This window comes from Microbacterium stercoris (genome assembly GCF_017592545.1).
Taxonomy (GTDB): Bacteria; Actinomycetota; Actinomycetes; order Actinomycetales; family Microbacteriaceae; genus Microbacterium; species Microbacterium stercoris.
Map to the genome: position 1 here is coordinate 1 of NZ_JAGFOA010000008.1, position 57,671 is coordinate 57,671.

40 protein-coding genes (1 of these 40 running past the window's edge) are annotated in these 57,671 nt (G+C 71.7%); 23 read left to right on the forward strand and 17 right to left on the reverse strand.

The window, feature by feature from the left end; genetic code table 11:
• Nucleotides 1-267 precede the first annotated feature (267 nt).
• The gene (locus J5V96_RS15955; protein ID WP_208505280.1) at nucleotides 268-882 is read right to left on the reverse strand and encodes a DUF624 domain-containing protein; all 615 of its coding nucleotides are present in this window, start codon (nucleotides 880-882) and stop codon (nucleotides 268-270) included.
• Nucleotides 882-1,865 carry a LacI family DNA-binding transcriptional regulator gene (locus J5V96_RS15960; protein ID WP_208505282.1) on the reverse strand — a complete coding sequence of 328 codons (984 nt, stop codon included), beginning with the start codon at nucleotides 1,863-1,865 and terminating at the stop codon, nucleotides 882-884. The genes J5V96_RS15955 and J5V96_RS15960 overlap by 1 nt, the downstream gene beginning before the upstream one ends.
• A gap of 108 nt (nucleotides 1,866-1,973) precedes the next feature.
• Between J5V96_RS15960 and J5V96_RS15965 the strand changes: the two genes are divergently transcribed.
• The 9 genes from J5V96_RS15965 to J5V96_RS16005 all read left to right on the forward strand — a co-directional run bounded on the left by J5V96_RS15965 (nucleotide 1,974) and on the right by J5V96_RS16005 (nucleotide 19,573).
• Nucleotides 1,974-3,974, forward strand: a complete 2,001-nt coding sequence (locus J5V96_RS15965; protein ID WP_208505284.1) for a beta-galactosidase — start codon at nucleotides 1,974-1,976, stop codon at nucleotides 3,972-3,974.
• On the forward strand, nucleotides 3,971-6,271 hold the full coding sequence (gene yicI, locus J5V96_RS15970; protein WP_208505293.1) for an alpha-xylosidase: 2,301 nt from the start codon (nucleotides 3,971-3,973) through the stop codon (nucleotides 6,269-6,271). Before J5V96_RS15965 ends, yicI begins: the two co-directional genes overlap by 4 nt.
• Complete coding sequence (locus J5V96_RS15975; RefSeq protein ID WP_208505295.1) at nucleotides 6,268-8,763, forward strand: beta-glucosidase family protein; 2,496 nt, start codon at nucleotides 6,268-6,270, stop codon at nucleotides 8,761-8,763. The genes yicI and J5V96_RS15975 overlap by 4 nt, the downstream gene beginning before the upstream one ends.
• A 377-nt stretch (nucleotides 8,764-9,140) precedes the next feature.
• Nucleotides 9,141-12,275 (forward strand): DEAD/DEAH box helicase, encoded by a 3,135-nt coding sequence (locus J5V96_RS15980; protein WP_208505298.1) that lies wholly within the window; start codon nucleotides 9,141-9,143, stop codon nucleotides 12,273-12,275.
• A gap of 194 nt (nucleotides 12,276-12,469) precedes the next feature.
• Nucleotides 12,470-13,348, forward strand: a complete 879-nt coding sequence (locus J5V96_RS15985; protein WP_208505301.1) for a serine hydrolase — start codon at nucleotides 12,470-12,472, stop codon at nucleotides 13,346-13,348.
• 77 nt (nucleotides 13,349-13,425) lie between these two features.
• A complete protein-coding gene (gene ppnP, locus J5V96_RS15990; RefSeq protein ID WP_208505303.1) occupies nucleotides 13,426-13,734 on the forward strand; it encodes a pyrimidine/purine nucleoside phosphorylase in 309 nt (102 codons plus the stop codon).
• Between the two features lie 189 nt (nucleotides 13,735-13,923).
• Nucleotides 13,924-15,423 carry a DUF3375 domain-containing protein gene (locus tag J5V96_RS15995; protein WP_208505305.1) on the forward strand — a complete coding sequence of 500 codons (1,500 nt, stop codon included), beginning with the start codon at nucleotides 13,924-13,926 and terminating at the stop codon, nucleotides 15,421-15,423.
• Nucleotides 15,420-16,211: a DUF4194 domain-containing protein gene (locus tag J5V96_RS16000; protein ID WP_208505307.1), complete on the forward strand. Its 792-nt coding sequence runs from the start codon at nucleotides 15,420-15,422 to the stop codon at nucleotides 16,209-16,211. Before J5V96_RS15995 ends, J5V96_RS16000 begins: the two co-directional genes overlap by 4 nt.
• Nucleotides 16,208-19,573: an ATP-binding protein gene (locus J5V96_RS16005; protein WP_208505309.1), complete on the forward strand. Its 3,366-nt coding sequence runs from the start codon at nucleotides 16,208-16,210 to the stop codon at nucleotides 19,571-19,573. The genes J5V96_RS16000 and J5V96_RS16005 overlap by 4 nt, the downstream gene beginning before the upstream one ends.
• A gap of 909 nt (nucleotides 19,574-20,482) precedes the next feature.
• On the opposite strand, the gene J5V96_RS16010 is transcribed toward J5V96_RS16005, so the two are convergent.
• The 6 genes from J5V96_RS16010 to J5V96_RS16035 form a co-directional block, all read right to left on the reverse strand.
• Entirely contained in the window at nucleotides 20,483-21,088 is a 606-nt protein-coding gene (locus J5V96_RS16010) for a PadR family transcriptional regulator (protein WP_208505311.1), read from the reverse strand.
• 101 nt (nucleotides 21,089-21,189) lie between these two features.
• A complete protein-coding gene (gene ligM, locus J5V96_RS16015) occupies nucleotides 21,190-22,599 on the reverse strand; it encodes a vanillate/3-O-methylgallate O-demethylase (protein WP_208505313.1) in 1,410 nt (469 codons plus the stop codon).
• A 74-nt stretch (nucleotides 22,600-22,673) separates the two neighbouring features.
• Nucleotides 22,674-23,549 (reverse strand): formyltetrahydrofolate deformylase, encoded by an 876-nt coding sequence (purU, locus tag J5V96_RS16020; protein ID WP_208505315.1) that lies wholly within the window; start codon nucleotides 23,547-23,549, stop codon nucleotides 22,674-22,676.
• On the reverse strand, nucleotides 23,546-24,397 hold the full coding sequence (locus J5V96_RS16025; protein ID WP_208505317.1) for a methylenetetrahydrofolate reductase: 852 nt from the start codon (nucleotides 24,395-24,397) through the stop codon (nucleotides 23,546-23,548). The genes purU (J5V96_RS16020) and J5V96_RS16025 overlap by 4 nt, the downstream gene beginning before the upstream one ends.
• Before the next feature lie 110 nt (nucleotides 24,398-24,507).
• Nucleotides 24,508-25,713 carry an MFS transporter gene (locus J5V96_RS16030; protein WP_208505319.1) on the reverse strand — a complete coding sequence of 402 codons (1,206 nt, stop codon included), beginning with the start codon at nucleotides 25,711-25,713 and terminating at the stop codon, nucleotides 24,508-24,510.
• 143 nt (nucleotides 25,714-25,856) lie between these two features.
• Nucleotides 25,857-26,438: a TetR/AcrR family transcriptional regulator gene (locus J5V96_RS16035; RefSeq protein WP_208505320.1), complete on the reverse strand. Its 582-nt coding sequence runs from the start codon at nucleotides 26,436-26,438 to the stop codon at nucleotides 25,857-25,859.
• Between the two features lie 155 nt (nucleotides 26,439-26,593).
• Here J5V96_RS16035 and J5V96_RS16040 point away from each other — a divergent pair, with 155 nt between their 5' ends.
• A complete protein-coding gene (locus J5V96_RS16040; protein WP_208505322.1) occupies nucleotides 26,594-28,120 on the forward strand; it encodes an MFS transporter in 1,527 nt (508 codons plus the stop codon).
• A gap of 194 nt (nucleotides 28,121-28,314) precedes the next feature.
• Here J5V96_RS16040 and purU (J5V96_RS16045) read toward each other — a convergent pair whose 3' ends face one another.
• On the reverse strand, nucleotides 28,315-29,187 hold the full coding sequence (gene purU / locus J5V96_RS16045; protein ID WP_208505324.1) for a formyltetrahydrofolate deformylase: 873 nt from the start codon (nucleotides 29,185-29,187) through the stop codon (nucleotides 28,315-28,317).
• 152 nt (nucleotides 29,188-29,339) lie between these two features.
• Between purU (J5V96_RS16045) and J5V96_RS16050 the strand changes: the two genes are divergently transcribed.
• The 6 genes from J5V96_RS16050 (at nucleotide 29,340) to pcaC (ending at nucleotide 34,543) form a co-directional block, all read left to right on the forward strand.
• Nucleotides 29,340-30,140 (forward strand): IclR family transcriptional regulator, encoded by an 801-nt coding sequence (locus J5V96_RS16050; protein ID WP_208505326.1) that lies wholly within the window; start codon nucleotides 29,340-29,342, stop codon nucleotides 30,138-30,140.
• 206 nt (nucleotides 30,141-30,346) lie between these two features.
• On the forward strand, nucleotides 30,347-31,168 hold the full coding sequence (gene pcaH / locus J5V96_RS16055; RefSeq protein WP_208505328.1) for a protocatechuate 3,4-dioxygenase subunit beta: 822 nt from the start codon (nucleotides 30,347-30,349) through the stop codon (nucleotides 31,166-31,168).
• The gene (gene pcaG, locus J5V96_RS16060) at nucleotides 31,168-31,761 is read left to right on the forward strand and encodes a protocatechuate 3,4-dioxygenase subunit alpha (protein WP_208505330.1); all 594 of its coding nucleotides are present in this window, start codon (nucleotides 31,168-31,170) and stop codon (nucleotides 31,759-31,761) included. The genes pcaH and pcaG overlap by 1 nt, the downstream gene beginning before the upstream one ends.
• Before the next feature lies 1 nt (nucleotide 31,762).
• Complete coding sequence (locus J5V96_RS16065) at nucleotides 31,763-33,325, forward strand: lyase family protein (protein WP_307793707.1); 1,563 nt, start codon at nucleotides 31,763-31,765, stop codon at nucleotides 33,323-33,325.
• A 43-nt stretch (nucleotides 33,326-33,368) separates the two neighbouring features.
• Complete coding sequence (locus tag J5V96_RS16070; protein ID WP_208505334.1) at nucleotides 33,369-34,145, forward strand: alpha/beta fold hydrolase; 777 nt, start codon at nucleotides 33,369-33,371, stop codon at nucleotides 34,143-34,145.
• Nucleotides 34,142-34,543 (forward strand): 4-carboxymuconolactone decarboxylase, encoded by a 402-nt coding sequence (gene pcaC / locus J5V96_RS16075; RefSeq protein ID WP_208505336.1) that lies wholly within the window; start codon nucleotides 34,142-34,144, stop codon nucleotides 34,541-34,543. Before J5V96_RS16070 ends, pcaC begins: the two co-directional genes overlap by 4 nt.
• Nucleotides 34,544-35,028: 485 nt before the next feature.
• On the opposite strand, the gene J5V96_RS16080 is transcribed toward pcaC, so the two are convergent.
• From J5V96_RS16080 to J5V96_RS16095, 4 genes are all read right to left on the reverse strand, one after another.
• Nucleotides 35,029-35,685: a VanZ family protein gene (locus J5V96_RS16080; protein ID WP_208505338.1), complete on the reverse strand. Its 657-nt coding sequence runs from the start codon at nucleotides 35,683-35,685 to the stop codon at nucleotides 35,029-35,031.
• A 227-nt stretch (nucleotides 35,686-35,912) separates the two neighbouring features.
• Nucleotides 35,913-39,461 (reverse strand): thiol reductant ABC exporter subunit CydC, encoded by a 3,549-nt coding sequence (cydC, locus tag J5V96_RS17310; RefSeq protein ID WP_208505340.1) that lies wholly within the window; start codon nucleotides 39,459-39,461, stop codon nucleotides 35,913-35,915.
• On the reverse strand, nucleotides 39,451-40,494 hold the full coding sequence (gene cydB, locus J5V96_RS16090; RefSeq protein WP_208505342.1) for a cytochrome d ubiquinol oxidase subunit II: 1,044 nt from the start codon (nucleotides 40,492-40,494) through the stop codon (nucleotides 39,451-39,453). Before cydB ends, cydC begins: the two co-directional genes overlap by 11 nt.
• 18 nt (nucleotides 40,495-40,512) lie before the next feature.
• Nucleotides 40,513-42,117 carry a cytochrome ubiquinol oxidase subunit I gene (locus J5V96_RS16095; RefSeq protein ID WP_208505344.1) on the reverse strand — a complete coding sequence of 535 codons (1,605 nt, stop codon included), beginning with the start codon at nucleotides 42,115-42,117 and terminating at the stop codon, nucleotides 40,513-40,515.
• A 204-nt stretch (nucleotides 42,118-42,321) separates the two neighbouring features.
• On the opposite strand from J5V96_RS16095, the gene J5V96_RS16100 reads away from it, so the two are divergent.
• Both J5V96_RS16100 and J5V96_RS16105 read left to right on the forward strand, forming a co-directional pair.
• The gene (locus J5V96_RS16100; RefSeq protein ID WP_208505346.1) at nucleotides 42,322-42,681 is read left to right on the forward strand and encodes a BlaI/MecI/CopY family transcriptional regulator; all 360 of its coding nucleotides are present in this window, start codon (nucleotides 42,322-42,324) and stop codon (nucleotides 42,679-42,681) included.
• 4 nt (nucleotides 42,682-42,685) lie between these two features.
• Nucleotides 42,686-43,525 carry a M56 family metallopeptidase gene (locus tag J5V96_RS16105; protein WP_208505348.1) on the forward strand — a complete coding sequence of 280 codons (840 nt, stop codon included), beginning with the start codon at nucleotides 42,686-42,688 and terminating at the stop codon, nucleotides 43,523-43,525.
• A gap of 209 nt (nucleotides 43,526-43,734) precedes the next feature.
• Here the strand turns inward: J5V96_RS16105 and J5V96_RS16110 are convergent, their stop codons facing one another.
• Nucleotides 43,735-44,943: an ROK family protein gene (locus J5V96_RS16110; RefSeq protein ID WP_208505349.1), complete on the reverse strand. Its 1,209-nt coding sequence runs from the start codon at nucleotides 44,941-44,943 to the stop codon at nucleotides 43,735-43,737.
• A gap of 150 nt (nucleotides 44,944-45,093) precedes the next feature.
• Between J5V96_RS16110 and J5V96_RS16115 the strand changes: the two genes are divergently transcribed.
• The 3 genes from J5V96_RS16115 to J5V96_RS16125 are packed head-to-tail and all read left to right on the forward strand — an operon-like array spanning nucleotide 45,094 to nucleotide 48,746.
• Nucleotides 45,094-46,056 carry an ABC transporter permease gene (locus tag J5V96_RS16115; protein ID WP_208505351.1) on the forward strand — a complete coding sequence of 321 codons (963 nt, stop codon included), beginning with the start codon at nucleotides 45,094-45,096 and terminating at the stop codon, nucleotides 46,054-46,056.
• Nucleotides 46,053-47,045, forward strand: a complete 993-nt coding sequence (locus tag J5V96_RS16120) for a carbohydrate ABC transporter permease (protein WP_307793708.1) — start codon at nucleotides 46,053-46,055, stop codon at nucleotides 47,043-47,045. The genes J5V96_RS16115 and J5V96_RS16120 overlap by 4 nt, the downstream gene beginning before the upstream one ends.
• 54 nt (nucleotides 47,046-47,099) lie before the next feature.
• Nucleotides 47,100-48,746 (forward strand): type 2 periplasmic-binding domain-containing protein, encoded by a 1,647-nt coding sequence (locus J5V96_RS16125; protein ID WP_208505355.1) that lies wholly within the window; start codon nucleotides 47,100-47,102, stop codon nucleotides 48,744-48,746.
• A gap of 58 nt (nucleotides 48,747-48,804) precedes the next feature.
• On the opposite strand, the gene J5V96_RS16130 is transcribed toward J5V96_RS16125, so the two are convergent.
• Together J5V96_RS16130 and J5V96_RS17160 are read right to left on the reverse strand one after the other, a co-directional pair.
• Nucleotides 48,805-49,776, reverse strand: a complete 972-nt coding sequence (locus J5V96_RS16130) for an acetylxylan esterase (protein ID WP_307793709.1) — start codon at nucleotides 49,774-49,776, stop codon at nucleotides 48,805-48,807.
• Entirely contained in the window at nucleotides 49,773-52,175 is a 2,403-nt protein-coding gene (locus J5V96_RS17160) for a glycosyl hydrolase family 95 catalytic domain-containing protein (RefSeq protein WP_236015032.1), read from the reverse strand. Before J5V96_RS17160 ends, J5V96_RS16130 begins: the two co-directional genes overlap by 4 nt.
• Before the next feature lie 107 nt (nucleotides 52,176-52,282).
• Between J5V96_RS17160 and J5V96_RS16135 the strand changes: the two genes are divergently transcribed.
• Nucleotides 52,283-54,460: an alpha-galactosidase gene (locus J5V96_RS16135; RefSeq protein ID WP_208505636.1), complete on the forward strand. Its 2,178-nt coding sequence runs from the start codon at nucleotides 52,283-52,285 to the stop codon at nucleotides 54,458-54,460.
• A 49-nt stretch (nucleotides 54,461-54,509) separates the two neighbouring features.
• On the opposite strand, the gene J5V96_RS16140 is transcribed toward J5V96_RS16135, so the two are convergent.
• On the reverse strand, nucleotides 54,510-56,975 hold the full coding sequence (locus J5V96_RS16140; RefSeq protein WP_208505358.1) for a X2-like carbohydrate binding domain-containing protein: 2,466 nt from the start codon (nucleotides 56,973-56,975) through the stop codon (nucleotides 54,510-54,512).
• A 204-nt stretch (nucleotides 56,976-57,179) separates the two neighbouring features.
• Between J5V96_RS16140 and J5V96_RS16145 the strand changes: the two genes are divergently transcribed.
• Nucleotides 57,180-57,671: the 5' portion of a flavin monoamine oxidase family protein gene (locus J5V96_RS16145; RefSeq protein ID WP_208505361.1), read on the forward strand. It continues 888 nt past the right edge of the window; only the first 492 of its 1,380 coding nucleotides appear in the window; it begins with the start codon at nucleotides 57,180-57,182; its stop codon lies beyond the right edge, outside the window.

Here is a 57,671-nt window from a genome sequence, read left to right on the forward strand (position 1 = left end):
GGTGGGGGCGGGGGGGTCAGGCTGCCGGGGGTCGGGGCCCGGGGGAGTTTGGGCGTTTCGACTTCCTGCGCTCGCAGGGCTCGCTTCGGTCGCTCAACGAGCGCCGGGGTCGGGCTGCCGGGGGTCGGGCCTTCGCGAGGGCTTTGGGCGTTTCGACTTCCTGCGCTCGCAGAGCTCGCTTCGGTCGCTCAACGAGCGGGGGGTGGGGGAGCCGGGGGTGGGGGTGCCGGGGGTCAGAGGCCGGCGGGGGGGTGCGGTGCCGGGGGGTCAGGCTGCCGGGGGCTCGTAGCGGGCGAAGGCGGAGCGGAAGATGAAGGCCGCGACGTAGGCGCCGAAGGCGATGCCGATGGTCGCGAGCAGGAAGGTCAGCGCGGGGAAGATCACGCACAGGGCGACCGCCGTGGCCGGCAGCAGCACCACGAAGAGGGTGCGCAGCGGCTCGGCGGCAGGCAGCAGCAGCGCGTTGCGCAGCGTGGTGCCGAGCGGCGACTGGAACCGCGCCACCAGCGCCATGCCGAACAGGAACGCCGCGAACAGGTAGGCGGCGCCGAGGAACGACAGGATGGCGGCGCCCAGGCCGATCACCGACTCACCGGCGAACCAGAACACGCCGCTGAACGCCAGGGCCACGGCGGGAACCAGCGTGGCCGCGGCGATCGTGGTGGCGCGCACGGCGTTGGGCAGCAGCGCCGCGAAGAAGTCGCGCACGGGGCGGCCCTGCTCGTCGTCGGAGTAGCGCATGGTGACCTCGAACAGCGCGCTGGTGGCAGCGCCGATGGTCACGATCGGCAGGCACAGGATCAGGTAGAGCACGTTGAGCATCACGAACGTCAGGAAGTTCGTGATGCCGCCGAGCACGCGCCCGTCTGGGTCGATGGCCATCAGCGCTCGTGGGTCGTGAGCGTCGGGGGGATGAGCCGCACGCCGGGCTGACGGGCGCCCCCCAGCATCTCGGTGATCGCGTCCGCGGCCGCCGTGCCCATCGCGAAGGCGGGCACGGCGATGCTCTCGGTGAGCGTCGGCACCGAGAGCGCGACGTTCTCGGGGCACAGGGCGACGACGGCGGGCTTCTCGGCCGAGTGCAGGCCGAGCTCGACGAGGCGCGCGACCAGGTGGGGGAGGGCCGCCTCGTTGTGGATGAAGAATCCCGTGATCGACGGATCCTCGGCGAGGATCGCATCGAGCGCGTCCACGGCGTCGGCGCCCGCCGGGCAGGGATGCACCGATCCGACGACCTTCTCGGAGGCGCACGCCTCGGCGAAACCGCGATCGCGGCGGTCGGCGTACGAGGTGTGGCGAGTCATGACCTCCTCGGGCGAGCCGAGCAGCGCGATGCGCTTGTGCCCGAGTTCGGCGAGGTGGGAGACGGCCATCCAGCCGGCGCCCTCGAAGTCGAAGTCGACGCACGGCAGGTTGCGGCGCCCCGCCGGCAGGCCGATGAGCACCGAGGGCTGCTCGAGCTGCGAGAGCGCGGCGATGCGCGGGTCGTCCGACTCGATGTCCATCACGAGCAGCGCGTCGACCATCGATCCCCGCGCGACGCGCTCGATGCCGTGCGCGTCATCGCCCGTGAGCAGCAGGATGTCGTAGCCGCGCGTGCGCATCTGCGTGACGACGCCCGTGACGATCTCCATCACGACGTGCACGTCGACGCCGGGACGCAGCGGCGCCTGCAGGCCGATGACGTTGGTCGACGACGAGGCGAGCGAGCGCGCCGCCTGGTGGGGCTGGAATCCGAGCGCGTCGATCGCGGCCTCCACGCGCTCGCGGGTGGCGGGCGAGATCGACCGCTTGCCGCTCATGGCGTAGGAGACCGTCGAGATCGAGACGCCCGCCTTCTCGGCGACATCGGCGATGGTCACCATCGTGAACTCCGTCCTTGGAAATCCGTCTCAACCTAGTATATGGTCCCGTTGTTGAAGCGCTTCGATAGAATTGCAGAAGCGCTTCGAAATCTGACGATGGAGTCTTCGATGACCGGTGCCGTGCCCCCTTCCGCGGGCGACGCCTTTGCCCGCCTGGCGGCCGATCGCGGCATCCTCTTCGGCGGTGACTACAACCCCGAGCAGTGGCCCCGCGAGGTGTGGCTCGAGGATGTGGCGCTGATGCGGCAGGCGGGCGTGAATCTCGTCACGGTCGGCGTCTTCAGCTGGTCGACCATCGAGCCCACCCCCGGCGCGCGGGAGTTCGGCTGGCTGGATGAGATCCTCGATCTGCTGCACCAGAACGGCATCGCGGTCGACCTCGCCACCCCGACCGCCTCGCCGCCGCCGTGGATGGGCGTCGATCATCCGGAGACCCTGCCGGTCACCGCCGACGGCGTGCGTCTGTCGCCCGGATCGCGCAACCAGTTCGCGCCGTCGTCGCGCGTTTACCGCGAGGCGGCTCTCGCGATCGCTACCGACCTTGCCGCCCGCTACGCCGCCCACCCCGCCGTGCGCATGTGGCATGTGGGCAACGAGTACGGCCAGATCGACTTCGGCCCCGAGGCGGCGCGGGCGTTCCGCGCGTGGCTGCGCGCACGCTACGGCGACATCGCGACCCTCAACGCGGCATGGGACACCCGCGTCTGGTCGCAGGGCTACCGCGACTTCGACGACATCACGCCCCCGCGCACGGCGCCCTACCTGCTGAACCCCGCCGCGACGCTCGACTTCCACCGCTTCACGTCTGACGAGCTCAAGGCCTGCTTCGTCGAGCAGCGCGATGCGATCCGGGCCTCCGGCGCCACGCAGCCGGTGACCACCAACCTCATGGGCTTCTTCGACCTCGTCGACGGCTGGGACTGGGCGCCCGAGCTCGACGTCGTCTCCGACGACCAGTACCCGGATCCCGCCGACCCGCACAGCCCGCAGAAGATCGCGCTGGTGCAGGATCTGATCCGCTCGCTCGGTGGCGGACGCCCCTGGATGCTGATGGAGCAGGCCGCGAGCGCGGTGTCGTGGCGCCCGCACAACCTGCCGAAGTCGCCCGAGCGGATGCGGCTCGACTCGCTGCAGGCCGTGGCCCGAGGTGCCGACGGCGTGGCCTTCTTCCAGTGGCGCCAGGCCCGCGCGGGCGCCGAGCGCTTCCACTCCTCGATGCTGCCGCACGCCGGCGCCGACACCGACGCGTTCCGCGGCATCGAGCGCCTCGGCGCCGATCTCGCGCGGCTCGGCGAGGTGACGGGCGGGCGCGTCCAGGCGCCCGTGGCGATCCTGTTCGACTGGCAGGGGTGGTGGGCTGCCAAGGAGCCCGCGCGCCCGACCACGCGCCACGACACGATCGATCAGCTCGAGCGCTGGCACGCCGAGCTGTGGCGCCGCGGCATCGCGGCCGACCTCGTCAGGCCCGGCGCCGACCTCACCTCGTACCGCGCGGTGCTGGTGCCGCACAGCTACATCCTCGAAGCGGATGCCGCCTCGCAGCTCGAGAAGGCGGCGGCCGCCGGCATCCGGATCGTCGTGGGCCCGTTCTCGGGCGTCGCCGATGCGCACGGGGCGATCCTCACCGGGCGCTCGCCCGTGCCGATCCGGGAGCTGGTGGGGGTGAGCGGCGAGGAGTGGGTCGGCCTGCCCGACGGCGGCGTCTCGCTCAGCGACGGCACACGCGCCGAGATCATCGCCGAGCGCCTGCGCAGCGACGGCGCTGAGGTGCTCGCGAGCTTCGCCGAAGGCGACCTCGCCGGCCGCCCCGCCGTGACGCGGCACGGCGACGTCTGGTACCTCGGCACCGTGGCCGACGCCGCGCTCGCCGCGGTGCTCGACCAGGCGCTCGCCGGCATCGAGGGCGTGCTCGGCGACCAACCGCTGCCCGCCGGCCTCGAGGCGGTGCGCCGCGGCGACGCGCTCTTCCTCCTCAACCACGCAGACTCCACGGCCCACGTGGCCGTGCCCGAGGGATCCGAGGATCTCCTGACGGGACACACGACAGGCCCGACCGCGGCGATCGCCGCAGGCGGAGCGATGGTGCTCATCGAAAGGCGCACGAAGTGAAGTTCACCGATGGCTACTGGCTGACACGGCCCGGCATCACGCCGCTGTTCGCCCAGCAGGTCGACGACATCCGCATCGACGAGGCGGCGGGCACCATGACCGTGTTCGCCCCCACCGTCGCGGTGCGCGAGCGCGGGGATACCCTCAACCGCCCGATGTTCACGCTGACGTTCTCGTCGCCCGCCGAAGGCGTCGTCAAGGTGCGGGTGCAGCGCCATCAGGGTGCCGTGCACCGCGGACCCGACTTCCAGAAGTTCGAGGACGCGTCCTTCCGTCCCACGATCTCGCTCACCGAAACGGAGGGGGTGCTCGAGGCCGGCGACCTGCGCGTGCGCGTGCAGCGCGACGGATCCTGGAACTTCTCGTTCGAGCAGGGCGAGACGGTGCTGACGACGTCGCTACCGCGATCCGTCGGCCACATGACCGGCAACGGCCACGAGGCGCCGGCGTCGACGTGGGTGCACCAGCAGCTCTCGATCGAGCCGGGCGAGCGCGTCTACGGCCTGGGCGAGCGGTTCGGCGCCTTCACCAAGAACGGCCAGGTCGTCGACTCGTGGAACGCCGACGGCGGCACCTCGAGCGAGCAGTCCTACAAGAGCGTGCCGTTCTACCTGACGAGCCGCGGCTACGGCGTCTTCGTCGACGATCCGTCGGCGGTGTCGTTCGAGGTCGGATCCGAGGTCAACTCGCGCGTGCAGTTCTCGGTCGAGGGCGAGACGCTCGACTACTACGTCTTCGCCGGCCCCACGCCCAAGGACGTCCTTGCCCGCTACACCGCGCTGACCGGCCGCCCGGCGAAGCTGCCCGCGTGGTCGTTCGGCCTGTGGCTGACCACCTCGTTCACCGCCGCCTACGACGAGGCGAGCGTGAATGAGTTCGTCGACGGCATGGCCGAGCGCGACATCCCGCTGTCGGTGTTCCACTTCGACTGCTTCTGGATGCGCGAGTTCCAGTGGACCGACTTCGAATGGGATGAGCGCACGTTCCCGGATCCGGAGGGCCAGCTCGCGCGCCTGCACGACCGCGGCCTGCGGGTGTCGGCCTGGATCAACTCGTACATCGCCCAGCGCTCGCGCCTGTTCGCGGAGGCCGCCGAGAAGGGGTACCTGCTCAAGCGCACGGACGGATCCGTCTGGCAGTGGGACATGTGGCAGGCCGGCATGGGCCTCGTCGACTTCACCAACCCCGAGGCGACCGAGTGGTACGTCGCGCACCTCGTGCGTCTGATGAAGCAGGGCGTCGACACGTTCAAGACCGACTTCGGCGAGCGCATCCCGAGCACGGGGGTCGTCTGGCACGACGGATCCGATCCGGCGCGTATGCACAACTACTACCCGCACCTCTATAACGAGGCGGTGTTCCGGGCGCTCGAGCAGCACTACGGCGTCGATAACGCGATCGTCTTCGCGCGCTCGGCGACCGCGGGCGGCCAGCAGTTCCCCGTGCACTGGGGCGGCGACTGCGACTCGACCTACGCGTCGATGGCCGAGTCGCTGCGCGGCGGTCTGTCGCTCGCACTCAGCGGCTTCGGCTACTGGAGCCACGACATCGGCGGCTTCGAGGGCACCCCCGATCCGGGCGTCTTCAAGCGCTGGCTGGCCTTCGGGCTGCTGTCGTCGCACTCGCGCCTGCACGGATCCGACACGGTGCGGGTGCCGTGGGCCTTCGACGAGGAGGCGGTGGATGTCGCCCGCCGCTTCACGAAGCTCAAGATGACGCTGATGCCCTACCTCGCCGGCATCGCCGAGCAGGCTCCCGCGACCGGCACGCCGATGATGCGCCCGATGGTGCTCGAGTTCCCCGACGATCGCGGCGGCTTCGACGCCGACGGCCAGTACATGCTGGGCGACGCGCTGCTCGTGGCGCCGGTGTTCACGGCCGACGGATCGGTCGAGTACTACCTGCCCGAGGGCCTCTGGACCTCGCTGCTCGACGGCTCCGTGCAGGACGGGCGCCGCTGGGTGCGCGAGACGCACGGCTTCGACTCGGTGCCGCTGCGCGTGCGCCCCGGCACCGTGCTGCCGATCGGCGCGCGCGACGACCGGCCCGACTACGAGTGGGCGGAGGATGTCACCCTCGCCTGCTTCGAGCTGCCCGATGGCTACGACCGGGTCACGACCGTGCCCGGCTTCGAGGGCCCCTCGACGTCGTTCCGCGTGCGCCGCGTCGGCGACGAGATCATCGCGTCCTCCGACGACGCCACCGCCGGATGGTCGCTGCTCGTCGGCGACCAGCTGGTCGACACGAACACCGCGGGCGAGATCCGCATCACCCTGACCCCGGAGGAGTCCGCATGAGCGCGTTCCGCGACGTCTCGCTGCCCCTGACCGAGCGCGCGCAGGATCTGCTCGCGCAGCTGACCGCGGATGAGCGCATCGCGATGCTGCACCAGGCGGCGCCCGCGATCGAGCGTCTCGGAGTGAGCGAGTTCCGCACGGGCTGCGAGGCGCTGCACGGCGCGGCCTGGCTCGGCACCGCCACCGTCTTTCCCCAGCCCGTGGGGCTGGCGGCGACCTGGGACACCGCCGCCATCGAGGCCGTGGGCGAGGTCGCCGCGACCGAGGTGCGCGCGAAGCGCGCCGAGAACCCGCTGGTGAGCCTCAACGTCTGGGCGCCGGTCGTGAACACGCTGCGTCATCCCGCGTGGGGACGCAACGAGGAGGGCTACTCCGAGGACGCGCACATCACCGGGCACTTCGGCGCGGCCTACTCGCGGGGCCTGCGCGGATCGCACGAGCGCGTCTGGCGCACCGTGCCCGCGCTGAAGCACTTCCTGGCGTACTCGAACGAGACCGACCGCTCGACCACGTCGAGCGAGATGTCGCTGCGCACCCTCCACGAGGAGGAGCTGCCCGCCTTCCGCGAGGCCATCGAGCACGGCGTCGCCGGCGGCATGATGCTCGCCTACAACCGGGTCAACGGCACCGCCGCGCACACCCAGCCCGAGCTCGTCGCCGAGGCGCGCAGCTGGTCGGACGAGTCGATCGCGATCGTCTCGGATGCCGGTGCTCCGACCTTCCTCGCCGAGCTGCAGCGCGAGGTGGCCGACAAGGCCGAGGGCGCCGCCAAGCTGATCCGGTCGGGTCTGGACTCCTTCACCGACGACGACGCGAACGCGGAGCCCACGACGTCCGCGATCCGCGAGGCGCTCGCCAAGGGACTGCTGACGGAGGCCGACATCGACCGCGCCGTGCTGCGCCTGCTCGAGATGCGGATCCGCTCCGGCGAGTTCGACGGCGACGCCGATCCGTATGCGGGCATCACCGCCGCCGACATCGACGCGCCCGCCTCGCGCGAGCTCGCCCGCGAGGTCGTGGGCAAGTCGGTCGTTGTGCTGCGCAACGACGCCCAGGTGCTGCCGCTCGCGGATCCGCGCCGGATCGCCGTGGTCGGCCCGCTCGCCGACGCCGTGCTCACCGACTGGTACGCCGGCACGCCCCCCTACTCGGTGGGCATCGCCGCGGGCCTCGCCGCGCGCTATCCCGACGCGCGGGTCGACGTCGTCAGCGGCGCCGACACCGTGGCCCTGCGCGCGTCGAACGGACGCTACGTGCGCAGCGACGGCGACGGATCCGTGGTGATCGCCGACGCGCCTGCCGCCTCCGAGGAGGCGCTGTTCGACTTCGCCGACTGGGGCGACGGCATCCTGGTCATCCGCTCGCAGGCCTCGGGTCGTCTGCTCACCGGCGGGGCGTGGCCCCTGCGCGCCGACGCGACGCGCGTGGGCGGCTGGATCGCGCAGGAGAGCTTCCGTCGTGTGGTGCACGCCGACGGCACGTGGTCGCTGCTGCACCTCGGCTCGGGGCGCTGGCTGCGCACGCTGCGCGACTCGGGTCTGCTCGTCGCCGACGGGGTGACCGAGAACCAGGCCGAGCGCTTCACGCCGCGTGTGGTGCGCTCGGGCCACGCGGCCGTCGCCGCGGCCGCTGCGGAAGCCGACGTTGTGGTCGTGGCGGTGGGCAACGACCCGCACCTCGCCGGACGCGAGACCGAGGATCGCCCGCACATCCTGCTGCCGCAGTCGCAGGTCGAGATCTGGCAGACCGCGCGCGAGGCCGGCGCCCGCGCCGTGCTGACCGTTGTCTCGAGCTACCCGTACGTGCTCGGCGAGGGTGTGCGCGACGCCGAGACCGTCATCTGGTCGAGCCACGGCGGGCAGGACCTCGGCCACGGCATCGCCGACGTGCTCTCGGGCGATCGCGAGCCGTCGGGCCGCCTCGCCCAGTCGTGGCCCGCCGACGCCGCGCAGGCCGGCGACCTCTTCGACTACGACACCCTGCGTCAGCAGGCGACGTACCGTCACCAGCCCGGATCCTTCACCTTCCCGTTCGGACACGGCCTGACCTACACGTCGGTCTCGTATGACTCGATCTCGCTGTCGGCGGGATCGGTGAACGCCCCGGAGGTCACACTCCGCCATCCGGGGTTCTTGCCCCGGGCACACGAGTCGGTGGTGACGGCTCGTGTGTCCGTGGCGAACTCGGGCTCTCGGGCAGCCGAGGAGCTTGTGCAGGTGTACGCGCTGCGCTCGGACGAGGGCGCGCCGCTGCGGCTGCTGCTCGCGTTCGAGCGCGTGCGCCTCGAGCCCGGCGAGACCCGCGAGGTCGAGCTGTCGTTCGCCGTGGAGCGCCTCGCGACGTGGGACTCCGAGGTGCGCCTGCCGGATGCCCCGAGCGACTGGCTGCACGAGGGCGGCCTGCGCGTGCGCCCCGGCACGTACCGCATCGCCGCCGGCTCCTCCTCGCAGGCGCTGCCCGTGGAGGCCGAGCTGACCGTCGCCGCGCGCTGAGCGGTGGCCCTCGTCCCGTTCGCTGAGCGAGCGGAGCGGGGTGGCGCGGGGCATCTGCCCCTCGTTCGTTGAGCGAGCGCAGCGAGTCGAAACGCGTGTCACGACCCGGGGCTTGAGCCCTGCGGTGGTGTGGGGCGTCTCGACTCGCTCGTTCCTCGCTCGCTCGACGAGCGAGGGGGGTGGGGTGGCGCGCGGGGCATCTGCCCCTCGTTCGTTGAGCGAGCGGAGCGAGTCGAAACGCGTGTCACGACCCGGGACTTGGGCCCTGCGGTGGTGTGGGGCGTCTCGACTCGCTCGTTCCTCGCTCGCTCGACGAGCGAGGGGGGTGTGCGGCGACCGCGGCGCCGGATGTCCCACCCCGCGCCTAGGCTCGATCCGTGCCGTTCGAGCTGACACCCGAGGATCTGCCGCGGATCCTTCCCGCGTGGATGGTGCAGCACGGCGCGCATCTCGCCGAGCAGGGTGTGGCCCGCATCACCCAGCGCTACGAGATGGGTGGGGTCACCTCCTTCGAGGGCCGCGTCGGGCGCTGGACCGTGTTCATCGACGTGGGCGAGCGAAACGGCGTGAGCATCGACTGCGACGAGTGCGGATCCGACGGATGCGTGCACGCGGCGGCGATCCTGCATCTGATCGCCCACGGCGCCACGAGCGGCGCGGCGCTGCCGAAGCCCGCGGCCGCGCCCATCGAGCCCTGGCGGCGTCTGCTCGAGAAGGCGCTCGACGCCGAGGAGGAGCCCGCCGAGGTGGCCCTGCTCGTGGGCCTCGAGCGCACGCGCACGGGCGAGTGGGCGCATATCCGGCCCGCCATCAAGGGCTCGCGCGGCACCTGGATCCGCACCGGCATCGGCTGGCACGACCTGGAGGCGGCCGGATCCGAGACCGTCGCGCGCCGCGCGCTCGGCGAGATCGCGTCGATGCACGACCAGGCCCGCCCCGCCAGCCGCTGGGGGTACTACGACCGCGCGCCGCAGTGGATCCGGCTCGACGAGCTGCCGAGCCGCGCGTTGTGGAACGTGCTGCTCGAGCTGCGCGAGGCGGGTGTGCAGCTCGTGGCCGACACCAAGGCGCAGCAGGAGGTGGCGCTGCGCGCCGAGCCCGCCACGCACTACCTGCAGCTCGCGCACCACGACGAGGCGCTGCACGTGCAGCCCGTGATCGACCTCGATGCGCCGCAGGCGCAGATCCTGCCGATCGGGCGACCGGTGGCCGCCATGGCGATCGCCGACGACGAGCGCGTGCGTGAGCTGGTGCCCCTGCGGGAACCGCTCGCCGAGGCGTTCACTCGCCTGATGCAGGGCGAGCCGTTCACCGTGCCCGACGGGGCCGTGGCCGACTTCGAACGCGAGTACCTGCCGAAGCTGCGCCGGATCGCGCCGCTCCGATCCGACGGATCGTACGAGATCCCCGCGCCTCCGCGCCCGACGCTGGTGCTGACGCTGGCCCAGGCCGACAACCGGGCGACGCTCTCATGGCGCTTCGACTACCCGGATGCCTCGGGCATCCGCACCCCGTCGGAGGAGCGCGGCATCGCCGACGCGGTCGAGCAGGCCGCGGGCGAGCACGCGGGGCTGCTCGGTGCGCGCGTCGGCACGACCTTCGGGGCTGCGATGCTCACGAAGGACGAGACGGTCGAGTTCCGCGCGATGGTGCTGCCCGCGCTCCGGGCGGTCGACGGGCTGCGTGTCGACGAGACCGACGAGCTGCCGGAGTACCGCTTCGCTGCCGATCCGCCGGTTGTGCACGTGTCGACGCAGCCGAACGGCAACGACTGGTTCGACCTCGAGGTCTCGGTCGAGGTCGGGGGAGAGGCCGTGCCCTTCGGCATGCTGCTCACCGCCCTCGTGGCCCGCGACCGTTACGTCGTGCTGCCCAGCGGCACGGTGTTCGCCCTCAACACGACGCAGTTCGATCCGCTGCGCGAGCTGCTCGACGAGGCGCGGGCCCTGCAGGATCGCCCCACGGGCCCCCTGCGCATCTCGCGCTGGCAGGCCGACCTGTGGGAGGAGATCGTCGGCATCGGGCTGGTGCAGGCCCAGGCCAACGACTGGCTCGAGCGCATGCGCGGCCTCACCGAGACCGAGCAGCTCGCGCCGGTCGACCTGCCCCCGGGGTTCCGCGCCGAGCTGCGCGATTACCAGCGCACCGGCCTCGCGTGGCTCGACTTCCTGCGTCGCAACCGGCTCGGAGGCATCCTGGCCGACGACATGGGCCTCGGCAAGACCGTGCAGGTGCTCGCCGCGCTCGCGCGGGCCCAGGCCGAGTCGCCGGGCGAGCGCTACCTCGTGGTCGCGCCGACCAGCGTGGTCTCGAACTGGGTGTCCGAGGCGCGCCGCTTCGCCCCGGAGCTGCCCGCGGTCGCCATCGAGGAGACGTCCGGAAAGCGCGGCTCGACCCTCGCGACGCAGATCGAGGGCGCGGCGCTCGTGGTGACGTCGTACGCGCTGTTCCGCCTCGACTTCGACGAGTATCAGGCCGCTGGCTTCCAGGTGCTTGTGCTCGACGAGGCGCAGCAGATCAAGAACCACCGCGCGCAGACCCACCGCTGCGCCCGCCTGCTGGAGGTGCCGAGCAAGTTCGCGATCACGGGCACCCCGCTCGAGAACAACCTGCTCGAGCTGTGGGCGCTCGTCTCGCTCACCGCGCCGGGACTGCTCGGCGGTGAGCGCACCTTCACCGACCAGTACCGCAAGCCCATCGAGCGGGAGCGCAGCGCCGAGCGTCTGCATCGCCTCCGCCGCCGCCTCAAGCCCTTTATGCTGCGGCGCACGAAGGAGCAGGTCGCGGGCGACCTGCCCGAGAAGACCGAGCAGCTGCTCGAGGTCGAGCTGCATCCCGCGCACAAGCACGCATATGCGCTGCGGCTGCAGCACGAGCGCCAGAAGGTGCTGGGTCTGCTCGACGACGTCGACTCCAACCGCATGGAGATCCTGCGCTCGCTGACGACCCTCCGGATGCTCGCACTCGATCCGGAGCTCGTGGGCGACGGCCACGCCCCCAGCGCGAAGCTCGAGAAGCTCGGCGAGCTGCTCGACGAGATCGTCGGCGACGGCCACAGCGTGCTCGTCTTCAGTCAGTTCACGCAGTTCCTCGGCCGGGCGGCCGCCGTGGCCGAGAAGCGGGGCATCCCCTTCGCGTACCTCGACGGATCCGTGTCGATGAGCGCCCGTCGCGCGATGATCGACCGCTTCACCTCCGGCGAGGTGCCGGTGTTCTTCATCTCGCTGAAGGCCGGCGGTTTCGGCCTCAACCTCACTCAGGCCGACTACTGCATCCTTCTCGATCCCTGGTGGAACCCGGCCGCCGAGGCGCAGGCCACCGACCGCGCGCACCGCATCGGGCAGACGCGTCCCGTTGTGGTCTATCGCCTCATCTCGCGGGGCACGATCGAGGCGAAGGTCGTGGCCATGCAGGAGAAGAAGTCGCGGCTGTTCCGCGACGTGCTCGCCGGGGATGACCCGTCGGCCATCGGCGCGCTCGACGCGACCGACTTCCGGGGCCTCATCGAATAGCCGCCCTCCCGACGGACCCACGGATCCGCGCTCTCCACTCAGCGGGCACGGATCTCTACGGATCTTCCCTGATCTTCACCGGATCGAGCCCGGAACGGCCCCGACGACGGCCCGTCAGGCCGCACAATGGATGCGGGTGAGGGAACGACGCGAGCGAGCGAAGGGCTGTCGTGGGAGCGGATCCCCGTAGCGAGATGAGTCACGGAACGTCGCGCAAGGATCTGCGCAGCGGCCGGGGACGACAGACGCGCACTTTCCGAGCGACAACCGGCGCCCTCGAGCGCCTCGCGCTCGCCGGTGCCCGCGTCGCCGTGCACGTCACCGACCTCGACCGCGCGGAGGTGGTGCTCGCCGGCGACGACCACCTGGCGCTGCCGGTGGGCGGCCTCGGCATCGTGCCGCTGCTCATCGAGACCGCCGCACGCATCGAGGCGCGCACCCTCGATCCGCACCAGCTCATCGACCGCCCGAAGACCAAGCGCCCCGCGCCCACGGGCCTCTGGCGCGCGATGGCCGCACCCACGCTGCCCGTGGTCGACCTCGCCGTGCTCGCCGCAGCCGCGGGTGATGCCGCGGCCACCAATGCGCTGCTCGGCGTCGTCGGGCACGAGAACGTCACCCGCCGCATCGTCGACCTCGGCATGCCCCGTTCGGCGCTGCTCGACGGCTTCCGAGCCGAGCGCGGACCGGATGACGCCCCGCACCTGGCGCTCGGCACCGCGCGGGAGTTCGCCGACCTGTTCGCCGCGCTCGCCGGCGGCACGGCGGTCGACGCGGGAGTCAGCGAGCGCGTGGTCACCTGGCTCAGCCCTGTGACTGACGCGGGTCTTGTCGGATCCGCGATCGGCGCCGACCCCTTCTCGCACGAGCCGGATGGCCACGGCGTGGTGCACTTCGCGAAAACCGGCCGCGAGAAGGGCGTACGCGCGGAGGCCGGTGTGCTCGCCGGGCGCCGTGGCGCCTTCGCCTACGCGCTTCTCGTCGCCTTCGACGACGAGACGCTGCTCGACCGGCAGCGCGCGCACGCGGCGTTCCACGCGCTGGGCGGCGATCTGCTCGAGTACGCCACCTGACGGCCCGCGTCGCTCGCGCGTTCGCGGTCTCGCCCGCGTGGTCTCGGAGCATCCGCCGCCGGCTCGATAATCGAGCCATGACCTACGAGAACGTCACCCTGGATCCGGCCGCCAACGTCTACTTCGACGGCAAGTGCGTGAGCCACACCTTCTTCCTGGCCGACGGCACGCGCAAGTCGGCCGGGGTGATCCTGCCCTCCGAGCTGAACTTCAGCACCGGCGCCCCCGAGGTCATGGAGCTGCACACCGGATCCTGCACCGTGCGCCTCGCCGGCTCGGACGAGTGGACCGCCTACGGCGCGGGCGACTCGTTCGAGGTGCCCGGAAACTCGTCGTTCGACATCCGCGTCACCGACGCCGTCTCGTACGTCTGCCACTACGGCTGATCCGCGCCCGGGTGGCCACCACGCCCTTCTGAAAACACGTCCTCTGAGCGAGAACATGCCGGATCGGCGCAGATAAGGCACGTTGTCGCTGACAACACGTGTTTTCAGGGAGGGGACGGTGCCCCCGCGGGCAGGGAACAACCCGGCGCGTTCGGCGCGAAGTCGTGCGCCGACTAGGCTGGATCCTCCATGAGCACGCGAATCGAGGGCGCTTACGAAGGCGCGGTCCGAGCCTTCCAGAGCCCGATGCTCGCCCTGCTGCACAAGCGGCACGCGCCGCTGATCGTGACGCTGCTGGCGTCGGTGTTCACGAGCGCGCGGCCGAGCGTTGCGGTGGCCGAGGTGCACACCGAGGTGGGGGATGCCCTCGACCAGCTGCGCGCCGCCGGTAACGACAATCTGCCCGTCGGATCCGCGCGCGAGCTCTGCAAGCAGTGGGTCGATGCCGGGTGGCTGATCCGGCAGGCCGACGACGCCGACGTCGAGGTGTACCGCCTCTCGGCGCACGCGGTGGGCGCGCTCGACATCGCCAGCCGCGCGGGCGGCCCGCGCTCGCGGGTGTCGCAGTCGCGCGTGCGCACGCTGCTCCAGGCGGTCGACCACCTGGCAAGCGAAGCGGATCCGGATGCCGAGCGTCGCCGGGAGCGGCTGCGTGAGGCGATCCGCCGGCTCGAGTGGGAGCTGGAGCGCCTGGAGCTGAACGATGTCGTCGAGCCCGCCGACGACGAGGTGCTGCGCGAGGAGGCCGAGAACGTGCTCGCCCTCGTGCGCGAGCTTCCGGCCGACTTCGCGCGCGTGGCGGAGTCGATCCGCGATCTGCAGCGCCAGGTGGTCGCCGCCCTGCGCCAGGACGAGCGCCCCACGGGCGAGGTGCTGCGCGAGTACCTGCACCGCGCCGAGCACGTGCTCGACGCCACGGCCGAGGGCCGCGCGTTCGCGGGAGCGCTGCGACTCGTCGGCGACCCGGATCGCCTCGACCGCCTGCAGGAGCAGCTCGACATCGTGCTGCACCAGCCGTTCGCCGAGAAGCTTCCGGCCGTGCAGCGGATCGAGCTCGCGAGCCTCTCGCAGCAGCTCGAGCGGGGCATCGACACGGTGCTCACCGCCCAGCGCACGGCGTCGCGCGTGATCGCCGCTCAGGTGCGCCACCACGATCCGCTGCGCGACCGCGAGGTCGACGACCTGCTGCGCGATGCGATCGTCGAGCTGGCCGCATGGATGCCGACGACCCGGCGCAACGAGCCCGTCGAGGGGCTGCGCCGCCTGCCACGCGCCCAGGTGGGGCGCCTGCGCACCACGCTCGACGACCTCGCGCCGCAGAGCCGCCCGGCCCGGCTCGCGGCGTCGCCGGCGCTCGAGGACGAGCCCGCGACCCTCGACCTCGCGCGCCGCTGGGGCGGCCCGAGCTACTCCGAGCTGCGCGCGCACATCGAGGCCTTCGCCGCCGAGGCCGGGGGAGAGCTCGACCTCGCCGCCGCGTTCGAGGCGGCCCCCGAAGACCTGCGCCGCCCGGCCGACCTCGTCGGCCTGTTCGAGATCGCCGACCGCTTCGGCCTGACCGACGGCGACGAGATCGTCGAGGTCGTGGCGATCCGCCCCGACGGCACCCGCCGCCGCCTCGCGTTCTCGGCCGCCAGCGCGCGCCTGACTGATCCTGATTCGCCCGATCCCGCCGACGGAGCCTCATGAGCGACACCGCCTTCATCGATCCGGTCTCCATGGAGGAGGACCCGAGCGACCTCTTCCCCGGCGACACCGGCACGCTCGACGTCGACGCGCGTCGTGTGCTCGTGCAGCTGCTGCGCCGCCGTTACCTGCGCGCCGACCAGAACCCGCAGCAGTGGAAGGCGCTCATCGCGCACCAGCAGGTGATCGAGTCGCGCCTGCATGACCTCTTCGTGCGGCTGATCGTCGACCACGACCGCGGGCTGGCCTGGAAGCAGCAGGTGCGCTCGGCCGAGATCGAGGTGCCGGTGCTGCTGCGCGACGAGGCCTATTCGCGCATCGAGACCGTGCTGCTGGTGCAGCTGCGGAGCCTGCACCAGCGCTCAGGAGGCGCCGGCGAGACCGCCACGCGCGTGGACGCCGAGGACCTCGAGCAGAACGCGCTCACCTACCTCGACGTCGACGGCACGAACGTGGCCGCTCGGCAGAAGGAGATCCGCGGTGCGATCGCGCGCCTGGTCACCGAGGGCTTCCTCGATGAGGAGTCGGAGGGCCGCTACCGCATCACCCCGCTCGTGGAGGTGGTGCTGTCGGTCGAGCGGCTGGGCGAGCTCGTGACGTGGCTGCGCAGCGGCGGCCTCCGCGGCGAGGCGCTTGCGGACGAGGCGCTTGCCGGCGAGGCGCTTGCCGGCGAGGCGCTCGCCGACGAGGTGAGCGGATCGGATCCGGTCGCGGATGACGACGACGGATCCGGATCGGATCCCGTCGCCGACGACGAGCAGGACGACACCCCGGAGGCGGAGACCGCATGACGATGATCGAGACCCTCTTCGGGCTGATCCCCGCCGCCTCGACCGGGCAGCAGTGGATCGCGCGCGACCTGCAGCTGGTCAACTGGGGCGGCTACGACGGCCACCACACCGTGCGCTTCGCGCCGGGCGCGACGCTGCTGTCGGGCGGATCCGGATCCGGCAAGTCGACGCTCATGGATGCGTACATCGCGCTGCTGATGCCGCACACGGTGCCGTTCAACGGCGCCTCGAACGGCGGCGTCATCGGGCGCCCGCGCGGCAAGGATCAGCGCAACGTGCTCTCGTACGCCCGTGGCAAGGTCGATGAGTCGCGCACCGATGAGGGCACCCGCCAGCGGGTGCTGCGCGGCGACGGCGAGGACATCTGGTCGGCCATCGCGATGACGTGGGCCGATCAGGGTGGTCAGGTCTTCACGGCGATCCGCGCCTGGTACGTGCCGGCCGGCGCCCGCGCCATCGAGGAGCTCACCACCGTGCGCGCCACGATCGACGGCGCCTTCGACCTCACGCAGCTGGGGCCCGCGGCCGATGCGAAGTTCGCGCGCGCCCGCCTCACGGCGGCGGGCCTGGTGTGCTTCGACACCGACAAGGACTTCACCGCGCGCCTGCACTCGACGCTCGGCATCGGCGCGGCGGGCGGCGGCGCCAAGGCGATCGCGCTGCTCGCGCGCATCCAGGCCGGTCAGCAGATCACCACGGTCGACGCGCTGTACAAGGCGATGGTGCTCGAAGAGCCCGACACGCTCGCCAAGGCCGACGAGGTCGTGGCGCACTTCGACGAGCTCAGCGACACCCGCGAGCGGATGCTCACCGCGCGTCAGCAGGTGCGCGCGCTCACGCCGATCCGCCAGCACCGCGCCGCGGTCGACGCGGCCCGCGCCCGCCTCGAGCTGATCGCGCAGGTCGGCACCCCCGACGACGACACCGCGCCGGTGGCGTTGTGGCGTCATGAGCGGCGCCTCGAGCTGCTGCGCGACGTCGAGGACGACGTGCGTGTGCGCTCCCGCGCGGCGGACGACAAGGTCAGCGACCTCGACGCCGCCCTGCGCGCCCGCAAGAGCGAGCTCGCGGGCGTGCGCGAGATGCTCTGGGCATCCGGCGGCCAGCAGCTGCAGACCGCCCAGCGCGAGCAGGCAGCCGCTCAGGATCGCCTCGTGGCCGCGCAGGCCGCCCGCGCCCGTCTCGACCGCGCCCTCGAGACCCTCGGCGCATCCGCCGACTCCGCCGCCGATCTCGAGCGCCTCGCCGCTGCCGGCCGCACGCGCCTCGCCGACAAGGACGCCCGCTACGCCACCTTCGCCGACCGCGACCGTGCCCGCGATCTGGTGCGCGAGACCGAGGCCGCGCTCAAGGAGCTGCGCCTCGAGCGCGGCGCCCTCGCGGCACGCCACGGCAACATCCCCGAGCGCCTGCACCAGGCGCGTGTGGCGCTCGCGATCGCGGCCGACATGGATCCGTCCGAGCTTCCGTTCGTCGCGGAGCTCATCGAGGTGCAGACCGTGCACGAGCCGTGGCGCGATGCGTTCGGCATGGCGCTCGGCGGCTTCGCCACCACGCTGCTCATCGACTCCGAGCGCATCGGCGCCTTCCGCGCCGCGATCGACAAGGTGCCCTCGCGCGAGCGCATCCGCTTCGAGGGGGTGCAGCTCGGCCTCACCGTCGACGTGCGTCCCGACGCGAACACGCTGCCCGGGCGCCTCGACTACGCCACCTCGCCGTTCGCCGACTGGCTGCGCTCGCGCCTCGTCGACCGCTTCTCGTACGTGTGCGTCGAGAGCGCCAAGGAGATGAGCGGCTACTCCAAGGCGCTCACCCGCTCGGGCCAGACCAGCGAGGGCCTGCGCGGCGCGCACGGCGGCTCGCCCTCTGGCAGCGTCATCGGCTTCACCAACGCGCGCCGGATCGCGCAGCTCGACGTGCAGATCCAGGCCGCTGAGCGCTCCTGGGTGATCGCCACGCAGGGACTGCGCCGCGCCGACGAGGCCTTCGCGCAGGACGACGAGCGCAAGGACGCCTTCAAGGTCGTCATCGAGACGCCCTGGGACCAGGTCGACACGGTCGCCACCGAGGCGGAGATCGAGCGGTGGACCGCCCGGATCGACGAGCTCACCGCCGGCAACGTCGAGCTGGGCCCGCTGCGCGAGCGCGCCGCCGAGCTCGACGACCTCGTCGACGAGCTCGGGCAGCAGCTGGGGTCGGCGAAGACCGCCGCCGCCGCGCTGCACGAGGAGTGGGAGAAGATCACCGACCAGGTGGATCTCTCCTCCCGCGCCCTCGAGGCCGCCGATCAGGACGACGACGACACCGCGCTCGACGAGGCGCACGCCGCACGCCGTGCCTACCTCGACGAGCTGCTCGCCGACGACGAGACGCCGCAGGCCGGCGCCGCGGATCCGCGTGCCGCGCTCGCCGCGTTCGACGCCGTCGCCGCTCGCGCCGCCGAGCGTCTGCGCCACGACACCGAGACCGCCGAGCGGGCGATCGAGACCGGATGCGAGGCGCTCTCGAGCCTGTTCGAGGGGTTCCTGCGCCAGTGGCCCGACCCGAACCTCGGCACCGACCCCGACCGCTCGTACGCGGAGTTCGAGCAGATCCTGGTCGCGCTCGAGGGCGACGGCCTCCACGAGCTCGAGGAGGAGTGGCGCCGCAGCCTGCTGCGCCTCTCGGGCGACGACCTCTCCGACCTCGAGTACGCCCTGCGCCGCGCGCGGTCGGAGATCACGCAGCGCATCGATCCGGTCAACCAGATCCTCGCCGAACTGCCGTTCGCGGATGACGACCACCGCCTGCGCATCGAGGCGGCTCCCGTGCGCTCGGTCGCCCTGCTGTCGTTCCAGCGCGAGCTCAAGGAGCTGCGCGAGCTGCTGTCGCACCGCGCCACCGAGGCGGATCGCGAGACGCGCTATGGCCGGATGGCGCGCCTCATCGACCGGATCCGTCGCGAGGCTCCCGACTTCGTCGAGCTCGTCGACGTGCGCCGCCACGTGCGCCTGTCGGCCGAGAAGATCGATCTCGAGGGCCGTCACGTCGCGCTCTACGACCACATCGGCGAGAAGTCGGGCGGTGAGTCGCAGGAGCTTGTGGCCTTCATCGTCGGCGCCGCTCTGCGCTACCAGCTCGGCGACGCCGACGCCCAGCGCCCGCGCTACGCGCCGGTGCTGCTCGACGAGGCGCTCATCAAGGCCGACGCGCAGTTCTCGGGCCGCGCGGTCGGGGCCTGGCGCGGCCTCGGCTTCCAGCTCGTCATCGGCGCGCCCAACGACAAGGTCTCGGCCCTCGAGCCCCACGTCGACGCCTCCTACGTTGTGCTCAAGGACGCCACCGGCCGCTCGCGCGCGAAGGCCGTGGTCGGCGTCGGCTGACGCCCCGCGCGGCGCGCGGGCGCGGTGCCGACCCTCTCGTTCGTCGAGCGAGCGGAGCGAGTCGAGACGCAGGAAACGCGGCTGGGGTTGTGGCCGCGCGGGGTGTGCCCGCGGGGCTTGGGGCGTGCGGGGCGCCACCCTCCTCGTTCGTCGAGCGAGCGGAGCGAGTCGAGACGCCGGAAACCGCGGGCGGGTTGTGGCCGCGCGGGCTGTGCCCGCGGGGCTTGGGGCTTGCGGGGCGCCACCCTCCTCGTTCGTCGAGCGAGCGGAGCGAGTCGAGACGCCGGAAACGGGGCTCGTTGTTTGGGTGCCGCGGAGGCTTGGGCGTTTCGACTCGGTCGTTCCTCCCTCGCTCAACGAGCGGGGGTGGTTTGGGCGCCGGGGCACATCTGCGCCGCGGGGGCACATCCGGCGGGCTGTCGTGTCGCGGGGCGGGTGTGGTGCCGCGACGCACGATGTGTTCTCGCGGCGCCCCACCCTGCTCGTTCGTCGAGCGAGCGGAGCGAGTCGAGACGCCGGTGACCGCGAACGGGTTGTGGCCTCGCGCGGGCTTGGGCGTTTCGACTCGGTCGTTCCTCCCTCGCTCAACGAGCGGGGCGAGTGCCGGCCCCGCGGGCCGACCGCCGCGCGGGCTTGGGCGTTTCGACTCGGTCGTTCCTCCCTCGCTCAACGAGCGGAGGCGGCTAGGGCGCCGGGGCACATCTGCGGCGCGGGGGCACATCCGGCGGGGTGTGGTGTCGCGGGGCGGGTGTTGTGCCGCGACGCACCATGTGTTCTCGCGGGGCGCCACCCTCCTCGTTCGTCGAGCGAGCGGGGGGTGCCGGCCCCGCGGGCCGACCGCCGCGCGGGGCGTGGGCGTTTCGACTCGGTCGTTCCTCCCTCGCTCAACGAGCGGGGAGGGGCGCGGGGCTAGGAGGCCGAGTGCGCGTCTTCGGGGCCGTAGAGCGAGTCGAGCAGCGCCTGGCCCTGCTCTCCCCAGGCGATCTCGGCGCGGGCGCGGGCGACGAGGCCCTCGTAGCCGAAGCGCTTGAAGGCGACCGTGCGGTCGTGATCGCGGGGGTCGGTCACCGCGAGCCGTCGCTGCAGCATCGGGTTCTCGCGGGCGTCGATGCGGACGAGCTCGGCCTCCCACTGCTCGAGCTCTCCGCGCCAGTGCCGGATGTGATCGGCCAGGAACGCGCGGGCCGCGTCCGACGTCGCCGCTTCGAGATACGCCGCCTTCAGGTTCGCGGGCTCGCGCACGCGGGCGTAGGGCAGCGGATCCTGCATCCATCGCGTGTACGCCGCCTCGCCCTCCTCGGTGAGGTGGTAGACGCGCCGGGTGCCGCGCTCGCCGCGGGCCTGGTCCTCGCCGACGACGAGCCCCTCGCCCTCCATCTTGCGCAGCTCGGGGTAGATCTGGCTGTCGGGCGCGTGCCACAGGTGGCCGACGGACACCTGGAACTGCTTCTGCAGGTCGTATCCGGACAGCGGGCCGACGCGCAGCAGCGAGATCAGTGCATAACGCAGGCTCATGTGCCCGTCCCTTCTGGTGCTGATGACCATTGTGGCCGAAAAGCCTCAACCGATATGACACGGGGCTCGAGTGCCGTGGCACTCGAGCCCCGTGGGGGTGATCAGGCCGAATAGCCCGTGCGCCAGCCGCCCTGGTACTCCTGGCGCGCGACGGTGGAGTACGGCACGGGGCTCACCACCACACGCACCTCGAACTGCTCGTGCGGCTCGACCGAGGCCTTCGACGAGCCGCCGTCGGGCTCGCCCCAGACGACCTTCAGCTCGGTGCCCTCGGGCACATCCGCATCCACGGTGCCGAGCGACAGGCCGCGCTTCTCGTTGGCGCTGTAGCCGGTGAACATCGAGAAGCCGACCGTGGTGCCGTCCGCGTCGACGACGCGGTCGTAGTTGGCCGAACCGTAGTTCGCGAGGGGCAGGTCGAAGAACTTGTACTGCGGGCCGTCGACATCGAGCAGCGACGCCCACACCTTCGCCAGGTCCTCGGCGTTCCACGCCAGCGTGACCTTCTTGCGCTGGCTGCCCGGATCGATCTTCTCGAGCGCGTCGCGACCGATGAAGTCGTGATCGAACTTGACGAAGGATCCGTATCCCAGCGCCCACGGGCTGAGCTCGTAGTCGGCGATGTCGTCCGACACGAAGGATCCGGCGAGGGTGCCGGTCGCCTCGTAGCTGTCGGCGGGCAGCCACTCGCGGTAGGCGCGCTCGGCCTCGCCGCTGTAGATCGCGGGGAGGGGCGAGGGGATCCAGCCCGACTCGAGCGTGTTCGAGGGGTAGGCGCGGGATCCGACGGGCACGAGGCCGAACTCGGCGCCCGCCTCGACGATCGCATCGCGGATCTCGTGGTGGTCGGCGTACGGGCCCCAGACCTCGAGGCCCGGCGCGCCGGCCATGCCGTGGCGCAGCGTGCGCACGGTCTTGCCCTTGATCTGCATGGTCGACATGTTGAAGAACTTCAGCTGCTCGAGCGGGCCGCCGTTGAGCTTCTCGATGACGTCCCACGCGCGGGGGCCCTGGATCTGGAAGCGGTAGTAGCGGCGCGTGACCGCGTCGCCGTAGGGGCGCGAGGGGGAGCGGCGATCGACCTCGATGTCGAGGTTGGCGTAGCCGCCGGTCTCGCCGTGGAAGAGCAGCCAGTTGGCGGCCGGGGCGCGGCCGACGTACACGTATTCGTCCTCGGCCTCGTGGAACAGGATGCCGTCGCCGATCACGCCGCCGGTGGAGCTGGTCGGCACGTACTGCTTGGCGCGGTCGACGGGGAAGGTGGCGACCGAGTTGATCGCGGTGTCGCTGATCAGCTTGATCGCGTCGGATCCGCGCAGGAACAGGTTGTCCATGTGGTGCGACTGGTCGTAGAGCACGGCCGTCTCGCGCCAGGCGCGCTGCTCCTTGATCCAGTTCTGGAAGTCGGCGGGCACCACCGGGTAGATGTACGAGCCGATCTGGCTGTTGCGCAGCAGCTCGACGGCCGAGCCCTTGGCGTCGAGCACCTGCTGCAGATTCGTGTGTCCCATCGTGAACCTCTCTGTCTGTGGTGGGGGGATGTTCGGGTGGTCTGGGTATCGACTCGGGTGCCGGCGCTCGCGCGTCAGAACACGATGGTGTGGTTGCCGTGGCGGATGACCCGATCCTGGGCATGCCACAGCACCGCGCGCGAGAGAACCGCGCGTTCGACGTCGGCTCCGCGCCGCTGCAGATCCTCGGCGGTGTCGACGTGGGTGACCCGCACGACGTCCTGCTCGATGATCGGTCCCTCGTCGAGGTCGCTGGTGGCGTAGTGCGCGGTGGCGCCGATGAGCTTGACGCCGCGCTCCTTCGCCTTTCGGTACGGGTTGGCGCCGATGAAGGCGGGCAGGAACGAGTGGTGGATGTTGATCACCGGCACACCGACCTTCTCGAGGAAGTCGCCGGAGAGGATCTGCATGTACCGCGCGAGCACAACGAAGTCGACGTTGCCGGCGAGGAGCTTCAGGATTTCCGCCTCGCTCTGCGACTTGTCGGGGCCCACCTGCGACTCGACGTGGAAGAACGGCACCCCGAACGAGCGCACGTCCTCGGCGGTGTCGGTGTGGTTGGCGATCACCATCGGGATCGTCACGGGCAGGTCGCCGCGGCGGTGCCGCCACAGCAGGTCGAGCAGGCAGTGGTCGCTCTTCGAGGCCAGGATCGCCATGCGCTTGGGCACCGACTGGTCGCGCAGCTGCCAGGTCATGCCGAAGGGCTCGACGGTCGCGGCGATGTCGGCGCGCAGGTCGTGCATCGCCGTGACGAGGTCGGCGCGGTGGAACACCACTCGCTGGAAGAAGTCGCCGCCGGCGTAGTCGGACGAGTACTGGTCGAGCGAGACGATGTTGCCCTTGTTGCGCGTGATCAGGTCGGCGATCGCGCGCACGATGCCCGGCTGATCCGGTCCGTGCACGATGAGCACGGCGCGGTCGGCGAAGGCCGGATCGTGCAGCGTCACTTCGCGCTCGCCTTCGCCTGGAAGTCTCGCGCCCACGCCGCAGTTGCCGCGAGGCCGCCGAAGGCGTACATGTGCAGCTTCACGTCGCCCGCCTGGGGATCGGCGCCGAGGCGGTCGGCGAGATCGGTGACGAAGCGGTCGGGTCCGGCCGTGCCGAGCAGGTTCGTGAGCGAGAACCCGTACTTCTTCACGATCATCGCGTTGGCGCCGACGCCGAAGCGCGTGGCGAAGGCCAGCAGTCGCTTGATGCCCGCGGGGCCGGGAGTGCCGATCCGGATCGTCGCATCGATGCCGCGCGAGCGCACGTCGTCGATCCACGCGATCACCGGATCGGTGTCGAACGAGAACTGCGTGAGGATCGCCGTGCCGAGCCCGGCCTCGGTGAGGGCCGCGGTCTTCTGCTCGAGGTGCGTCCAGAGCACGTCGGTCGGGATGTCGGGGTGGCCCTCGGGGTAGCCCGAGATGCTCACCTCCTTCACGCCGTACTGCTGCAGGACGCCGGATCGGATGAGCGCGAGCGCGCTGTCGTACGGGCCCTCTGGGGTGGCCGGGTCGCCGCCGACGGCGAAGACGTGGTCGGCCGCGCCGACATGCTGCAGACGGTCGAGGAACTCCTCGAGCTGCGCCTGCGAGGCGAGGCGGCGGGCGGAGATGTGGGGGATCGGCACGAGGCCCGCGTCCTTCACGGCCTTCGCGGCGGCCACGCGCATCTCGAGGTCCTCGTTGCCGAGGAAGGTGACGTTCACCCGGGTGCCCGGCGGGATCGCGGGGCGCGCCTCGTGCAGCGCGGGCACATCCTTGCCCGTCATCTCGAGCGAGTAGTCGGCGGCGAGGGCCTGAGCGTTCATCCGGCGCGTCCTTCCGAGGCGCATCGTCGCGCCTCGCCGTGGACTTTACCTATGTCGATAGGGAATGTCCATAGGGGAAGTGTCTTGTCGCGCTCGACGCGCGGCGGCGCTCAGTGGTCGAGCACAAAGCGCTCGCGGCCCACGGTGAGGCCGAGCAGGCCCTGCGTGACCAGCAGCAGCGCGGCGAAGACGAGCGGGGCGACCCAGCCCGACGTGGCCGTGTGCAGCAGCCCGAACACGATCGGGGGCATCGCCGCGAAGGCGTAGCCGACCGACTGGCCCATGCCGCTGAGGGCGGAGGCGATCTGCGGGTCGCGGGCGCGCGACGCCATGAGCGTCAACGACATCGTCAGCGATGCGCCGCTGGTGAGGCCCGTCATCATGCCCCACCAGAGGATCCCGCCGGGCACGAGGATCATCCCGATCACGGCTGCGAATCCGAGGATCGGCAGCAGCGCCGGCACCCAGCGCTCCATCCGTCCGCGCAGGATGAGCGGCAGCGCGAGGGACGACAGCACGCCCGTGATCTGGAACATCATCGTGTCGACGCCCGACTGCGCTTCACCCCGCCCGTAGGAGATCGCCATCGGCGCGATCCAGGTGAGCATCACGTAGAACGTCGACGACTGCACGCCGAAGTACGCGCCCACCTGCCAGGCGACCGGATCGCCCCAGACGCTCGGCCCCTTGGGACGGTGGCGGGTGATCGGACCATGCCCGGCGCGGCGATGGTGGATCGCCCAGAGGGTCAGGGCGAACGGCAGGGTCGCGGCGACGGCGAGCAGCGCGACGCGCCATCCGGTGGATCCTTCTCCCGCGGCCTGCGCGATGGGCACCACCACGCCCGAGGCGATCGCGCCGCATCCCGCGAGCAGCGAGGTGTAGATGCCGGTGACCAGCGGCACGCGTGAGCCGAACGAGTGCTTCACCACCGCCGGCAGCAGCACGTTCGCCGCGGCCAGGGCGGCGCCGATCACCGCGGTGCCGATCCAGAGGCTCGCGATCGGCCAGCGCGCGCCGGGGAGGGGCGGGAGAGACCGGATCACCGTGCCTGCAATCAGCAGCACCAGTGCGACGGTGAGCACGCGGTTGATGCCCCAGCGCTGCGCCGCGGTGTGCGCGAGCGGCGAGCACAGGGCCCAGGCGATCAGCGGCACCGACGTCAGTCCGCTGAGGGTGGCGAGCTGCGCCCCCGTGTCGGCCGTGAGCTGCTCGAGCAGGGGGCCGATGCCGGTGATCGTCGCGCGCATGTTGACCGCGATCAGGCACAGGGTGAGGAGGAGGAACCCGAGATGGGTGGCGCGCGATCGGGTCATAAGGCGCGACTCTATCCGGTGCGGGGCGGTCGGCCCTCGCCACACAACCGGGGAGTGGCGGCGGTCATCCGCTCACTCGTTCAGCGGTCGAAGCGACCGAGACGCCGCGTTTGCGCGGGCGACTCAGGGTGACGGCGAGCGACTCAGCGCACGCGAAGGCCGTCGAGCGCGAGGGCGATGATGCGCTCGCGCTGCGCCGTGTCGTCGAATGCGATGCCGGCGATGCCCGACATCAGGCGCACGGCGTCCTGGATCGACACATCGCGGCGCACGAGCCCGGCCTGCTGGGCGCGCTCGAGCAGCGGGGTGCCGGCGCCGTACATGGCGCCGCGACAGCTGACGAGCACGCTCGATTCCTTGTTCAGGCTCTCCAGCAGCACCTTTTTGGTGCCCACGTAGTCGACGAAGCGGTCGAACCAGGTCGTGAGGCCGGTCCAGGGCTCCAGCTTCGCCGCTTCGGTGCCGGCGGCCACGAGCTTCTCGACCTCGGCGACGTAGACGGCCTCGATGAGCGCGGTGCGCGTGGGGAAGTTGCGGTAGAGCGTGCCGATGCCCACCCCCGCGCGCCGGGCGATGTCCTCGAGCGATGCCTCGGTGCCGTGCTCGGCGAAGGCGTCGCGGGCCGCGGCGAGCAGGGCGTCGAAGTTGCGGCGCGCGTCGGAGCGCTGGGGGCGCTGGATGCCGCTCCACGCGGGCAGGGTCGCCTCGGTGGTGGTGCTCGACATGACTCTCCAGAGAAAAAACGGATCGGCGGCTTGCGAAACGGAGGAACCCTCCGGTAACGTCTCATCCATAACCGGAGGCATCCTCCGAATGGAGCCTCACTTCCACTTTAGCTCCGATCATCCGGCTTCTCCACCCCCTGAACGGACGGCACCTCATGCGAACCACTCCCGCTCGCACGCCGCGCGCCACCAGCGCACCGCGTTCGCTCCCCGCGCCCCTCGGCGGCATCCGCCGTATCGCTCGCCGCCGCGCGAGCAGCCCCCAGGCCACCACCCCGCGCCAGGCGCTCACCGCGCTCGGCGTCTCGATCGGCTCGTTCGCGAGTCTGCAGTCGCTGCTCGTGCCGGTGCTGCCGGTGATGCAGCGCGAGCTGCAGACCGATGCCGTCGGCATCACCTGGGCCCTCACCACCTGGCTCATCGTCGCCGCGGTGGCCACCCCGCTGCTCGGCCGCGCGGGCGACCTCCACGGCAAGCGCCGCATCTTCCTGATCTCGCTCGCCGCGGTCGCGGCGGGCAGCATCGTCGCCGCCCTCGCCCCGAACCTCGGCGTGCTGCTGCTCGGCCGTGCCATGCAGGGGCTCGGAGGCGCGATGTTCCCGCTCGCGTTCGGCCTGGTGCGCGACGTGCTGCCGGCTGCCCGCGTCGCGGGCGGCGTCGGCATCCTGTCGGCCCTGATCGCGGTCGGATCCGGCATCGGCACGGTTCTCGCCGGGCCCCTGGCGACCGTGATCGGATGGCGCGGGCTGTTCATCCTGCCCCTCGCCGGCGTCACCATCGGCGCCATCCTGGTGCTGCGCGGAGTGCCCGGCGCGGAGCGCGCCGCGGGGGGACGCATCAACATCCCGTCGGCGCTGCTGCTGTCGGCCTGGCTTGTGGCGCTGCTGCTGCCGCTGTCGACCGGATCGCAGTGGGGCTGGGGATCGCCGCTCGTGATCGGCCTGTTCGCGCTCGCCGCGGTGCTGATCGCCCTGTGGATCACCGTGGAGCTGCGCTCGCGCGAGCCGCTCGTCGACCTGCGCATGATGCGCCTGCCCGGTGTGTGGAACGCGAACGTCGCGGCCATCCTGGTCGGCGCCGCCATGTTCGGCGTGTGGGCGTTCTTCGCCCGCTTCATCCAGGAGCCCGCCACCACCGGATACGGCTTCGGCGCGAGCGTCGCGACGGCCGGTCTCGTCATGCTGCCCATGCTCGTGCTGATGGCGATCGTCGGGTTCTTCACCGGCCCGATCACCCGCGTGCTGTCGCTGCGCACACAGCTCGTGCTGGGCACGATCCTGATCTCGGCCTCGACGGCCGGCATGGCGCTGCTGCACGGCGACCTCATGCTGCTCACGATCGAGGCGGCCCTGTTCGGCGTGGGCCTGGGGGTGTCGTACGCGGCGCTCACGAACCTCGTGATCGGCAGCGTGCCCGTGCACCAGACGGGCGTCGCGGGAGGCATGAACGCCAACCTGCGCACGATCGGATCCGCCCTGGGCACCGCCCTCTCGACCGCGATCATTACCGGATCGGCCACGGCTCCCGGTGGCGAGCCCACCGAGCAGGGCTACACGATCGGTTTCCTCGTGCTCGCGGCGCTTGCCGCCGGCGCGGCGGTGATCGCCCTGCTGTCGCGAACGCCCCGTGACGCGTCGGATGCGCCGGTCGCGGTGCGCGAGCTCGAGCCTGCGGCGGCCTGACCCCCGCGCCGCTCACCCCCTCGCTCGTCGAGCGAGCGAAGCGAGTCGAGACGCCCTGAGCCTCTTCGCAGGCTTGGGCGTCTCGACTCGGTCGTTCCTCCCTCGCTCGACGAGCGGGTGGGTCCCCCCCGTCGTTCGTCGAGCGAGCGGAGCGAGTCGAGACGCCCAAGCCCCACGACCGGGCCGGGCGCGCCTCAGAACACGATGGTGTGGTTGCCGTGGCGCAGCACACGGTCCTGCGCGTGCCACAGCACCGCGCGCGACAGCACGGCGCGCTCGACATCCGCGCCGCGGCGACGCAGCTCGGGCACGGTGTCGGCGTGGGTGACGCGCACCACGTCCTGCTCGATGATCGGTCCCTCGTCGAGGTCGCCCGTGACGTAGTGGGCGGTCGCGCCGATGAGCTTCACGCCGCGGTCCTTCGCCTTCTGGTACGGGTTGGCGCCGATGAAGGCCGGCAGGAACGAGTGGTGGATGTTGATGACGGGCACGCCGACCTTCTCGAGGAAGTCCTCGGACAGGATCTGCATGTAGCGCGCCAGCACCACGAAGTCGACGTCCGCCTCGGCGAGGTGGGCGAGCAGCTCGGCCTCCGACTGCGACTTGTCGGGGCCCTTCTGTGACGGCACGTGCACAAAGGGCACGCCGAACGAGGCCACGTCGTCGGCGGTTGTGGTGTGGTTCGACAGCACCAGCGGGATCTCCACCGGCAGCGCGCCGCGACGGTGGCGCCACAGCAGGTCGAGCAGGCAGTGGTCGTCGGTCGTCGCCAGGATCGCCATGCGCTTCGGGATGGACGCGTCGCGCAGCACGAACTCCATGCCGAAGGGCTCGAGCGTGGCGGCGACGTCGGCGCGGATGGTGTCGAGCTCGGCCGCGAGTCCCTCGCGGTGGAAGACAACGCGCTGGAAGAACGACCCTCCGACCGGGTCGGTCGAGTGCTGGTCGAGCGACACGATGTTGCCCCCGTGGCGCGCGACGAGGGCGGTCACCGCAGCGACGAGTCCCTGCTGGTCAGGGCCCGAAACGATGAGGCAGGCATGGTCGGTGAAAGCTTCGATCGGCACGCGATGATCGTAACCGTGTCGGGCCGCCGATCCGTCCCGCGTGCCGGGCGCGAGCGCATCCGTCGTCCCGGTCTGCGAGATACCGGCTTGCGTTGATGCGCGGATCCGTCAACCCCCTCCGTTTGGTCAATCCGCCTGGATACGTTTGCTCCATGTCGACCACGATCACTGAAATTCAGGGCATCGCGCCGACGACCGTCGATGCGGACGGAATGCTGGCGCGCACGATGCGGATCCTGAGCTGCTTCACTGCCGACGAGCCCGAGCTGTCCGCATCGCGGCTGGGCGCACTGACCGGGCTGTCGTCCTCGACGCTGCACCGGATCCTCGCGCAGATGCTCGAGCTCGGGCTGCTGGCGCGCACCCCCGGCCGCCGCTATGCCGTCGGCGCGCGTCTCTGGGAGCTCGGCGAGCTGTCGCCGCTGGCCCTGCGCCTGCGCGAGACGGCGCTGCCGTATATGTCGCGGCTGTATGAGGCCACGGGCGAGAACGTGCACCTCGCGGTGCTCGATTCGGCGCAGCCCGAGCAGGCCACCGCGCTGTACGTGGGTCGCCTGTCGGGGCGCACGTCGATTCCGACGCTGAGCCGCATGGGCGGACGCCAGCCGCTGCACACGACCGGTGTCGGCAAGGCGCTGCTGGCCACCCAGTCGCCCGAGTGGCTGGAGCGGTTCCTCTCGCGTCCGCTGGAGCGCGAGACCATGCACTCGATCACCGACCCGGATGAGGTGCGCGCCGAGATCGATCGCGCCCGGGCCCGCGGTTATGCGACCACGCGCGAGGAGATGACGCTCGGAAACGTCTCGGTCGCCGCCCACATCGGGTCGGTCGCCGGGCTGCCGCCGACCGCGCTCGGTGTGGTCACCCGCATGGACGGCGCCGACACCCGCCGCCTCGGCGCGCTGGTCACGCAGACCGCCGCCGACCTCGGACGCGCGCTGCGCGCGGCCTGAAGCGACACACTAGGATCCGGATTCGCCGAGGCGGCGATCCGGATCCTTTGTTGTTCGGTCTCCGACCGGTGGGGCATCTCGACGTGCTGACCCATTGAGCGGGACTTCAGTCGGTACAACTCCCACTCAACGGGAGAAACGCCCACGATCTGGCATCCCCCGGCGCGACACTTGAGCCCACCCGAGGCCCCGTCGAAGGAGACGCCATGTCCGAACCTGCCACCCAGGCGGCAGCTCCCGAGTCGTTGCTGCGCTCGGCCGACTTCCCGCCGCAGTCCCAGATCACGCAGGAGATCATCGATCGCCACGCCGAGGCGCGTGAGCAGATCGCTGCCGGTGAGACGCCCGGCAAGTCGCTGCGCGATTTCGCTCCGTACCGCTCGAGCATCCTGCGCCACCCGACGAAGAACCCGCGTCTCGTCGACCCCGAGACCATCGAGCTCTACTCGCCGGCGTTCGGCCAGCGCGATGTCGCCGCGATCGAGGCCGACCTCACGCTGCAGCACACGGGCGAGCCGCAGGGCGAGCGCATCACGGTCACCGGCCGCCTGCTCGACAGTTGGGGTCGCCCGGTGCGCAACCAGCTCATCGAGGTGTGGCAGGCCAACGCGGCCGGCCGCTACATCCACCAGCGCGACCAGCACCCCGCGCCCCTCGACCCCAACTTCACCGGCGCGGGTCGGATGATCACCGGCGACGACGGCGAGTACCACTTCACGACCATCAAGCCCGGCCCCTACCCGTGGAAGAACCACATCAACGCCTGGCGGCCGGCGCACATCCACTTCTCGATCTTCGGCTCGGGCTTCACGCAGCGCTCGGTCACGCAGATGTACTTCCCGGGTGATCCGCTGTTCGCGCTCGACCCGATCTACAACACCATCCATGACCAGAAGGACCGCGACCGCCTGATCGCGACCTACGACCACGACCTGACGGTGCCCGAGTTCTCGATGGGCTACCGCTGGGACATCATCGTCGACGGCCCCGATGCCACCTGGTTCGAGCCCGAGGAGGGCGAGCACTGATGACCGCCACCGCACCCGCCTCCTGGGGCGAGCCCACCCTGGAGCCCACCGGCGGACAGACCGTCGGCCCGTTCTTCCGCTTCGGCGTCGAGTACGACCGGATGAACGAGGTCGCCTTCCCGCACAGCCCCGGCGCGATCGTGCTCACCGGCACGGTCTACGACGGCGCGGGCGCCCCGATCCCGGATGCGATCGTCGAGATCTTCGGCGCCGACACCGACGGATCCGTGCCCCGCGCCCGAGGAACGCTGCGCCGCGACGGCTTCACGTTCACCGGCTTCGGTCGCACGATGACCGAGGACGACGGGCGGTACCACTTCTGGACCCGCGAGCCCGGTCCGACCCCTGGCCCGGACGGTCAGCCGCGCGCCCCGTTCCTCGCCGCCATCGTCTACGCCCGCGGTCTGCCCGACAAGCTGCACACGCGCATCTACCTGCCCGAGCACGAGGAGCTGCGCGCGCAGGATCCGTTCCTCACCTCGCTGAATGACGCCGAGCGCGCGTCTGTCACGGCCGAGCGCACCCCCGACGGGTACCTTCGACACGACATCCGACTGCAGGGTGAGAGGGAGACTGTCTTCATTGCGTTCTGACGTGCCTGGTTCCGGTGGCGGCTTCGATCTGGGGTTGCTGTCGCCGGTGACAGCCGGGCACGAGGATCCTGTATCTGACGTCGCGGTGCTCGAGGCGCTCGTCGCCGCCGAGATCCACCTCGTCGAGGCGTTCGCCGCCGTGGGCGGGCTCGACCAGGTGCCGGATCGCCAGCGCGTGCTGGACGAGGCACGGGAGCTGGCGAGCCACTCGTTCGTCGAGCGAGGAGCGCCAGCGACGAGTCGAGACGCCGAGACGCCCGCAGGCATCGAGCCGCGCGATCTGGCGCTCGCCGCCGTCGCGGGTGGCAACCCCGTGATCCCGCTGGTCAAGGAGCTCAAGCGCGTGGCCGGACCGGCCGTGAAGCCGTGGGTGCACCGCGGAGCCACCAGCCAGGACATCCTCGACACCGCGCTGATGATCGTCGCGAAGGATGCCGCGGGCCACGTGCTCGCGGGCCTCGACCTCGCGATCGACGCGCTCGACCGCTTCGCCCGCGAGCACCGCGGCGAGGTGGCCGCGGCGCGCACCCTCACGCAGCACGCCGTGCCGACCACCACCGGCCTCCGCGCGGCGACCTGGGCTCGCGCCATCCGCCGCGCGCGCCTGCGCCTGACCGCCACGCGCGATGCCCTGCCTGCCCAGCTGGGCGGCGCCGGTGGCACGCTCGCGTCGTTTGTGCAGCTGCTCGGACCGGATCGCGCCGCGCGCCTTCCCGTCGCCTACGCCGACGCGGCGGGTCTGGCCGCTCCGGACGCCCCGTGGCACACCATGCGCTGGCCCGTCACCGAGCTCGGCGACGCGCTCGTGCAGGCGATCGACGCGCTCGGCGTGCTGGCGGCGGATGTCGCCACCCTCTCGCGCACCGAGATCGGCGAGCTCGCCGAGGGCACGGGCGGCGGATCGTCGGCCATGCCCCAGAAACAGAACCCGGCGCGTTCGGTGATGATCCGCTCGGCCGCGCTGCGCGCCCCGCACCTCGGCGCGACGCTGCATACGGCGGCCGCGCTGGCCGTCGACGAGCGACCCGACGGCGCCTGGCACGCCGAGTGGCCGACCCTGCGCGAGCTGCTGCGCCTCGCGCTCGGGGCCTCGGCTCACGCCGCCGCGCTCGCCGAGGGCCTGCGGGGCGACGCCGTTGCGGTCGCCCGCAACCTCGAGGCCACCCGCGGGCTCCTCATCGCCGAGCGCCTCTCGATCGTGCTCGGGCCGATCATCGGCGCCGACGCCGTGTCCGAGATCGTGCGCGCCGCGAGCCTCGGCAGCGACCTCGCGCTGCTGGTGCACAACGCGCTCGACGCGGCCAACACCGCCGTGCCGCACAGCCTCGACGACCTGCTCGACCCCGCGGCGTACACGGGCCTTGCCCACTACCTCGTCGACGGCGAGCTGGGGGAGGGGCCCTTCGGCCTCGGCACCGGCGCGATCGAGATCGTCGACCCCACGGCCCCCGCCGCCGAGCCCGAGCACGGCCCCTACGATCCGTTCGACGACGGCTCGCAGCTGCCTGCCGCGCCGCCGCGCCCGCGCGGGTTCGATCCGTTCGCCGACCCCTTCACCTCCTGAACCGCCTGATCTCCTGAACCGCCGGATCCGAATCGGAGCAGTCATGACCCAGCCTCCCGTCGCCTTCACGCCGCCCGTCGGCCCCGCGGGCGCGCCCCTGCTTGTGCTCGGGCCGTCGCTCGGCACCTCGACGATCCTGTGGGAAGACGTGATCCCCGCCCTCGCCGCGCAGTACGGCGTGACCGCGTGGGATCTGCCCGGGCACGGATCCGCCCCCGCGGCCAGCGAGCCCTTCACCGTCGGCGAGGTGGCCGACGCCGTCGCCGACGGCATCCGCGCGCTCGCCGATGGTCCGGTGCTCTACGCGGGCGTCTCGTTCGGCGGCGCGGTCGGGCTGGAGCTGCTGCTGCGGCATCCGGAACTCGTGTCCGCGGCCGCGACCGTGTGCTCGTCGCCCCGGTTCGGAGATCCGCAGAACTGGACGGATCGCGCCGCCCAGGTGCGCACGCAGGGCACGGGGGCGCTCGTCACGGGTGCCGCTGGCCGGTGGTTCGCGCCCGGATCGATCGAGCGGCGCCCCGAGCTCTCCGGGCGTCTGCTGCACAGCCTGCGCGATGCCGACGACACCAGCTACGCGCTGTGCTGCGAGGCGCTCGCGCAGTATGACGTGACGTCGCGGCTGGGTGAGGTGGCGGTGCCGGTGCTCGCGGTGTTCGGCGAGAACGACCCGGTCTCGCCCGAGATCCACGCGCGCACCATCGCCTTCTCGGTGCAGAACGGCCGCACGGCGCAGATCGACGGCGCCTCGCATCTCGCACCGGCGGAGTATCCGGATGAGGTGGCCTCCGTGCTGCTCGACTTCTTCGGGGGTGCGCGATGAGCCGCCCCACCGGCGCCGGACTCTCGGACGAGGAGCGCTACGACCAGGGAATGACCGTGCGCCGCGAGGTGCTCTCGCCCGAGCACGTCGACCGCGCGACCGCCAACGCCACCGAGCTGTCGGCGGACTGGCAGGACTTCATCACCCGCGTCGCCTGGGGCGACGTGTGGTCGCGTCCAGCCCTCGACCGTCGCTCGCGTTCGATCGCGGTGCTCTCCTCGCTCATCGCCCACGGCCACCACGAGGAGCTCGCGATGCACCTGCGTGCGGCGATCCGCAACGGGCTGACGCTCGACGAGATCCGCGAGGTCATCCTGCAGTCGGCGATCTACTCGGGTGTGCCCGCGGCCAACACGGCCTTCCGCATCGCCAACGAGGTCTTCGCAGACGAGCTCTGACGCGCCGCCGGGCCTTCGGGTGGGTTGTGGCCTGCGGGGGTGTGGGGCGTTTCGACTCGCTGGCGCTCGCTCAACGAGCGAGGGGGTGGCGGGTGGGTCATCCCCCCCCGTTCGTCGAGCGAGCGAGGAACGAGCGAGTCGAGACGCGTCGAGCCTTCGGGTGAGTTGTGGCCTGCGGGGGTGTGGGGCGTTTCGACTCGCTGGCGCTCGCTCAACGAGCGACGGGGTGGCGGGCGTTGGGCGTGGGCGCGGGGCGGGTGTCACTCCGCCCGTTCGTCGAGCGAGCGAGGAACGAGCGAGTCGAGACGCGTCGAGCCTTCGGGTGGGTTGTGGCCTGCGGGGGTGTGGGGCGTTTCGACTCGCTGGCGCTCGCTCAACGAGCGTGGGGGTGCGCGGGGATGTGGGGCGTTTCGACTCGCTGGCGCTCGCTCAACGAGCGAGGGGGCCTGCGGGGGTGTGGGGCGTTTCGACTCGCTGGCGCTCGCTCAACGAGCGCGGGGGCGCGCGAAGGTGTCAGGCGTTTCGACTTGCTGACGCTCGCTCGACGAGCGAGGGGGTGGCGGGCTGATCCGATCCGGGATCTCCGCCGCCCGGATGACGCGGCGCAGCGGCGGCACCCGTCGCGCGACCGCGTAGACCAGCGCGCCGATCGCCCCGCCGAGGGTGTTGGCGAGCAGGTCGTCGACCTCGAAGATTCGGCCGGTGCTGATCGTCACGCCGAGCACAAGCTGCACCACCTCGATGCCGAGGCTCACGAGCGCGGCCGCGCCGACGATCCGGCCGTACGAGCGGATCCGCGTGACCAGCGGCAGGAGCATGCCGAACGGCACGAAGAGCAGAGTGTTCAGGATGATGCCGGCCGGGTCATCGGCCCAGCTCGACAGCGGTACGAGCTCGACGAAGACGGTCCACGGCGGCAGGTTGTCGCGCGCGGATCCGATCACGATCTCGAATGGCAGCAGCACCTTGGCGAACGCCACCACCGCGTAGACCGCCGTCGCGAGGGCGACGAACGCGCGCAGGGCGGTCATCCGGCCCCGCAGACGCAGGAGCAGGAGGATCGACACAAGCGCCATCAGGGGCAGGATCACCACGGGCGAGTACGGGATCGCCGGGTTCATCGGGGGCAGGCCGGGAGTCATCGCGTTCACGCTACGTTCCGGCGCGCGCTCCCGAATCGGCCGCGAGGATGACATCCGCCCCCGCCCGGCGTGGCGCCGCCCGCTTCCGTGCGGCGTGCGGCCTGCGGCGGTGTGTTGCCGTGGGGGCCGGCCTTGGGGCGTTGACTAGTCTTCCGCGGGATTACTAGTCCCGCCTGGACTAGTAATCCCGCGCGGGACTAGTCAACGCCCAGAGGGCGACCACGCGATCAGCCCAACTCCACCAGGCGGTCGGTGGCGCGGCGGTCGGAGGGGCGGTGCGAGACGAGCAGCACGATGCGGTCGGCGGTGGCCGCGCGCAGGTCGTGCATCATCGCGTCGGCGGTCGGAGCATCGAGGTGCGCGGTGGGCTCGTCGAGCAGGATCACCGAGGCATCCGTCAGCAGCGCGCGGGCGACCGCGAGACGCTGACGCTCTCCGCCGGAGAGCGCGGATCCGCCCGCACCCACGCGGGTGTCGAGACCGTGCGGCAGCCCCTCGAGCAGCAGGCCGAGGCCGACCCGCCCGAGCACCTCGCGCATCTCGGACTCGGCGGCCCTGGGGCGCGCGAGCAGGAGATTGCCCCGCAGCGTCGAGTCGAACACGTACGCATCCTGCGGGCACCACGCGACGCGCTCGCGCCACGCGGCGGCGTCGAGCTCGGCGAGAGGAGTGCCGTCGACCCGCACGGATCCGTCGGCGGCCGGCAGCGCGCCCATCACGATCGAGAGCAGGGTCGACTTGCCCGATCCGCTGGGCCCCGCCACAACGAGCCACTCGCCCGCGCGGGCCCGGGCGGTGAGACCCGCGAACACGGGGGTCTCGCCGTAGCGGGCCGCGATGTGGTCGAGCGAGAGGTCGCGGATCGGCGAGGCCGGGATCGTCGTGCCCGCGGCCGCAGAGGGCGTCTCGTTCTCGAGCGGACGGATGCGGTCGCGCACCTCACGCAGCGCCGGCAGGCGGTGCGCCGCGGCCACGACATCGGCGAGGGGCTCGAGCGCGGCCAGCGTCAGCAGCGCGATGACGCAGGCGAGCTCGGCGCGTGCCCCGGTCGCCAGCGGCGCCACCGCCACGGCGAGGCCCGTGGTCGCGAGCACCACCAGCGCCGTGCCGAGTCCCGCGCCCCATGCGCCGCGCCGCTCGCCGCGGGCGAGGCGGCGCTGCGCGGCCTCGAGCGTCGCGAGCGCCGGGGTCGTCACGCCGTTCGCGCGCAGGTCGTCGGTCGCCGCGGTGAGCGCGGCTGTGCCGCGCACGATCGCCGAGCGCTCGGCGATGCGCGTGCGCTGGGCCCCGCGCGCCGCGGCGGTCGAGAGCCACGCGGCCACCGCGGTGGCGACGCCGAGCGTGAGGCCAACCGCGCCGGTGAGCGCGGGCAGCACGAACGCGGTGGTGATCGTGACGCCGACGATCGACAGCGCACCGACCACGAGCGGGGGGATGATGCGCGGCAGCAGGTCGCGCAGCTCGTCCGCGAGGATCACGAGGTAGTCGACCGGGGATCCGCCCTCCAGCAGGCGCCGCGATCCGGCCCCGCGCGAGGCGATCGACCGCCACAGCCGCAGCCGCAGCGCATCCACCATCCGGAACGCCGCCTCGTGGGTGAACAGGCGCTCGGTGTACCGTGCGACCGATCGCCCGATGCCGAAGAACCGCACGCCGACGATGGCCACGAGCAGGTACATGATGTACTCCTCGACGCTCGCCCGCACGATCAGCCACCCCGACACCGCGCTGAGCGCGAGGCCCAGACCGACGGCGATGAAGGCGAGCAGGGTGCCGAGGATCCACGGGCCGGTGGCGGACGCCGGCCGCCTCGCCTCGTCGCTGCGCTCGTCGCTCGGCGAGCGAGGGGGAACCACGGCCGGGATCGCCGCCGCCCGCTCATCGAGCGAGGGAGCAGCGACCGCGTCGCGACGCTCGACGCCGGGCACGCCCCCGACCTCGACGAACGCGTCCGCCAGCGCGAGCGTCTCGGGCTCGTGCGTCGCGAGCACCACCGTGCAGCGCGGCGCGCGGGCTCGGATCGCCGCGCGCACGAGCTCGGCCGACGCGGCATCGAGGTGGGCGGTGGGCTCGTCGAGCAGCAGCAGGGTCGCGCCCCGGTCGACGCGCGCGAGTGCCCGGGCCACCGCAAGGCGGCGCAGCTCGCCGGGGCTGAGCTCGGCGATCCGCGCATCGGCCCGCTCAGCGAGGCCCAGCTCGCCGAGCGCCGCCGCGTCTGCGCCGTAGAGAGCGAGCTCCTCGCGCGGGGTGGCGGCGAAGCCGTGCGGCGCCTGCGGCGTGTACGCGATGCGATCCGGATCCGTGCCCGTGACGGATCCGGTGACGGTGGCGGCTGCGGGGAGGGTGCCGGCCAGGGCGGCGAGCAGCGTCGACTTGCCCGCGCCCGAGGGGCCTGTCACGGCCGTGATGCCCGCGAGGTGCGCGGTCACGGGCCCGAGGGCCGCGCGACCGGGGTAGGTGACGGCGATGCCGTCGAGGGCGATGCCGTCGTGGGGGTGTGGGGCGTCTCGACTCGCTTCGCTCGCTCGACGAACGAGGGGGGAGGAGCCCGCGGCGCGAGCGAGGGGGGAGGAGCCCGCGGCGCGAGCGAGGGGGGAGGGGCCCGCGGGGCGCGCGAGGGGGGAGGGCTCCGCAGGGCGCGCGAGGGGGGAGGCGCCCAGCAGCTCGCGCACACGGCCGAGCGCCGAGAGGCCGTTCTGGGACGCGTGGAACGCCGTGCCCACGTCGCGCAGCACCGTGAAGCACTCCGGCGCGAGCACCAGGACGAGCAGGGCTGCCTCGAGCGTGACGCCGTCGTGCATCAGACGCAGGCCCAGGAAGACGGCGACCACCGCCACCGAGATCGTCGCGATCAGCTCGAGAGCCAGGGCGGAGAGGAACGCCGTGCGCAGCGTCTCCTGCGTGCGCTCGCGGTAGCGGCGCTGGATGCCCTCGAGAGCGGCCGATTGATCCGCGACACGGTTCAGGCCGACGAGCACCGGAAGCCCGCGGGCGAGCTCGGTGAGGTGATCGGCGAGCCGCGCCAGCGCGCGCAGCGCCTCGTCGGTGCGCGACTGCGTGTGCCGGCCGATCAACACCATGAAGAAGGGGATCAGCGGCACGGTCACCACGACGATGAGGGCGCTGAACCAGTCGGCACCCAGGATGCGCAGCCCCACGATGACCGGCACGACCGCCGCCGCGATCATCGCGGGCAGGCTGCGCACGTAGTAATCGTCGAGCTCGTCGAGCCCGTCGGTGGCGAGCACGGCGACTCCGCCCTCGCCGCTCGCGCCGCCGCGCGCGATCCACTGCCACAGGTCGCGTCGCAGCGTGCCCTTCACGGCGATCGCGATGCGTCGCGCGACCACGTCGGTGGCCCACGCCGACACCGAGCGCAGCAGGGCTCCCGTGAGACCGAGGATCAGGATCCCTCGCGCGTCGAGGGATCCTGCCTGGAGACCGGCGATGCCCGCCGCGATCGCGCCCGCGACGAGCACGAGCCCCAGCGCACGCAGCGCGGCCAGCACTCCGAGAGCGAGGATCGCTACCGGGCGCACCGGGCCGAGCTCGGGCCGGGTGGCGGCGCGGCGCGGGCGCGCGGCCTCGATGAGCCACGGGTCGTTGCCGGTGGGCGTGGGGGTGGCGGTGCCGTGGGCAAGGCCGGGGCCTGCGCCGGGTGCGGGGCGTCTCGACTCGCTCGTTCCTCGCTCGCTCGACGAGCGGGAGGGGGTTCCTCGCTCGCTCGACGAGCGGGAGGCGGACGAACGGGCGGGGAGCGGAGCGTCAACGCCCATTCGGGGAGAGGATCGCCGGGAGGAAGCCGTGGGCCGCGGGGATCGCGCCCGGGGTGACGCGCTTGCGGAAGATCCAGTACGACCACGCCTGGTAGCCGAGCACCAGGGGCAGGAAGATCGCCGCGACGACGGTCATCACCCCCAGGGTGTACGGGCTGTTGGAGGCGTTCCACACCGTGAGGCCGTGCGCGGGGTCGAGCGTCGAGGGCAGGACGTAGGGGAACATGCCCGCGAAGATCGAGCCGGCGCCGAACAGCATAAACGCGGCGTAGCCGACGAACGCGCGGCCCTCGCGGCGGGCCCGCGCTCCGACGAATCCGAACACCGCCCCGAGCACCGCGAGCACCACCAGCGCCCACGAGAACCACGTGCCGCCGTGCTGGAACTGCACCCACAGCGCCCATACCGCGCCCGGCAGCAGCCCGACAGGGCCCCAGGTCGCGGCGTAGCGCCCGGCGCGCTCGCGCACCGCTCCGTCGCTCTTGAGCGCGAGGAACGTGGCACCGTGCGTGAGAGCGAAGCCCACCAGAGCGAGCCCGCCGATCACCGCGGGCCAGCTCAGCCAGGCGAAGGGCCCGCCGACGCGGTCGCCGTACTCGTCGAGCGGCAGGCCCGTCGAGGTGATCGCGAGCGCGGCTCCCACGCAGAACGACACCACGAGGGATCCGAGACCCAGTGCCCACGTCCAGAACGTGGCCCAGCGCGGATCGGTCATCTTGCCGCGGTACTCGATGCTCACCGCGCGCAGGATCAGACCCAGCAGCGCGATGGTCAGCGCGACGTAGAGACCCGAGAACAGCGAGGCGTACCAGGCGGGGAAGGCCGCGAACAGGGCCGCACCGGCCGTGATCAGCCACACCTCGTTGCCGTCCCACACGGGGCCGATCGTGTTGAGCATCACGCGGCGCTCGCGGTCGTCCTTCGTGGAGAAGATCATGTGCATCCCGACGCCGAGATCGAACCCCTCCAGCAGCAGGAAGCCGATCCAGAGCACGCCGATCGCGACGAACCAGACCACAGGCAGAACATCCATGAGAAATCCCTTCCCTGATCAGTACGCGAACGCGAGGACGTCGGAATCGGACGAGGGGCGATCCGGATCATCCGGATCGTCGGGCCCTCGATCGGTGCGCTCGATGCCGTGCTCCATGTCGGGCATCGCGGCGGCCACGCCGCCCCGGGCGTACTTGAAGAGCAGGATCAGCAGCACCACCATCAGCACGCCGTAGACGGCGGTGAGCGAGATGACCGAGAACAGCAGTTCGCCGACCGTCGCGCTCGGCGAGACCGCGGCCGCGGTGAACATAAACACCGCGTCGTTTCCCCAGTACGCGGGGTTGGGGGCGACGACGAAGGGCTGCCGGCCCATCTCGGTGAAGATCCAGCCGGCGATGTTCGCGGCGAACGGCGCGGTGATGCCGACCAGCGCGAGGCGCGCGATGCCCTTCGACTTCGGCACGGTGCCCTTGCGAGTCAGCCACAGCGCGACCACGGCGGCAGCCGCGGGGATCGCGCCGAGCCCGATCATCAGGCGGAAGCCCCAGTAGGTGACCCACATGACCGGCACGTAATGGATCTCGGCACCCGCGCGGTCGCCGAGGCGCGGGTCGTCGGGCAGGTTCGTGCCGAACAGCTCCTGGTACTGCGGCTCGAGGTCCTTGATGCCGGGCATCTCGGCCCCGAAGTCGCCCGTGGCGAGGAAGCCGAGCAGGCCGTGCACCTCGATGATCGGCGTGACCTCGCTGCAGTCGCGGGCGCCCGGATCGCCGATCGACAGGATCGAGAACGAGCTTCCGGAGGTGCACGCGGCCTCGGCGGCCGCCATCTTCATCGGCTGCTGCTCGTACATGAGCTTGGCCTGCCAGTCGCCGGTGAGGGCGACGGCGCCGAAGCCCACGATCGCGACCACCGCGCCGATGCGCAGCGAGCGCAGCCACACCCCGTGGTCGAGCTTGTCGCGACCGACGATGTGCGGGTTCTCGCCGACGACCACGCGGCCCTCGGAGTCGACCGAGTCGATGCCGTCGTGGCGGCGGCGCCACAGGTGGTGCCAGGCGATGCCGAGCAGGAACATGCCGCCGACCATCAGCGCGCCGGCGATGGTGTGGGAGAACGCGGCGATCGCCGTGTTGTTGCTCAGCACGGCCCAGATGTCGTTCATGACGGGGCGGCCGTTCTCGCCGATCTCGACGCCGACCGGGTGCTGCATCCACGAGTTCGCGGCGATGATGAAGAACGCCGACATCCACGACCCGATCACGGCCAGCCAGAGCGCGGCGAGGTGCACCCCCTTGCGCAGCCGGCCCCATCCGAAGATCCACACGCCGAGGAAGGTCGACTCGGCGAAGAACGCGAGCAGGCCCTCCATGGCGAGCGGCGCGCCGAAGACGTCGCCGACGAAGCGCGAGTAGTCGCTCCACGCCATGCCGAACTGGAACTCCTGCACGAGGCCGGTGGCCACGCCCAGGATGAAGTTGATGAGGTAGAGCTTCCCCCAGAACTTCGTCATGCGCAGCCAGCGCTCATCGCCGGTGCGCACCCAGAGGGTCTGCAGGATCGCGACGCACGCGCCGAGCCCGAGCGTCAGGGGCACGAGAAGGAAGTGGTAGACGGTGGTGATGCCGAACTGCCAGCGGGCGATGTCGAGCGGATCCATGGGAGCCTCCCTGTCGCGAGGCCCGTGGGGACGTGGTGGCCTCGGTCTGATGCCGAAGCTACTCCGGCGATGTGATTCTACGGAGCGTAGAAATAGTTCTACGAGGACTAGAAGTATTTCGCTTTGATGTCGAAGTAGTTCTACGGGCGCGCAAACCCGGGCTACCCTGGACTTCTACGATCTGCGCGCACGGAAGGGGGCGACATGGGAAGTCTGGGTGAGCTCGAGCGCTCCGTGATGGACGTGCTGTGGGACGCGGAATCCCCGGTCACGGCGTACGACGTGCAGGAGCAGCTGGAGCGCGGGCAGGGCCGTCAGCTCGCCGCGACCACGCTGCTGACCGTGCTGTCGCGCCTGGTGAAGAAGGGCTTCGTGGCGTCCGACCGCTCGGCGCGGCCTCACCGCTACCACGCCGTCGGCAGTCGCGTCGATCACGTCGCCGAGCTGATGCACGAGGTGCTGGGTGTCGCCGGCGACCGCAGCGCCGTGCTCGCGCGCTTCGTCGGAGGGGTCTCGCCCGAGGACGCCGAGGTGCTGCGCCGCCTCCTCGCCGGCGCCGTCTGAGCCGATGACGGCCGTGCCCTGGCTGCGGCCGCTGGTCGGGGGTGATGTGATCGGGGCCCCCGGGCTGCCGATCGACGAGGTGCTGCTCATCGCTCTCGGGGCGGCGCTCGTGGCCGTGCTGCTGGCGTGGCCCGTGCCGATCCTGCTCTCGCGCGCCGCGTGGCCCGCCCGGCATCCCGGCTGGGCGCTGCTGCTGTGGCAGCTCATCGCCGTGGCCGGCGGGCTCGCCATGATCGGCGCGCTGCTGCTGGTGGGCGGCGCGCTGCTGCCGGCCGCGTGGGAGGGGCTCGCCTACGTGCTCCCCATCGCGCTCGCCCTCTACCTTCTTGTGCACCTGGCGATCACGGTGGTGCAGTTCGAGCGGCAGCGCCGCCGCCACCTCGAGCTGCTGCTGCTCCTCTCCTCGCCCCACCCGACGCAGGCCCGCACGCGCGTGCTCGACGACGCCGCACCGGTCGCCTACTGCCTGCCCCGCGGGGTCGGATCGGTCACGGTGCTGTCGCAGGGGCTGCTCGACGAGTTGCATCCGGATGAGCTCGACGCCGTGATCGCCCACGAGCGCGCCCACGTCGAGCAGCGGCACGAGGTGCTGCTGGTCGCCTTCAAGGCGTGGCGCGAGGCGCTGCCCTGGTTCCCGATCGCCGCCGTCGCGGAGAGCGAGGTCGCCGCCCTCGTCGAGATGCGCGCGGACGACAGCGCGCGGCGCTTCCTCGCGCACGCGGGCGTCGATGCCGATCCGGTGCTCGCCCGCGCCATCCTGCGCGTCGCCGGGCCCGCCGCAGACGCAGCCCCGGCCACGGGGCGCGACCGCATCCGCGACCGCTTCCTGCGCCTGGGCCGCTGAGCCCCCTCGCCCCTCGTTCGTCGAGCGAGCGAAGCGAGTCGAGACGCCCCGAACCCCTCGCCCCTCACCCCTCGTTCGTCGAGCGAGCGAAGCGAGTCGAGACGCCCGAACCTCTCACCCCTCGTTCGTCGAGCGAGCGAAGCGAGTCGAGACGCCCCGAACCTCCGTCGAGACGCGAATCCGCTCCCCGCGGTCAGGGCTCCCCGCGGTCAGGCCCCGGTGGGGGCCACGGCGAGCGCCGCACGCAGCGCGGTCACGGCGGCGCCGCGCGCCCAGTCGAGGAACGTGTGCCCGCGCACGACCAGCCGGCAGTTGCCGGCGGCTCCGAACGCGTGGGCGGCGAACTCGTCGCGGATGCGGCGCTCGTAGAGGTCGTAGTCGGTCACGCCCTCGCCGGCGATCACCACGACCTCGGGGCCGATGAGGTTCACCGTGGCGGCGAGCGCGGCGCCGATGGCTGTGCCGGCGCGCTCGAAGGCGGTGACGGCGGCGGCATCCCCCTCGTGCGCGAGGCGGACGACGTCGTCGAGGGTGAGCGAGGGATCGTGGTGCTCGGTCTGCACGGCCTCGAGGATCGCGCGGGAGGAGGCGACCGCCTCGACGCATCCCCGGCGCCCGCAGACGCACAGCGCGTCGGGGCGCGCGAGGGGGAGGTGCCCGATCTCGCCCGCCACGCCATGGGATCCGCTCACGACGTCGCGGTTGACGTAGATGCCGCAGCCGATGCCGGCGCCGATCGTGATGATCGCGAAGCTCTCGGCCTCGGTGCCCTCGCCGAACCACTGCTCGGCCTTGGCGAGTGCGAGTACGTCGTTCTCGACGATCACCGGCAGGTCGAGCTGCGCCTCGATCTCGACACCCAGCGACACGTGCGTCCAGCCGAGCAGGGGCGAATCGCGCACCACGCCGGCCTCGCTGTCGATGTCGCCGGAGACGGCCACGCCCACCCCGGCCAGCGCATCGGCCTCCGCTCCGAGCGCGGAGATCAGCTCGCGTGCGACCTCGACGATCGCCGCCGTCACGGTCTGCGGCGAGTGCTCCGGGAGGCTGCGGCGGGTGGAGGCCAGCAGCTCGTTGCCGAGGCTGACGGTGGCGGCGACCACTTCGCCGGCGTTGACCTTGACCCCGATCGCGAGCATCGAGCGGGGCACCACGCTGAGCGGGTACACCGGGCGACCAGGGGTCGAGTGCTCGGCGTGCTCTCCCACGGTGACGAAGCCGTCGCGGATCAGCGGGCTGACGGTCTTGGTCACCTTCGCCGGGGACAGGCCGGTGAGGCGCCCGATCTCGACGCGGCTGATGGGGCCGTTCGTGATGATGCGGGTGAAGATCTCGGCCGACGTGGTGGTGCCGAGCTCGGGCCTTCTGCCGCGGGTTGTGCGATCGGCGACGGAGGAGGCCGGGGACGCAGCGGTCATGGGGTACCTCGAACGGGGTCGGGAGCGGGTGGGCGTGGGGATCGCGTCCTCCGATGTTAGTGACCGTCCGAGGAGACGTCGGATGATTATGGCGCTGTGCGCCGGGATGGGTTAATGTTACGCCGTAAATTAATTCGCGAGGAGGCGAAGATGGTCAGTGTCGATGACGCTCCCGTCGCGGAGCGCACGCGGCCGGGTCCGCGGCGACGAGGCCGTATCGGCCGGAGCCTGCGGCGGTACTGGCAGCTGTACCTGCTGCTGCTCATCCCCGTGGTCTGGTTCATCGTCTTCCGGTACGTGCCGATGGCCAACGCCGTCATCGCGTTCAAGGAGTACAGCCCGGTCCTGGGCGTCTGGGGGAGCCCCTGGGTGGGCTTCAGCAACTTCACCCGGCTCTTCAACAACCCGGTCTTCCCCACGCTGGTCGGCAACACGTTCATCCTCGCGGGATACACGCTGCTCGCGAGCTTCCCGCTGCCGATCATCCTTGCCCTCGCGCTCAACGAGGTGCGGCTGCGCTTCTTCAAGCGCACCGTGCAGATGGTCACCTACGCCCCGTACTTCATCTCGACGGTCGTGATCGTCTCGATGACGATCCTGCTGCTCTCTCCGCGCGTGGGCCTGGTCGGACGCACGTTCAGCTTCTTCGGCACCGGATCGGTCGATCTGCTGGCCGACGCCGACTTCTTCCGCCACATCTACGTGGCCACCGACGTGTGGACGACCACGGGCTACTCGGCGGTGATCTACCTCGCGGCCCTCGCCGGTGTGGACGTCTCGCTCTACGAGGCCGCCCGGATCGACGGCGCGAGCCGCTGGCAGAAGATCCGGCACGTCGACATCCCGTCGATCATGCCGACCGCGACCATCATCCTGATCCTGGGTGTCGGCAACATCATGGCCATCGGCTTCGAGAAGGCGTTCCTCTTCCAGAACAACCTCAATCTCGCGACGTCGGAGATCATCCCGACCTTCGTCTACAAGACCGGCATCCTCAACGCCGACTTCAGCTTCGGCGCCGCGGTGGGTCTGTTCAACGCCGTGATCAACCTCGTGCTGCTGGTGGTCGTGAACGCCGTCGCCAAGCGCGTGACGGGAAGTGGACTGTGGTGACCGCGATCGATCAGAAGAGCCCGCGCGATGCGATGGGCGCCACCGAGGCCATCGTGCTCAAGAACGTGCGGCCCCGGCGGGCACGCCGCGGCGCGGGCGCGCCTCGGGGCACGCGCATCAAGGACAGCCGGGGAGACCGCGTCTTCGTGGTCGGCGCGTACATCCTGCTCGCCGTCTTCCTGCTCGTGGTGCTGCTGCCCCTGCTCAACATCGTGGCGAGCTCGCTCTCGAGCGCCCAGGCGGTGTCGTCCGGCAAGGTGCTGTTCTGGCCGGTCGACTTCACACTGCGCGGCTACGAGCTGGCGCTGCAGAACGACGGCATCCTGCGCGGCTTCCGCAACTCGATCTTCTACACCGTGGTGGGAACGCTCGTGAGCGTCGCGGGCACGGTCGCGGTCGCGTACCCGCTCTCGCGCACCCAGCTCTTCGGCCGCCGCTTCCTCATCGGCTTCGTCATCCTGACGATGCTCTTCACCGGCGGCGTGATCCCGACCTATCTCGTGGTGCAGTCCCTCGGCATGCTCGACACCGTCTGGTCGATGCTGCTGCCGAACGCGATCGGCGTCTGGCAGGTGATCATCGCGATGGTCTTCTTCCGCACCTCGATCCCCGAGGAGCTGCACGAGGCGGCCCAGCTCGACGGCGCCAGCGAGCTGCGCGTGCTGTGGCGCATCGTGCTGCCGCTGTCGGGGCCGATGCTCGCGGTCATCGCGCTGATGTACGCGATCGGACAGTGGAACTCGTACTTCGACGCCCTGCTGTACCTGCGCAACGCCGATCTCCAGCCCCTGCAGCTGGTGCTGCGCAGCCTGCTGATCCTCAACGACCAGGGCAGCGGCAACATCGCCGAGCAGCTCGAGCGACGCGAGCTGCGCGACCTGCTGCGCTACTCGACGGTCGTGATCGCCACCGTTCCGATGATGATCGTCTACCCGTTCGTGGCGAAGCACTTCAACAAGGGCGTGATGGTCGGCGCCGTCAAGGGCTGACACCGCACGCTCACCTCCCCACCCCTGCATCACCCCACCAGAGAGAGAAACGCAATGAAGCGCACAATGATCCGCACCGCGGTCGCCGCCGCGGCGGTCGTGGGCACCGGTCTGGCCCTCACGGCCTGCACCGGCGGCAGCGGCCCCGCCGAGGGCCAGGACGACGGCAAGCTCACCGTCTTCGCCCAGGAGGGGCCCGACGGCAAGCTCGCCGACAACGTCTTCACGAAGACCGTCGCCGACAAGTTCGACGTCACCTTCGACTGGAAGGTGACGACGCGAGACTCCGCGGCGGCCGCCGAGGCCCGCCAGGTCGGCCTCGCGTCCGGCGAGTACCCGGATGCCTATTTCCTCATCAACTACATCGACGGGTTCTCGCGCAGCGAGCAGCTGAAGTACGGCAAGCAGGGCGTGCTGATCCCGCTCGAGGACCTCATCGACGAGTACGCGCCGAACCTCAAGAAGCGCCTCGACGAGGAGCCCGACTGGAAGCAGTCGATGACGGCCCCCGACGGGCACATCTACTCGATCACCCAGTGGTCCGAGTGCTATCACTGCAGCGCGCAGGAGAAGCTCTGGATGAACAGCGACTGGCTCGACAAGCTGGGCCTCGAGCAGCCGACCACCACCGACGAGCTGCGCGCGGTGCTGCAGGCCTTCAAGGACAGCGACCCGAACGGCAACGGCAAGGCGGATGAGATCCCGCTCACCACCCAGGCCGACCACTCGGCCGTCGACTACCTGATGAACGCGTTCACCTACGCGCCCCTGCACGGCGGAGCCCGCCCGGCGCCGCTGGTGCTGGAGGACGGCAAGGCGGCGCTCGCCGCCGAGTCGGACAAGTGGCGCGAGGGCCTGACCTACATCGCCGGTCTCGCGGCCGACGGCCTGCTCGACACCGCGGCCTTCACGCAGAACGGCGAGGCCCTGCGCGCGGTCGGCGACTCGGCCGGCGATCCCATCCTCGGATCCGCGCTGGTGCTGCACCCGTACGAGTTCGTCTCGCCCAACGCCGAGGACGGCCGCGACAAGCAGTACGACGCCGTGCCGCCGCTCAAGGGACCGGATGGCACCCAGTTCGCCACGAAGATGTCGCCCGTCAGCCAGATCGGCATGTTCGCGCTGACCAACAAGTCGTCGGAGGACGACCGCAAGAAGGCGATCCAGATCATCGACTACCTCGTCACCGACGAGGGCGACCGCCTGGGCGCCATGGGACCGGAGGGTCAGGCTTGGGTCGAGGCGGAGCCGGGAGATGTCGCGCTCGACCCGACGCTCGAGCCCACCTTCAAGCCGCTCGCGTACGACGAGAAGTGGAACGCCGCCTGGCGCTCGATGGGCCAGTACTGGGACTCGGCCGAGTACCGCAACGCGCAGGTCGTGACGGGTGATCCGTACACGCCGGATGGCTACGAGCGTCGCCTGTTCGATGCGACCACCCCGTACGAGCCGCACTTCCCGACCGACGACATCCTCTTCCCGACCGAGAAGATCTGGCCCGACGACGAGACGGCCACCGAGCTCGCCGACCTGCAGACGAACATCACCTCCTACGTCAACCAGGCGCAGGCGGAGTTCATCACCGGGCAGCGCGACATCGCCGACGACGGCGCGTGGGAGTCGTACAAGGCCGACCTCGAGCAGCTGGGCCTGCCCCGCTACCTCGAGCTGATGCAGGCGGGCTACGACGCCATCGGCTGAGCCACCCCGACAAGAGAGGCCCGCGCATCCCCGGATGCGCGGGCCTCTCCGTTTCGGCTCAGGCGGCCGGGGCGAACAGCTCCGCGAGCACCGACAGCGCGCCGAGGCGGTCGTCGGATCCGCCGGCGTCGTGGCCGTTGGCGGGCCACGGGGTGAGCTGCACGTCGGCGGCGTACGCATTGCGCACGGCGTAGGCGGTGGCCGCGGGGGCGATGTCGTCGTTCAGTCCGCACGAGAGCCAGGCCGGGGTGTGGGCGAGGCGCGCGAAGTTGACGACATCGACGTAGCGCAGGGTCGCGAGGGCCGGATCGCGCCGCGCGTGGTCGCGGGCGAACAGGTCGGTCAGCTCCTGGAACGGATACCGCGCGCTCAGCGTGAGCGCGGTCGGGATGTCCGCGAGGAACGGAGACTGCGCGAGCACGCCGAGCACACCCTCCGAGAGGTATGCCGCCGCCAGGGCGATCGCGCCGCCCTGGCTGTTGCCGATCAGCGCGACGCGGCCGGCGTCGACCTCCGGCAGCCGGCGCGCGACGTCGACCAGGAGCGCGGCGTCGGTGAAGACCCGGCGATAGTAGGTGCGGGCGGGATCGGTCAGGCCGCGCACGAGGTAGCCGGTGTCGTCGCCGAACGGGCCGTCCGGCGTGGTGCCGTCGCCCTGTCCGCGGGTGTCCATCACGAGATGCGCGTATCCGGCCGAGGCCCACGTGAGGTCGTCGATCGCCCGGCCGCGCCCCGCCCCGTAGCCCGTGAAGTGGATCACCGCGGGCAGCGGCCCGGTGCGATGCGCGGGCAGCCGCAGCCAGGCATGGATCGGCTCGCCCCCGAAGCCCGCGAACGTCACGTCGAACACGTCGATCGTGCGCAGCGGGGTCTCCACGGGCGTCACCACGGGGTCCCACGACAGGTCGCGCGCCTCGGCGAGGGTGTCGCGCCAGAACTCCGCGAAGTCGTCGGGCAGCGTCTGGGGAGTGACGTGTCGCTCGAGTGCGGCTTCGCGCGGGTCGCGGGCGTGCTGCGCGCCGTGGCTCACGCGTCGCCGCCCGGAGCCACCGCGATCTCGCTGCGCTCGCCGCGGAACGACACGGTCACCCGCTCCGGTGCGGAGGTGGTTGTGGCCACCACGGTCACCTCCGTCGGGCGTCCGTTGCTCCACGCCAGGTCGACCGCGACGCCGGCGCGCGTGCGCACCCCGCTGATCCGGCCGTGCGGCCACGCCTCCGGCAGCGCGGGCAGAAGGCGGATCGGATCGTCCGGCGTGCCGCGGCCGGCGCTCACGAGCATCCCAGCGAGGGCGGCGGTGAAGCCGAAGTTGCCGTCGAGCTGGAACGGAGGGTGCGTCGAGAAGAGGTTGGGCAGGAGCCCGCCCCATTCGGATCCGTCGGTGGGCAGGTCGACGTCGGGGTCGTCCCGGTACGGGCGGATCGCCTCGCGCAGCAGGGAGCGCGCCGTCTCGGCATCGCCCAGTCGCGCGCGCATGGCGATCTTCCACGCCCACGACCAGCCCATGGCCCCGCCCCCGCGCGCGTCGAGCGTGCGGCGAGCGGCCTCGGCCAGCTGCGGGGTGCGGTCGATGTCGATCGCGTGCAGTGGGTGCAGGGCGATCAGGTGCGACAGGTGGCGGTGGTGCGGGTCGGTGGCGGCCACATCCGCGCCCCACTCGGCGATCTCGCCCGCGGGACCCACGCCGCCCGGCGCGATGATGCGCGGTGCGGGAACGCGCGGGAGCGCCGCGCGGATCTCGGCGAGCAGCGGGTCGTCGGCGCCGGCGGCCTCCGCCGCCTCGAGCGTGCGCTCCAGGGTCGCCCGGCACAGCGCGAGATCCATCCCCGACGACGTGCTGACCGATCCGGTGCTGCCGTCGCCGCGACGGAAGGAGTTCTCGGGCGAGGTCGAGGGCGAGGTGCCCAGCGCGCCGCCCTCGTCCTGCATCCAGTCGAGCACGAAGGCGCTCGCCCCGAGAAGGAGGGGCAGGATGCGCTCGCGCAGCTCGCCGAGATCGCGGCCGTACTCCCAGCGCTGCCAGAGGTGATCGGCGAGCCACAGGCCCCCCATCGGCCAGAACGCCCAGGACGTGGCCCCGTGGCCGCCGCCGACCGGGAGCGCATAGCCCCAGGGGTCGGTGTTGTGGTGCGCGACCCAGCCGCGCGCGCCGTACAGCGCGGACGCCACCTCGGCGCCGCGCTCGGCGACGCGCTCGATGAGATCGAGCAGCGGCGTGTGCAGCTCGCCGAGACCCGTGCGCTCGGCGAGCCAGTAGTTCATCTGCGTGTTGATGTTGATCGTGTAGTTCGACGACCACGGCGGGCGCATCGAGGCGTTCCAGATCCCCTGCAGATTGGCCGGCGGGGAGCCCGCGCGCGAGGACGACACCAGCACATAGCGGCCGAAGGCGTAGAGCACCTCGGCGATGGCCGCGTCGTCGCCGTCGTCGAGCAGCGGCGCGACGTCGCGGGGCTCCGCCCACGCCGGGCCCAGGTGCAGCGCGGATGCGCCGAGCAGCCGACGGGATTCGGCTTCGTGCGCGGCGCGCACGGCGGCGGCCCCCTTGCGCGCGGCCGCGAGCGCCCGCTCGCGGGCGGTGTCCAGCAGTTCGGCACGCGTGACGAGAGGCACACGGTTCCATGCGCGTCGGTGGTTCGTCTCGGTGGCGAGCATCGCCGTGATCCGGCGTGCGCCCTCGATCTCGAGGACCCCGTCGCGGGCGACGACTGCGCCGTCGGTGCGGATCACCACCGCGGCCGCGCCGGCCGGGTCGAAGCCGTCGGCGGCCTCTCGCCAGACGTGCGCGGTCGCGTCGGGCTCGTGCGCCGGGGCGCCGTCGACCGGGGTCTCGACGATCAGGGCGAGCTCGCCCCCCTCCGCGTCTGCCGTGGCCGTCGCCTCCGCGATGCGCAGGGGAGAGCGCAGCCGTGCTCGCGCCGACACCGGTGCGTCGGCCTGCACGTCGACGACCAGCACGCCGTCGACCGCCGATGCCCAGCTCGTGCGGCGCAGCGCGGTGCCCGAAATCGTGAACCGCTCGACGACGGTCGCGTGCGCGAGGTCGAGGACGCGCTCGTAGCCCTGCGCATCGGGGGCGCCGAGCGAGAGCTCGAGGTCTCCCAGCGGCAGGAACTCCTGACTCCAGGGGCCCTCGAAGGTGCGCAGCAGACGCTCGACGGTCTCGTCGTCCTCGGAGGAGACGGCAGCGCGCACCTGCGCCAGGCGTTCGGGCCCCGCCCCCTCGGCGAGCACCGCCGCGAGAGCCCGGGCCGGGCCGTCGGGGGTGCCCGACCACAGGCTGGCGTCGTTGAGGCCGATGCGGCCGTCGGCGTCGCCGAAGACCATCCCGCCGATCGCGCCGTTGCCGATCGGGGTCGCCTCCGTCCAGTGGTTCGCAGGGGTGTTCCAACGCAGCCGCAGCGGTGCGGCCGGGTTCGCGGAGTTCATTCTTCTCGCTTCGTGTCGTGCCGAGGCGCGGCGGGATCTCGCCTTGCTCCGCCAGGGTATAAACAGTAAGTTTCTGCTGTCAATAAAATCGAGACGGGGTGGTCACGATGTCCGCTGAGGCGGGTTACGCGGTGCTGCGAGCCGCTGGGGTGGCACTGGTGATGGATCTGCAGGGCGAGGCGCCCCAGATCCTGCACTGGGGTCAGGATCTGGGGCCGTTGGACGCGGAGGGCGTCGAGGCGCTGCGGTATTCGGCGGAGACGGCACGGGTGGCCAACTCGCCGGAGGCGACGCGCGCGCTCACGATCCTGCCGACGGAGCGCGACACCTGGTCGGGCTTCCCGGGCATCGAGGGACACCGTGCGGGCACGGCCACAACGCCTCGACCGGTGCGGGAGTCCGTCCACGTCGACGCGCGCGACGACGCGGGCGGGATCGTGCGCTGCGTGCTGCGCGATGCGGTGTGCGCCCTCGAGCTGGTCGCCGAGTTCGAGCTCGAGCCCACCGGCGTGCTGCGGGTGCAGTGGTCGGCCACCTCGCTCGCGGAGAGCGGCGAGCCGTTCGATCTCGCCCACCTCACGGCGCTTGTGCCGATCCCGGCGCGTGCCGTGGAGCTGCTCGACTTCAGCGGCCGATGGAGCCGCGAGCGGGCCCCGCAGCGTCTGCCGCTCGTGGACGGCGCTCACGTGCGCGAGGTGCGCCGCGGCAAGCCGGGCCTCGACTCGCCCTACCTGCTTGTGGCCGGAACGCCCGGGTTCGCGCACCGCCGGGGCGAGGTGTGGGCCGCGCACGTCGCCTGGAGCGGAGATCAGCGCTGGATCGCGCAGCGCCTGCCCGAGGGGGCCGGCGCGCTCGGCGCCGTGCTCGGCGGCGGCGAGCTGCTGCGCCCGGGCGAGGTGCGACTGGCCGCGGGGGATCGCTATGACGCTCCCGCGGTGCTGTTCGCGTGGTCCGACGCGGGCACGGACGGCCTGGCCGACCGCTTCCATCAGCGCATGCGCACCCGCCGCCCGCGCGAGCGACGCCAGCCGGTGGTGCTGAACACCTGGGAGGCCGTCTACTTCGACCACGACATGGAGCGCCTCGGCGAGCTCGTCGACCGGGCCGCCCGCATCGGCGTCGAGCGGATCGTGCTCGATGACGGCTGGTTCCGCGGTCGGCGCGACGATCGCGCCGGTCTGGGCGACTGGCAGATCGACACGGCGGTGTGGCCGGACGGCCTCGACCCGATCGTCGCGCGCACCCGCGAGGCGGGGATGGAGTTCGGGCTCTGGTTCGAGCCCGAGATGGTCAACCTCGACTCCGACGTGGCGCGCGCGCATCCGGAATGGCTGCTCGCGCCTTCGGGGGGTGTCGGCGCGAGCTTCCGCAATCAGCACGTGCTCGACATCGGCCACCCCGACGCATACGCGTACCTGCTCGAGGAGATCTCGGGTCTGGTGGCGCGCTACGACATCGACTTCATCAAGTGGGATCACAACCGCGAGCTGCACGAGGCCGTGGCGCGCGAGGCGGGAGGCGACCGGCCGGGCGTGCGGCGCCAGACCCTCGCCCTCTACTCCCTCCTGGACGAGCTGCATCGGCGCCACCCGCGCCTGGAGATCGAGAGCTGCGCCTCCGGCGGCGGGCGGATCGACCTCGGCATCCTCGAGCGCACGGAGCGCGTGTGGACCTCCGACTGCAACGACCCCGTCGAGCGCCAGGACATCCAGCGCTGGAGCGACATCCTGCTGCCCCCGGAGCTGCTCGGATCGCACGTGGGCGCCGAACGCGCGCACACCACGCACCGGTCGACCGACCTGTCCTTCCGCCTCGTCACCGCGGCGTTCGCCTCGCCGGGCATCGAGTGGGACATCACGACCTGCGACGACGACGACCTCGGCCGCCTCGCGGACTGGATCTCGTTCGTGATCTCGCGCCGCGGCCTGCTGCACGGGGGTCGCCGCGTGCACGCCGACCTGCCCGACCCCCAGACGCTGCTGCACGGGACGATCGCCGAGGACGCGTCCGCCGCGCTCTTCGCGTGGGTGCGGCTGGCGAGCTCGGGCGGCCCGCAGGGCGCCAGGGTGCCCTTCCCGGGGCTCTCCCGCGACCGCGACTACATCGTGCGCCTTCCCGACGCCTTCGGGGCTCCCGCCCTGCACGGCAGCGAGCCCGCGTGGGTGGCGCACGCCCGCAGCGCCGACGGATTCCGGGTTCCCGGCGCCGTGCTGACCGCCGCCGGTCTGCCGATGCCGGTGCTGCAGCCCGCATCGGGGCTGGTGCTCGAGCTGACCGCCGCCTGAGACGCGCGAAGAGGGCGGGCCGGGATCCCCGGCCCGCCCTCTTGTGCGATCAGCGCGTGAAACGGAAGGCGTCGCTGCGGATGACCCCGCCCGACGCGTTCTGCACGACGATGCGGTGCTCGCCCCGCTTGAGGCCGCTGACGGTGTACAGCTCCCGCTGCGTGAGGCGCGCATCGGCACGCGTGTCGACCGTCTTCACCAGCGCGCCGTCGAGGAAGATCCGCACCTCGCCCTGATCCGGCGCCTGGGGCGCGATCCACGTCACGCCGGTGCCGGTGAACGTCAGGTCGGTCCACGCGTCACCCGAAGCCGCCTGCACGTCGTCGGCCACATCGCCGCGGAACGAGAAGCGCAGCGTGCTCTGGCCCGCCTTGAGCGATGACAGGTACGCGGCCGACAGGATCACGTCGCCGTCGTCCACGGTCCAGTCGGCGCCCTTCGTGAGGGTCGTGGTGCCGTTCGCGATGCGCGTGAGCTCGCCGGCGTCGCGGCCCAGCGCGATGCGGGTCGCCTCGGCCGCCCCCTGGGGGACGGAGACGGCGTTCGGGTCGAGGAGGTTCACCTGCTCGATGTCGAAGCGGTCGAGCAGCATAAAGCGGCCGTCCTGCATCGTCACGGTCACGGTGTGCTCGCCGTCATCGAGCCCGGTGGCCGACCACACGACCTGCTGCGACTGCCGCGGCGTGCCCGCCGGAAGCGAGGCATCCGCGGTGCCGGCGTCCTGCCCGTCGAGCGTGATCGCCACGCTGCCCTGCGACTCGTCCTTCTCGGTGATGTACCGGATGCCGGTGCCGCGGAACGTCAGGGAGACGCTGTCGCCCGCCTTCTCCGTCCAGTGCACGTCGTCCTCGTGGTCTCCGACCCCGCGTCCCGTGCTGTGGTTCCAGCTTCCCGAGTAGGCGATCTCGGGCGAGGTGTCGTTGAGCGTGACGATCCGGTGCGACGTGTCGCCCGGGGCCGGCGGCTCCTCACCCGGGGCGAGCACCGTCACCGCGAGATCCTGCGACGTGGCGGCGACCTCGTCGCCTCCGCTGCGGTGCCAGTCGCCGCTGTACCCGACCTGGATCGCGTCGCCGTTGACCGTGGAGTCGACGCCGCGCGGCGGGGTGACGCGCAGCAGGCGGGCGCCGTGCGGGGGAACCGCGTCGGCCGTGTAGCCCGTCTGGTGCGTGCCGATGTCCTTGCGCGCCCACACGTCGCGCACCTTGTTCTTGCCGTCGCCCAGGCCGATCGCCGTCCAGTCGACCGTGATGTCGGCGGCGGAGGTGCCGAGGTTGTAGAGCGCGACGACGTAGGAGCCGTCGTCCTGCAGCGACGCCCACACCGGGTGCTTGGTGTCGGAGGTGACCGGATGGGCGGGGATGCCCGCCTGGTTGATCGCGATGACCTCCTTGTTCGTCAGCAGCTCGATGCCCAGCTCGTCGAGCTGGGTGAGGTCGTCGCCCGTGAAGAACTGCGCGGCCTGCATGGCCCACAGCGTGGCCGCGGTGCGGCGCTCGTCCGCGGTGAGCCCGTCCATCCGGCCGTTTCCGACGTTCAGCGAGTCGAAGTCGGCGAAGCCGCCGGGGCCGGTGTGCCGCCACCACTCCTCGGCCTTGCCGAACGTGCGCGAGATGGTCTGCCACGACACCATGGCCTCGTTCTGGCAGTAGCACTCGACATCCCAGTCGACGCGCCATCCGTCGGCGTGCTCGCGCCAGTAGTCGGCGTATGCCGGGTCGAGCGCCCAGGACAGCTCGAACCAGATGCCGCGGCTGTGCAGGGCCTTCGACCAGGCCGCCACGTCGGCGCGCGCGTCGATGGACAGATCCGAGATGCCGGATCCGGGGGTCACGCTGTCGAACTTCACGAAGTCGACGCCCCAGTCCTCGAGCATCGCCGCCATCGATTCGATGTAGGCGGTGGTGCAGGGGTTGTCGAAATCGAGCGCGTAGCCGATGCCCCAGTAGTCGGCCCGGCTGAGCGGCTGCTTCGCGATGTCGTGCGTTGTGCACCCGGGCGCGTTCCACACCGGAAGCGCCGCCTCGTACACCTCGGGGCCGACGCCCGGGATGAAGTAGAGCCCGATCTCCTGGCCGTTCGCGTGCACGTGATCGATCACCGTCTGCAGGCCGTCGGGGTAGTGCTCCGCGCTCGGGGTCGGGCGGCCGTAGGCATCGAAGCCGTCGTTCCAGGCGGCGTCGATGTTGATGCGGTTGTAGCCGTACGGCTGGAGCTTCTCGTGCATCGCGTCGGACTGGGCGATGATCTGGTCGGCGTCGATGATGTGGTTCTCGCCGGTGTAGACCTGCAGGCTGTAGCTGCTCCATCCCATGTACGGGGCGGTGGCGAGGTCGCCCTCGGCGACGCGCGGGATCGGATCCGGCGCGGCCGGGCCGGAGGGGGCGGGCGTGGATCTGCCGGTCGATGCGGCGTGCGCCGGCGCGGCGGCGCCGACGACCAGGCCGAGCATCGCCAGGCCGGTCAGCATCAGCGCTGAGCCGCGCCGGTGCGACGAGGGAAGGGGGCGTGACATCGAGCTCTCCATCTCGGGGAAGCGCGCCCGGCCGGGCTCGGAACGGCACTGTTCCGGACGCTGAGGGTCTTATTTGACAACGTCAAATAACCACAGATCCCGGCGGGCCGCAAGAGTCGGCTCGGCGGGCTCGGTCATCCGTCGCGGCGCCGGAACGCGGCCCGCATGTCGGGGGAACGGGCGCCGCGTTAGTCTGGCGGGGCCATGGGGATCTCGCGACGCACCTTCTTCGTCGGCGCCGGAGCGGGCGCCGTCGCCGTGCTGCTGGCGGCCTGCACGCCCGAACCGGCTCCGAACCCCACGACGGCGGCGCCCACGCCGACCCCCACCGCTCCCGGACCCACCCCGACCGCCCTGCCGGCCAAGCCCGCCGCCTTCGTGCGCTCGGCATGGAGCACCGACCCCTATGCGCGCGGCGCGATGAGCTTCACCGCCGTGGGCTCGAGCCCGGCCGACCGCGAGACGCTCAGCGAGCCGGTCGAGTCGCGCGTCTTCTTCGCGGGGGAGGCCACCTCCGACCGCCCCGGCACCCTCTCCGGCGCCGTGTCGTCGGGCGAGCGGGTCGCCGAGCAGGTCGGAGTCGCGGCCGCGAACGGCGAGCGCATCGCCGTGATCGGCGCGGGCCTGTCCGGAGCGATCGCCGCCGCGCGCCTGCGCCAGGCGGGGTTCGAGGTCACGGTGATCGAAGCGCGCGAC

Coding starts and splice junctions, on each gene's coding strand:
- J5V96_RS16140 (WP_208505358.1), bottom strand. CDS start 56,975: ATGTCACGCCCCCTTCCCTCGTCGCACCGGCGCGGCTCAGCGCTGATG.
- J5V96_RS16115 (WP_208505351.1), top strand. CDS start 45,094: ATGGTCAGTGTCGATGACGCTCCCGTCGCGGAGCGCACGCGGCCGGGT.
- J5V96_RS15995 (WP_208505305.1), top strand. CDS start 13,924: ATGAGCACGCGAATCGAGGGCGCTTACGAAGGCGCGGTCCGAGCCTTC.
- J5V96_RS15985 (WP_208505301.1), top strand. CDS start 12,470: ATGAGTCACGGAACGTCGCGCAAGGATCTGCGCAGCGGCCGGGGACGA.
- J5V96_RS16105 (WP_208505348.1), top strand. CDS start 42,686: ATGACGGCCGTGCCCTGGCTGCGGCCGCTGGTCGGGGGTGATGTGATC.
- J5V96_RS16110 (WP_208505349.1), bottom strand. CDS start 44,943: ATGACCGCTGCGTCCCCGGCCTCCTCCGTCGCCGATCGCACAACCCGC.
- J5V96_RS16005 (WP_208505309.1), top strand. CDS start 16,208: ATGACGATGATCGAGACCCTCTTCGGGCTGATCCCCGCCGCCTCGACC.
- J5V96_RS16100 (WP_208505346.1), top strand. CDS start 42,322: ATGGGAAGTCTGGGTGAGCTCGAGCGCTCCGTGATGGACGTGCTGTGG.
- J5V96_RS16000 (WP_208505307.1), top strand. CDS start 15,420: ATGAGCGACACCGCCTTCATCGATCCGGTCTCCATGGAGGAGGACCCG.
- J5V96_RS16135 (WP_208505636.1), top strand. CDS start 52,283: ATGTCCGCTGAGGCGGGTTACGCGGTGCTGCGAGCCGCTGGGGTGGCA.
- pcaH (WP_208505328.1), top strand. CDS start 30,347: ATGTCCGAACCTGCCACCCAGGCGGCAGCTCCCGAGTCGTTGCTGCGC.
- J5V96_RS16080 (WP_208505338.1), bottom strand. CDS start 35,685: ATGACTCCCGGCCTGCCCCCGATGAACCCGGCGATCCCGTACTCGCCC.
- J5V96_RS16095 (WP_208505344.1), bottom strand. CDS start 42,117: ATGGATCCGCTCGACATCGCCCGCTGGCAGTTCGGCATCACCACCGTC.
- J5V96_RS15960 (WP_208505282.1), bottom strand. CDS start 1,865: ATGGTGACCATCGCCGATGTCGCCGAGAAGGCGGGCGTCTCGATCTCG.
- J5V96_RS16025 (WP_208505317.1), bottom strand. CDS start 24,397: ATGAACGCTCAGGCCCTCGCCGCCGACTACTCGCTCGAGATGACGGGC.
- J5V96_RS16070 (WP_208505334.1), top strand. CDS start 33,369: ATGACCCAGCCTCCCGTCGCCTTCACGCCGCCCGTCGGCCCCGCGGGC.
- J5V96_RS16030 (WP_208505319.1), bottom strand. CDS start 25,713: ATGACCCGATCGCGCGCCACCCATCTCGGGTTCCTCCTCCTCACCCTG.
- J5V96_RS17160 (WP_236015032.1), bottom strand. CDS start 52,175: ATGAACTCCGCGAACCCGGCCGCACCGCTGCGGCTGCGTTGGAACACC.
- J5V96_RS16050 (WP_208505326.1), top strand. CDS start 29,340: ATGTCGACCACGATCACTGAAATTCAGGGCATCGCGCCGACGACCGTC.
- ligM (WP_208505313.1), bottom strand. CDS start 22,599: ATGGGACACACGAATCTGCAGCAGGTGCTCGACGCCAAGGGCTCGGCC.
- J5V96_RS15975 (WP_208505295.1), top strand. CDS start 6,268: ATGAGCGCGTTCCGCGACGTCTCGCTGCCCCTGACCGAGCGCGCGCAG.
- J5V96_RS16040 (WP_208505322.1), top strand. CDS start 26,594: ATGCGAACCACTCCCGCTCGCACGCCGCGCGCCACCAGCGCACCGCGT.
- ppnP (WP_208505303.1), top strand. CDS start 13,426: ATGACCTACGAGAACGTCACCCTGGATCCGGCCGCCAACGTCTACTTC.
- J5V96_RS16035 (WP_208505320.1), bottom strand. CDS start 26,438: ATGTCGAGCACCACCACCGAGGCGACCCTGCCCGCGTGGAGCGGCATC.
- cydB (WP_208505342.1), bottom strand. CDS start 40,494: ATGGATGTTCTGCCTGTGGTCTGGTTCGTCGCGATCGGCGTGCTCTGG.
- J5V96_RS15955 (WP_208505280.1), bottom strand. CDS start 882: ATGGCCATCGACCCAGACGGGCGCGTGCTCGGCGGCATCACGAACTTC.
- J5V96_RS15965 (WP_208505284.1), top strand. CDS start 1,974: ATGACCGGTGCCGTGCCCCCTTCCGCGGGCGACGCCTTTGCCCGCCTG.
- pcaG (WP_208505330.1), top strand. CDS start 31,168: ATGACCGCCACCGCACCCGCCTCCTGGGGCGAGCCCACCCTGGAGCCC.
- J5V96_RS16125 (WP_208505355.1), top strand. CDS start 47,100: ATGAAGCGCACAATGATCCGCACCGCGGTCGCCGCCGCGGCGGTCGTG.
- pcaC (WP_208505336.1), top strand. CDS start 34,142: ATGAGCCGCCCCACCGGCGCCGGACTCTCGGACGAGGAGCGCTACGAC.
- cydC (WP_208505340.1), bottom strand. CDS start 39,461: ATGGGCGTTGACGCTCCGCTCCCCGCCCGTTCGTCCGCCTCCCGCTCG.
- J5V96_RS16010 (WP_208505311.1), bottom strand. CDS start 21,088: ATGAGCCTGCGTTATGCACTGATCTCGCTGCTGCGCGTCGGCCCGCTG.